The sequence below is a fragment of the Sporocytophaga sp. genome (assembly GCF_017745095.1).
GTDB lineage: Bacteria > Bacteroidota > Bacteroidia > Cytophagales > Cytophagaceae > Sporocytophaga.
Genome location: NZ_JAGHZZ010000007.1, coordinates 230,686 through 288,356, shown reverse-complemented (window position 1 = coordinate 288,356; position 57,671 = coordinate 230,686). Strand labels below are relative to the sequence as shown.

At 36.4% G+C, this 57,671-nt stretch carries 44 protein-coding genes (2 of these 44 only partly in view); 24 read left to right on the top strand and 20 right to left on the bottom strand.

The features are described 5' to 3' along the window. The 4 genes from J7604_RS12950 to J7604_RS12935 all read left to right on the top strand — a co-directional run. Window positions 1-678 carry the 3' end of a TolC family protein gene (locus tag J7604_RS12950; RefSeq protein ID WP_293896692.1) on the top strand. Its footprint begins 693 nt before the window's first position, so only the last 678 of its 1,371 coding nucleotides appear in the window; the start codon falls outside the window, past its left edge; it ends in the stop codon at window positions 676-678. Window position 679: 1 nt separating this feature from the next. Next, window positions 680-1,825, top strand: a complete 1,146-nt coding sequence (locus tag J7604_RS12945) for an efflux RND transporter periplasmic adaptor subunit (RefSeq protein ID WP_293896689.1) — start codon at window positions 680-682, stop codon at window positions 1,823-1,825. A gap of 122 nt (window positions 1,826-1,947) precedes the next feature. Then, window positions 1,948-5,367: an efflux RND transporter permease subunit gene (locus J7604_RS12940; RefSeq protein WP_293896686.1), complete on the top strand. Its 3,420-nt coding sequence runs from the start codon at window positions 1,948-1,950 to the stop codon at window positions 5,365-5,367. A gap of 18 nt (window positions 5,368-5,385) precedes the next feature. Next, entirely contained in the window at window positions 5,386-6,645 is a 1,260-nt protein-coding gene (locus J7604_RS12935) for a metallophosphoesterase (protein ID WP_293896683.1), read from the top strand. On the opposite strand, the gene J7604_RS12930 is transcribed toward J7604_RS12935, so the two are convergent. Continuing rightward, entirely contained in the window at window positions 6,642-7,031 is a 390-nt protein-coding gene (locus tag J7604_RS12930) for a hypothetical protein (RefSeq protein WP_293896680.1), read from the bottom strand. The two genes, J7604_RS12935 and J7604_RS12930, sit on opposite strands and share 4 nt — an antisense overlap. An 80-nt stretch (window positions 7,032-7,111) precedes the next feature. Between J7604_RS12930 and J7604_RS12925 the strand changes: the two genes are divergently transcribed. Then, the gene (locus tag J7604_RS12925) at window positions 7,112-7,558 is read left to right on the top strand and encodes a pyridoxamine 5'-phosphate oxidase family protein (RefSeq protein WP_293896678.1); all 447 of its coding nucleotides are present in this window, start codon (window positions 7,112-7,114) and stop codon (window positions 7,556-7,558) included. Window positions 7,559-7,700: 142 nt separating this feature from the next. Here the strand turns inward: J7604_RS12925 and J7604_RS12920 are convergent, their stop codons facing one another. After that, a complete protein-coding gene (locus J7604_RS12920) occupies window positions 7,701-8,759 on the bottom strand; it encodes a PA0069 family radical SAM protein (RefSeq protein WP_293896675.1) in 1,059 nt (352 codons plus the stop codon). Between the two features lie 517 nt (window positions 8,760-9,276). On the opposite strand from J7604_RS12920, the gene J7604_RS12915 reads away from it, so the two are divergent. Beyond that, window positions 9,277-12,750, top strand: coding sequence for a TraB/GumN family protein (locus J7604_RS12915; RefSeq protein WP_293896672.1), 3,474 nt, complete (start codon window positions 9,277-9,279; stop codon window positions 12,748-12,750). Between the two features lie 159 nt (window positions 12,751-12,909). Here the strand turns inward: J7604_RS12915 and J7604_RS12910 are convergent, their stop codons facing one another. The 3 genes from J7604_RS12910 to J7604_RS12900 are packed head-to-tail and all read right to left on the bottom strand — an operon-like array spanning window position 12,910 to window position 16,424. Then, a complete protein-coding gene (locus tag J7604_RS12910; protein ID WP_293896670.1) occupies window positions 12,910-13,521 on the bottom strand; it encodes a DnaJ domain-containing protein in 612 nt (203 codons plus the stop codon). Between the two features lie 48 nt (window positions 13,522-13,569). Beyond that, window positions 13,570-15,618, bottom strand: a complete 2,049-nt coding sequence (locus J7604_RS12905) for a helix-hairpin-helix domain-containing protein (protein WP_293896667.1) — start codon at window positions 15,616-15,618, stop codon at window positions 13,570-13,572. Further along, window positions 15,615-16,424: a hypothetical protein gene (locus tag J7604_RS12900; protein ID WP_293896664.1), complete on the bottom strand. Its 810-nt coding sequence runs from the start codon at window positions 16,422-16,424 to the stop codon at window positions 15,615-15,617. Before J7604_RS12900 ends, J7604_RS12905 begins: the two co-directional genes overlap by 4 nt. A 275-nt stretch (window positions 16,425-16,699) precedes the next feature. Between J7604_RS12900 and J7604_RS12895 the strand changes: the two genes are divergently transcribed. From J7604_RS12895 to J7604_RS12885, 3 genes are all read left to right on the top strand, one after another. Then, entirely contained in the window at window positions 16,700-18,796 is a 2,097-nt protein-coding gene (locus J7604_RS12895; protein WP_293896661.1) for a toxin-antitoxin system YwqK family antitoxin, read from the top strand. Further along, the gene (locus tag J7604_RS12890; RefSeq protein ID WP_293896658.1) at window positions 18,783-19,403 is read left to right on the top strand and encodes a toxin-antitoxin system YwqK family antitoxin; all 621 of its coding nucleotides are present in this window, start codon (window positions 18,783-18,785) and stop codon (window positions 19,401-19,403) included. Before J7604_RS12895 ends, J7604_RS12890 begins: the two co-directional genes overlap by 14 nt. Window positions 19,404-19,748: 345 nt before the next feature. Further along, the gene (locus J7604_RS12885; protein ID WP_293896655.1) at window positions 19,749-20,135 is read left to right on the top strand and encodes a GtrA family protein; all 387 of its coding nucleotides are present in this window, start codon (window positions 19,749-19,751) and stop codon (window positions 20,133-20,135) included. Window positions 20,136-20,224: 89 nt separating this feature from the next. Here J7604_RS12885 and J7604_RS12880 read toward each other — a convergent pair whose 3' ends face one another. The 5 genes from J7604_RS12880 to J7604_RS12860 form a co-directional block, all read right to left on the bottom strand. Then, window positions 20,225-22,021: a hypothetical protein gene (locus tag J7604_RS12880; protein ID WP_293896652.1), complete on the bottom strand. Its 1,797-nt coding sequence runs from the start codon at window positions 22,019-22,021 to the stop codon at window positions 20,225-20,227. Window positions 22,022-22,047: 26 nt separating this feature from the next. Beyond that, window positions 22,048-22,527: an NUDIX hydrolase gene (locus tag J7604_RS12875; protein ID WP_293896649.1), complete on the bottom strand. Its 480-nt coding sequence runs from the start codon at window positions 22,525-22,527 to the stop codon at window positions 22,048-22,050. Window positions 22,528-22,670: 143 nt separating this feature from the next. After that, window positions 22,671-24,008, bottom strand: a complete 1,338-nt coding sequence (locus tag J7604_RS12870) for a dihydrolipoamide acetyltransferase family protein (protein WP_293896646.1) — start codon at window positions 24,006-24,008, stop codon at window positions 22,671-22,673. 100 nt (window positions 24,009-24,108) lie between these two features. Further along, window positions 24,109-25,368: a competence/damage-inducible protein A gene (locus tag J7604_RS12865; protein WP_293896643.1), complete on the bottom strand. Its 1,260-nt coding sequence runs from the start codon at window positions 25,366-25,368 to the stop codon at window positions 24,109-24,111. Between the two features lie 67 nt (window positions 25,369-25,435). Beyond that, window positions 25,436-28,795, bottom strand: coding sequence for a S8 family serine peptidase (locus J7604_RS12860; RefSeq protein WP_293896640.1), 3,360 nt, complete (start codon window positions 28,793-28,795; stop codon window positions 25,436-25,438). 332 nt (window positions 28,796-29,127) lie between these two features. On the opposite strand from J7604_RS12860, the gene J7604_RS12855 reads away from it, so the two are divergent. Then, window positions 29,128-30,915 (top strand): glycoside hydrolase family 15 protein, encoded by a 1,788-nt coding sequence (locus J7604_RS12855; RefSeq protein ID WP_293896637.1) that lies wholly within the window; start codon window positions 29,128-29,130, stop codon window positions 30,913-30,915. Between the two features lie 100 nt (window positions 30,916-31,015). On the opposite strand, the gene J7604_RS12850 is transcribed toward J7604_RS12855, so the two are convergent. Next, window positions 31,016-33,244: a bifunctional alpha,alpha-trehalose-phosphate synthase (UDP-forming)/trehalose-phosphatase gene (locus J7604_RS12850; protein WP_293896634.1), complete on the bottom strand. Its 2,229-nt coding sequence runs from the start codon at window positions 33,242-33,244 to the stop codon at window positions 31,016-31,018. Between the two features lie 168 nt (window positions 33,245-33,412). Here J7604_RS12850 and J7604_RS12845 point away from each other — a divergent pair, with 168 nt between their 5' ends. From J7604_RS12845 to J7604_RS12825, 5 genes are all read left to right on the top strand, one after another. After that, the gene (locus J7604_RS12845; RefSeq protein ID WP_293896631.1) at window positions 33,413-35,965 is read left to right on the top strand and encodes a carbohydrate binding domain-containing protein; all 2,553 of its coding nucleotides are present in this window, start codon (window positions 33,413-33,415) and stop codon (window positions 35,963-35,965) included. Window positions 35,966-35,983: 18 nt separating this feature from the next. Next, entirely contained in the window at window positions 35,984-36,424 is a 441-nt protein-coding gene (locus J7604_RS12840; protein ID WP_293896628.1) for a hypothetical protein, read from the top strand. A 42-nt stretch (window positions 36,425-36,466) separates the two neighbouring features. Beyond that, window positions 36,467-36,985, top strand: a complete 519-nt coding sequence (locus J7604_RS12835; protein WP_293896625.1) for a hypothetical protein — start codon at window positions 36,467-36,469, stop codon at window positions 36,983-36,985. Window positions 36,986-37,324: 339 nt separating this feature from the next. Further along, on the top strand, window positions 37,325-38,893 hold the full coding sequence (locus tag J7604_RS12830) for a bifunctional GNAT family N-acetyltransferase/carbon-nitrogen hydrolase family protein (protein ID WP_293896622.1): 1,569 nt from the start codon (window positions 37,325-37,327) through the stop codon (window positions 38,891-38,893). Window positions 38,894-39,124: 231 nt separating this feature from the next. Further along, window positions 39,125-39,553 carry a TerB family tellurite resistance protein gene (locus J7604_RS12825; RefSeq protein ID WP_293896619.1) on the top strand — a complete coding sequence of 143 codons (429 nt, stop codon included), beginning with the start codon at window positions 39,125-39,127 and terminating at the stop codon, window positions 39,551-39,553. Between the two features lie 85 nt (window positions 39,554-39,638). On the opposite strand, the gene J7604_RS12820 is transcribed toward J7604_RS12825, so the two are convergent. The 5 genes from J7604_RS12820 to J7604_RS12800 form a co-directional block, all read right to left on the bottom strand. Beyond that, window positions 39,639-40,367, bottom strand: coding sequence for a DUF4197 domain-containing protein (locus J7604_RS12820; RefSeq protein ID WP_293896616.1), 729 nt, complete (start codon window positions 40,365-40,367; stop codon window positions 39,639-39,641). A 150-nt stretch (window positions 40,368-40,517) separates the two neighbouring features. After that, window positions 40,518-41,066: a DUF4199 domain-containing protein gene (locus J7604_RS12815; RefSeq protein ID WP_293896613.1), complete on the bottom strand. Its 549-nt coding sequence runs from the start codon at window positions 41,064-41,066 to the stop codon at window positions 40,518-40,520. Window positions 41,067-41,090: 24 nt separating this feature from the next. Further along, complete coding sequence (locus J7604_RS12810; protein ID WP_293896610.1) at window positions 41,091-42,413, bottom strand: peptidoglycan DD-metalloendopeptidase family protein; 1,323 nt, start codon at window positions 42,411-42,413, stop codon at window positions 41,091-41,093. A gap of 229 nt (window positions 42,414-42,642) precedes the next feature. Beyond that, window positions 42,643-43,845, bottom strand: coding sequence for an aminotransferase class I/II-fold pyridoxal phosphate-dependent enzyme (locus J7604_RS12805; RefSeq protein WP_293896607.1), 1,203 nt, complete (start codon window positions 43,843-43,845; stop codon window positions 42,643-42,645). A 40-nt stretch (window positions 43,846-43,885) separates the two neighbouring features. Next, on the bottom strand, window positions 43,886-44,299 hold the full coding sequence (locus tag J7604_RS12800) for an OsmC family protein (protein WP_293896604.1): 414 nt from the start codon (window positions 44,297-44,299) through the stop codon (window positions 43,886-43,888). A 266-nt stretch (window positions 44,300-44,565) separates the two neighbouring features. On the opposite strand from J7604_RS12800, the gene J7604_RS12795 reads away from it, so the two are divergent. From J7604_RS12795 to J7604_RS12775, 5 genes are read left to right on the top strand one after another with little or no spacing between them, the layout of a single operon-like run. After that, window positions 44,566-46,704 (top strand): nitrite reductase, encoded by a 2,139-nt coding sequence (locus tag J7604_RS12795; protein WP_293896601.1) that lies wholly within the window; start codon window positions 44,566-44,568, stop codon window positions 46,702-46,704. A gap of 6 nt (window positions 46,705-46,710) precedes the next feature. Beyond that, a complete protein-coding gene (gene cobA, locus J7604_RS12790; RefSeq protein WP_293896598.1) occupies window positions 46,711-47,535 on the top strand; it encodes a uroporphyrinogen-III C-methyltransferase in 825 nt (274 codons plus the stop codon). Window positions 47,536-47,556: 21 nt separating this feature from the next. After that, window positions 47,557-48,180 (top strand): bifunctional precorrin-2 dehydrogenase/sirohydrochlorin ferrochelatase, encoded by a 624-nt coding sequence (locus J7604_RS12785; protein WP_293896798.1) that lies wholly within the window; start codon window positions 47,557-47,559, stop codon window positions 48,178-48,180. Window positions 48,181-48,192: 12 nt separating this feature from the next. Then, the gene (locus J7604_RS12780; protein WP_293896594.1) at window positions 48,193-48,507 is read left to right on the top strand and encodes a rhodanese-like domain-containing protein; all 315 of its coding nucleotides are present in this window, start codon (window positions 48,193-48,195) and stop codon (window positions 48,505-48,507) included. A gap of 6 nt (window positions 48,508-48,513) precedes the next feature. Beyond that, the gene (locus J7604_RS12775) at window positions 48,514-48,978 is read left to right on the top strand and encodes a DinB family protein (RefSeq protein ID WP_293896591.1); all 465 of its coding nucleotides are present in this window, start codon (window positions 48,514-48,516) and stop codon (window positions 48,976-48,978) included. A 101-nt stretch (window positions 48,979-49,079) separates the two neighbouring features. Here the strand turns inward: J7604_RS12775 and J7604_RS12770 are convergent, their stop codons facing one another. After that, window positions 49,080-50,540, bottom strand: coding sequence for a DUF5723 family protein (locus J7604_RS12770; RefSeq protein WP_293896588.1), 1,461 nt, complete (start codon window positions 50,538-50,540; stop codon window positions 49,080-49,082). Between the two features lie 67 nt (window positions 50,541-50,607). Then, the gene (locus tag J7604_RS12765) at window positions 50,608-51,303 is read right to left on the bottom strand and encodes a VTT domain-containing protein (RefSeq protein WP_293896585.1); all 696 of its coding nucleotides are present in this window, start codon (window positions 51,301-51,303) and stop codon (window positions 50,608-50,610) included. Window positions 51,304-51,435: 132 nt separating this feature from the next. Between J7604_RS12765 and J7604_RS12760 the strand changes: the two genes are divergently transcribed. The 3 genes from J7604_RS12760 (at window position 51,436) to J7604_RS12750 (ending at window position 55,036) form a co-directional block, all read left to right on the top strand. Continuing rightward, window positions 51,436-52,575: a cystathionine gamma-synthase gene (locus tag J7604_RS12760; RefSeq protein ID WP_293896582.1), complete on the top strand. Its 1,140-nt coding sequence runs from the start codon at window positions 51,436-51,438 to the stop codon at window positions 52,573-52,575. Between the two features lie 102 nt (window positions 52,576-52,677). After that, entirely contained in the window at window positions 52,678-53,385 is a 708-nt protein-coding gene (locus J7604_RS12755) for a Bax inhibitor-1/YccA family protein (protein ID WP_293896579.1), read from the top strand. A gap of 109 nt (window positions 53,386-53,494) precedes the next feature. After that, window positions 53,495-55,036 carry an ATP-binding cassette domain-containing protein gene (locus J7604_RS12750; RefSeq protein WP_293896576.1) on the top strand — a complete coding sequence of 514 codons (1,542 nt, stop codon included), beginning with the start codon at window positions 53,495-53,497 and terminating at the stop codon, window positions 55,034-55,036. A 32-nt stretch (window positions 55,037-55,068) separates the two neighbouring features. Here the strand turns inward: J7604_RS12750 and J7604_RS12745 are convergent, their stop codons facing one another. Beyond that, on the bottom strand, window positions 55,069-56,577 hold the full coding sequence (locus J7604_RS12745; protein WP_293896573.1) for a hypothetical protein: 1,509 nt from the start codon (window positions 56,575-56,577) through the stop codon (window positions 55,069-55,071). 203 nt (window positions 56,578-56,780) lie between these two features. Between J7604_RS12745 and J7604_RS12740 the strand changes: the two genes are divergently transcribed. Continuing rightward, entirely contained in the window at window positions 56,781-57,239 is a 459-nt protein-coding gene (locus J7604_RS12740; protein WP_293896570.1) for a GNAT family N-acetyltransferase, read from the top strand. A gap of 143 nt (window positions 57,240-57,382) precedes the next feature. On the opposite strand, the gene gndA is transcribed toward J7604_RS12740, so the two are convergent. Then, on the bottom strand, window positions 57,383-57,671 hold the 3' end of the coding sequence (gndA, locus tag J7604_RS12735) for an NADP-dependent phosphogluconate dehydrogenase (protein ID WP_293896567.1). 1,130 nt of this gene lie beyond the right edge of the window; 289 of the gene's 1,419 nt are visible here — the last part of the coding sequence; the start codon falls outside the window, past its right edge — the gene reads right to left on this strand; it ends in the stop codon at window positions 57,383-57,385.

The following is a 57,671-nucleotide window of genomic DNA, read 5'->3' as shown; positions in this document are numbered from 1 at the left end:
AAAATGCTTCTGAAGTTCCAAATGGGAAAGCCTATTGAAGAGCCTATCAGTGCATCTGATACACTTGCTTTAAATAGTTCAGAGAGTGTATTACTAAAGGGAACTAAAGCAAATTATAACGAAAGAATAGAGTATGCATTATTGGAAAATCAGAAAATTTTGCAAAATCTGGATCTAAAAAATGTAAAAGCGGGTTACTATCCAAGTATTTCAGCTTTTGCTACGGGTGGCTATACCAGACAAGATGTAAAATTTGTGAATCTGTTTCAGTATAAATGGTATTCCTATGCCCTTTTAGGTGTAAATATGAATGTGCCAATTTTTGATGGTTTTGGTAAACATTACAAGGGACAGCAAAAGAAACTGGAATTGAGAAAGACAGAAAATTCAATACTTGCACTGAAGAATACGATCGATATGCAAGTGAGACAGAGTGAAATTACTGTGAACAATGCTATCAGAACACTTGAGGTGCAGCAGAAAAATATGGCTTTGGCAACCGATGTTTCAAGGGTAGTGAAAATCAAATATGCAGAAGGAGTAGGAACAAACATCGAAGTAACAAATGCCGAAGATGCGCTCAGAGATGCACAAACCAATTACTATAATGCATTATACGACTTGTTGGTAGCACAACTTGATTATAAAAAAGCTTTAGGAACATTAGTAACAGAATAATATGAAACATACAAACATAAACATAACCAAAAGCATGAAAGCAGGATTTTTTTACATAAGCTTAGCAGTTGCAATGTTTGCCTGCAAGTCGGCAAACAATCTTGAGAAAAAAGAGGCTGAACTAGCTGATTATAAAAAACAATACGAGGATCTTGAAACTAAAATAGCTTCTTTGGAAAAAGAAATTTCTGAAGCTGGTGGTAAAAAGAACGTTGTTACTAAACCTGTTTATGTTTCAATAGATACTCTTGAACCTGGCGTTTTCAAGCATTATGTGGAGGTCCAAGGTAAAGTGGATACGGATAAAAATATCACTCTTGTATCTAAAGCAAGCGGAACTATTGAGAAAATCTATGTGCAAAAAGGTCAGTACGTAAAAGCCGGAACTCTTTTGGCTTCTATAGATGATGCTATTGTTCAAAAAGGAATTGAAGAAGTAAATACTCAACTTGCTTTTGCTACCAGTGTTTTCGACAAACAAAAAAGACTATGGGATCAAAAGATAGGTTCTGAAATTCAGTTTTTATCTGCTAAAAACAATAAAGAATCTTTAGAGAAAAGAAAAGAGTCTCTTATCGAGCAGCACCAGCTGACAAAAATTAAATCTCCAATTGACGGAACTATCGATGAGATTTTCCCTAACCAGGGAGAAGTTACAGCTCCTGGATCACCAGCATTCAGAGTTGTAAACTCAAGTGCCTTCAAGATTTTGGCTGAAATACCTGAGTCATATGTATCTAAAATCAGAAGGGGAGATGAAGCAATCCTTAATTTCCCGGATGTAGAAGAAACTGCAAAGTCTAAAGTTACAGTAGTAAGTGATGTCGTGAATGCAGTAAACAGAAGCTTTCAGGTTGAGTTAGATGCTAAAAGCGTTAAAAATCTGAAGGCTAATCTTATCGCTAATGTGAAGATTAAAGATTATGAGAAGGCTGATGTTATGATCATCCCAATTAACGTGATCCAGCACTCCGATCAGGGCGACTATGTGTTCATCGCAGACAAAGGAATTGCTGTGAAAAAAATGATTACAGCAGGTAAGACCTACCACAGCAGTGCAGAGATTTTATCAGGATTAAACAAAGGTGATAAGCTGATTACTGTAGGTTATCAGGATCTTGTGGATGGCCAGCCTGTAACATTCTAAATAAATATTTATTAATGAGAATTATAAGGGAAAGGTACTTTTTCCCTTAATACTCAAATCATTTTTAATAAGTCAGCTCAAAGCATTTGCTTGAAGCGCTCAGTTAAAACAGACAAAAAAAGATGAAAGAATTTAAAGTCAGTAGCTGGTCAATAGACAATAAAACCAGTATATATGTATTGACCATCATCATTACGCTTGCAGGTATTTTTACCTACATGGCATTGCCAAAGGAGCAATTTCCTGAAATTGTTTTCCCTCAGATGTATGTCAGTACGCTTTATCCGGGAGCATCTCCGAAGGATATAGAAAACCTGATCACCAAGCCTATAGAAAAAGAAGTGAAGGCTATTGCCGGTGTGAAAAAGGTGACAAGTAGTTCAATACAGGATTATTCAAGTGTTGTAGTTGAATTTAAAACTGGGGTGGATGTTGCAGAGGCTAAACAAAAGGTGAAAGACGCTGTGGACAAGGCTAAGCCGGAATTACCTTCTCCAAGACCATATGAACCGGACGTAATTGAAGTAGACGTTTCTCAGGTACCTATCATGAACGTAAACGTTTCAGGTGATATAGAGCTTGACAAACTTAAAAAGTATGCGGACGACCTTCAAGATAAGATCGAATCTATAAAGGGTATCAGAAGGGTAGATATCATCGGAGCCTTGGAAAGAGAAATCCAGATAAACGTTGATAAAATGAAAATGGAAGCAGCAAATGTTTCCATGACTGATATCAAAATGGCTGTGTCTTCTGAAAATGTTAACCAATCAGGTGGACTTTTGAAAATGGATGGTATGAAACGTACCATTACCATAAAAGGAGAATACGAAGATCCTAAAGATCTGGAAAATCTTGTTATAAGATCATCTTCAGGAGCTGTCGTTTATTTGAAAGATATTGCAGATGTTGTGGATGGCTATGAAGAAAAAGAAAGCTATGCACGTCTTGATGGGAAAAATGTAATTACTCTGAACGTTATTAAAATGGGAGGAGAGAACCTTATTGAGGTTTCTGACCAGATCAACTCTTTGATTAAAGAATTAAAAGAAACTAAATATCCTAAATCTGTTAATATCACAGTTACTGGTGAGCAGGCAGATCAGACAAGAGTTACGCTACACGATCTTATCAATACTATTATCATAGGATTTATTCTTGTAACAGTAATTCTGATGTTCTTCATGGGAACAACCAATGCGATCTTCGTTGCAATGTCAGTTCCTTTGTCAATGTTCATTGCCTTTATGGTTATGGATGGTGCAGGGTTCACATTGAACATGATCGTTCTCTTTGGTTTCCTTCTTGCGCTAGGTATCGTTGTGGATGATGCGATCGTGGTTATTGAAAATACTCACAGAGTATTTGATAACGGAAAAGTGCCTATTAAGCAAGCCGCTAAAATGGCCGCAGGAGAGGTATTCCTTCCGGTACTTTCTGGAACTCTGACAACATTGGCTCCTTTCGTTCCATTGCTATTCTGGCCTGGAGTTATCGGAGAATTCATGTATTACCTTCCGATCACTTTGATTGTAACTTTGCTGGCTTCCCTATTGGTTGCTTATATCATCAATCCTGTATTTGCGGTTGACTTTATGAAGTCTCATGATGAAGAGCACGTTAAAGGCCATTTTACTAAAGGGTTTAAAATTACAACCATAGTATTTGCTGTAATTGCAATTATGTGTCCTGCATTGGGTTCTGTCGGAATGATGAATTTGACAATAACCTTCTACTTATTGTTCTTACTGAATAAGTTTGTATTAACAGGTGTTATTAAAAACTTCCAGGAGAAAACTTGGCCTGCAGTTCAGAATAAATATGAAAACGTTTTAAAATGGGCCTTACATAAGAAGAATCCTCTTTGGTTGTTACTGGGAACTATAGGAATGTTATTCTTCTCTATCTTTGTATTTTCTGTAAGAACTCCTAAAGTGGTGTTTTTCCCTGAAAGTGAACCAAACTTTATTTACTCATATATCTCCTTACCTGTAGGAACAGATCAGGCCTATACTGATTCAATTACAAAAGTGGTTGAGAAGAGAGTATTTAATGTTGTTGGAAAAAATAACCCGATGGTAAAATCTATCATCTCCAACGTCGCTGTCGGTGCAGGAGATCCAAATCAACCTGATCTAAGCGTTGCTCCAAACAAAGGAAAGGTAACTGTAGCCTTCGTAAACTTCGCAGACAGGAACGGAGAATCTTCTCTGGCTTACCTTGGTAAAATAAGAGAAGCTGTTAAAGGAATACCAGGAGCTGAAATTACTGTAGAACAAGAGCAGGGTGGACCTCCAACCGGAAAACCTATTAACATTGAAATGAGCGGTGATGATTACGAAAAATTGATCTCTGAATCTGAAAAGCTTATTAAGTATCTTGAAAACTCAGGAATTGAAGGTATCGAGAAACTTAAGTCTGATGTTCAGAAAAATAAACCTGAGATTGTTATTGAGGTGGACAGACAAAAAGCAAATGCAGAAGGTCTTTCTACGCTGACAATAGGCTCAGAAATCAGAAATGCCGTATTTGGAACTGAGATTTCTAAATTCAGAGATTTCGAAGATGATTATCCGATTCAGTTGAGATACAACTATGCTCAGAGAAATGATATCGAAGGTTTGTTGAACTCAAGAATCACTTACAGAGATATGAACATGGGCGGTATAGTTCGTCAGGTACCATTATCTTCAGTTGCTAAGATAAGATTTACAGATACCTATGGCGGTATCAATAGGAAAAATGAAAAGAGACTTGTAACAGTGTATTCAAATATCCTTACAGGTTATAATGGTAATGAAGTGGTTGGTAAAATCACTAAGGCTATCAAAGATTTCAAGAGAGCTGAAGGAGTATCTATAGATATGACAGGTGAGCAGGAAGATCAGAAAGAAACAGGAGCATTCCTTGGATTTGCCGGTCTTGCAGCGATAGGTTTGATATTCCTGATATTGGTAACTCAGTTTAATTCAGTGTCTAAACCAGTAATCATCCTAAGCGAAATTTTATTCTCCACCATTGGTGTATTCTTAGGATTCTCCATATTCAAGATGGATATGTCAATAGTTATGACTGGAGTCGGCATTGTGGCCCTGGGTGGTATTGTGGTAAGGAATGGTATTCTCCTTGTTGAATTCACCCATTATCTGGAAGAGCAAGGTTATACAACTAAAGAAGCCGCTATTCAGGCAGGTAAAACCAGGATGACTCCTGTATTGCTTACTGCGACTGCTACCATACTTGGTTTGATTCCACTTGCTGTCGGTCTTAATATTGACTTCGTTACTTTATTTACTGAATTTAATCCGCACATTTTCTTTGGCGGCGATAGTGTTGCATTCTGGGGACCTCTTTCCTGGACGATGATCTTCGGATTGATCTTTGCTACCTTCCTAACTCTGATATTGGTGCCTGTTATGTATCTTCTTGTAGACAAACTAAAAGTTAAAGTGGGGTACAAGAAAAAACATTCTGACCATATTTATGCTGGAGAAATAATTGATATCTCAGAGACCGAAGAGAATAAAGCATTATTAAAATAAAAAGTAAAGCACACACGCATGCGTAACCGGAATCTTAGTTTTTTATCCATTGTTTTAATAATCTTTCTGGTTATAGATGCATATGTATTCCAGGGTGTAAGAGTGCTGCTGCATTCTTACACTCCTGTAATCAAAAAGCTGATATATGTATTTTACTGGGGCTTCACCCTCTTTACACTTGCGGGTCTGATGTACTTCGCTGCCAGCCCTGAAAAGTGGACAAGAATGATGAAGGTCGTTTATTTCGGAAGTGTCCTCACCGTTTATTTTACCAAATTCATCTACTTTATTTTTCTGGTACTTGATGATATTATCCGTCTCTTCAGATGGGTATTTCAGAAAGTGTCATTGTTGTTTAACCATCAGCCACTTTCTTCTGGTGCAGAGATTCACAGATCTGAATTTTTATTAAAAGCAGGATTGGCATTTGCTGCAGTGCCCTTTTTTGGAATGCTCTATGGCATTGTGTTCGGAGCTCATGACTATAGAGTGAAGAGAGTTAAAGTTAAATTAAAAAAACTTCCATCTTCATTTGAAGGACTTAAGATTGCTCATATTTCAGATATTCATTCGGGAAGTTTTTATAATAAAGCTGCTGTTAAAAGAGGCGTGAAATTACTAATGGACCAGCAGCCCGACATTGTATTTTTTACAGGAGATCTTGTCAATGACAGAGCTACTGAAGTTGAAAATTATATCGAAGTATTTAAAGAAATAAAAGCTCCTATGGGCGTGTTTTCTGTTCTTGGAAATCATGACTATGGAGACTATGTGCCATGGAACAGCAAGGAAGAAAGAGTTGAGAATCTCAAAGACCTTATGAATGCTCATAAAAGAATGGGATGGGATTTGCTGATGGATGAGCATAGAATATTGAAAAAAGGGGGAGAAGAGATTGCTTTGCTGGGTATACAAAACTGGGGTAAAGGAGCAAATTGGCCTAAGTATGGCAAACTAAAGAAAGCATATGCCGGTACTGAAAAGTATCCTGTTAAACTTTTGCTTTCACATGATCCGAGCCATTGGGATGCACAGGTAAGACCCGATTATCCTGATATTGATATTACCTTTAGCGGACATACTCATGGCTTTCAGTTTGGTATAGAAGCTGCCGGTGTAAAATGGAGTCCTGTTCAATACAAATACAAGCAATGGGGAGGCCTTTATAAAGAGGATAACCAATACATCTATGTAAACAGAGGATTCGGTTTTCTAGGATTTCCGGGAAGAATAGGCATGCCTCCCGAAATCACTATAATGGAACTTTCCAAAGCTTAAAGATTCTCTGAAGTCTTAAGGAAATAAGCCATCTCCGCAAGTTGCATCATCACTTCCGTTTGATATGATAAAAGCTGCTGATCTTTTTTTTCAGGTTCATTGTTTGGAACTTCTGCGATCAGGGCTTCCTGGTAATGATTGATTTTCTCCATACACCAATCCATGAAATCATCTGCGGTTTGCACATTCGGGAACCTATTTTTGTCATGGAAAACATAGTCATATTCTCCTTTTTCAAAAACAGAATACAATGGTCCGGCAAGAAGATCACTTATGTGTTCGAGTCTATGCCATAACTGATAATATCTATCCGTCTTCAAGTCAGGCCTGTGAAAGGCATCCCAGAATATTTCTCTGAAATGGTCCAGTACCTCGGACTTATTCATCGCTTCATCCTTCATATAATAATAAAACAAACAAACTTTTTTAGTTGTTACAAATATAATGGACCTGTAAAAGATTCGATATGGTGACCTGTAAAAAATATACGGAATTGCATGATATGATCAAGGATATCAAAATTGCAATGCTAACAACTGTTGAAAGTAACGGATGTCTGAGAAGTGTTCCTATGACCACCATGCAAACCGAGTGTGAGGGGTTGGTTTGGTTCTTTACAAACTTTGATTCTCAAAAGGTTGAGGATATACGAATAAATAACTGCATCAATGTTACATATTCTGATGTTCATAAAAATGTCTTTGTTTCTGTAACAGGTAAAGCGGAAGTTGTTAAAGACCCGCTTAAAATGCAGGAACTATGGAAGCCTGTTCTTACAGCTTATTTTCCTAATGGCCTTGAAGATCCTGATTTAGGACTTCTTAAGGTTTCTATTGATGAAGCTGAATATTGGGATTCAAGAACAGGCAAAATGATCCAGGTTTGGGAAATGAGCAAGGATGCTGTTAGGTAAATAAAGCTGAAAGCGTAAAGCTCAAAGTTAAAAGTTGAAAAGTTTGGTAAAGAAGGAATTCAACTTATTTGATATAGATCTAATAACGTTGTTTTACCCCGCGTTGAGAAACTTTGAGGCTTTTCAACTTTAGGCTTTACGCTTAAAACAAATTAAGTTGTCCCTTTTCAGGTCTTTTAAAAACGGCAAGGTTTAAAGGCTTCATTTTTCTATCTCCAAGATACTTTTGAACAGACATGTGAAATAAGTCTGCTATGGCTTCTGCAATAGGTCCTTCTCCTTTCATTCTTGTGCCAAATCTACTGTCATTCAAAGTGCCTCCATGGCATTCTTTAATTTGGTTTAAAACCTTTTCTGCGCGCTCAGGATAAGCTTGTTTTATCCAATCTTCGAATATTTCTCCTATTGAACCATTTAATCTGACCATTGTATAAGCGGCAGAACTAGCTCCTCTTGCAGCGGATTCCTTAATAATTTCAGGTATCTCTGTGCTATTCAGAGAAGGGATGATAGGTGCCACCATAACATTAACTGGTATTCCGTTAGAAGCCAACACTTCAACAGCTTTAAGCCTCTGGTGCGATGTAGCAGTTCTAGGCTCCAGTTGTTGTCTTAAAGATTCATCCAGGGAGGTAATGGATATATTTACATGAACAAGATTATCATCATTCAACTCTTTTAATAAATCAAGATCTCTTAAAATAAGACTGTTCTTGGTAATGATGCTTACAGGATGCTTATACTTGAGAAATACCTCCAATAATCTGCGTGTAATACCAGTCTTTCTTTCCACTGGTTGGTAACAGTCTGTATTGCCTGCCAGCATGATAGGCTCTGGAGAATAATCTTTATGGTCAAAAAACTTTTCAAGAAGTGTAGGAGCATTCATCTTCATGATGATCTTTCTTTCGAAATCAAGCCCTGCACTCATCCCATAATATTGATGAGTATTCCTGGCGTAGCAGTAAGTACAGCCATGTTCGCATCCCTGATAGGGATTCATGGAATACATGCCCCTTAAATCGGGACTATCTATTTTATTGACAATTTTTTTGGGATGTTCTTTTAGAAATGTTGTGGCTTTGTTACTTAATAAAGGCTCATCTAACCCTTCAATATGCTCGGTAACGTAGGTGTCTTTTAAATAGGGATTTTTGGAGTTAATCTGAGCTCCTCTTCCCTTAATTGAATTTTCTGCCATAATTATTAGTAAATATACTAAAAATATTAGTATTTATATTTTGTTGAATCATTTTTTACTAAAATCTTTCAATGGATAGAGTTATAATTATAAAATCGAAGCTTTTTGCTCGAAGAGTGGAGCTGTAAGATGAAACTTCAGAGGTTTTGCCTTAAAAATGGTGCTCTGACCTCAAACATTAGAGCTTTTTGCTCGAAAATTGGAGTTTTGACCTGAAACCTCCGAGTTATTTGCTCGAAAATTGGAGCTCAGATCTGAAACCTCCGAGTTATTTGCTCGAAATTTGAAGCTTTGACCTGAAACCTTGAGGTTTTTTGCTCGAAATTTGGAGCTCTGACCCCAAGCCCCCAGCTTTTTGCTCGAAAGTTTGAGCTAAGACATGAAACCTTTAAGTATTAAACCTAAATCTTGGGCTTTAACCTCAAACCTTTTTCCATAGAATCGTGGAAAAGCAAGTTGAAACAAAAAAAATTACCAAAGCAAATGATTAAATTGTGTAAAATTTTAATTGCATATAATGTTCAGATCCGCATTTATTCATTTCTTTTTGTTACTAACACTGGTTTTTAATACTCAGGCCCAAACTCAGAAATCAAGATCAAATTATCAACTTTTATGGAAAGTGACAGGAAACGGCTTGTCTAAACCTTCTTATGTCTTTGGTACAATGCACCTTCAGGATAAAAGAGTGTACGATTTCAGTGACTCGGTTTTGGTTAAACTTCAGGAATGTCCTTCTTTCGCAATGGAGATCACACCTGACTCCATGTTACAGTATCTTTTTGTTGAAATGGACTTGGACAAAGACGATACAGTTAATAACATCAAAGCTCATCTTTCTCCAGAAGAATATGATATTCTGAATAAAAAGGTAATTAAAGAAACAGGTTTTGGAATTGATAAACTTAAAAAGAAAGATGCAAAGTCTGTTGCAATGCTTTTAAGCAAGCCCGTTCCAGGAAAGAAAGATAATGCAACGTTTCTGGATGCCTTTCTTTACAAGGTTGCTTCTCAACAGAAGAAAAAACTTATAGGGCTCGAATATTCCTATGAGTATAATTTACTTGATTCTATAGATGGCAAAAAAAATAAATGGATTTCTGACCTTAAAGAGATCATCTATTTTGACCAGGTAAAAGAATATTCTGAAAAGCTTATTAGTTTGTACTGGGCTGGAGATATTCAGAAAATATATGCTTCTACCGGATTTACTGGATCCATATCTATGGATATCAGGAATACTCGCATGGCCGACAGGATGGAAGCGAATATGAAAGAAATGCCAGTCTTTACTGCGGTTGGTGCAGCCCATCTACCTGGCCAGAAAGGAATAATTCAGCTACTAAGAAACAAGGGGTATACTGTAACTCCTGTACAGGCAACTTTCACAGGCATGGCCGCTAAGTTCAAAGAGAAGGCTGATGAGAATATATGGGTAAACTTCACGAATGAAGAAAATGGATATGCTGTAGACCTTCCTTCCAATCCCTTCCCCAATAAAAGTATGACGGATAAAGGTATAAATCTCTATCTCTATCCGGACATAGCAAGCGGTCTGACCTATATGACCATGACTTTCCTTATGCCTATGGAGATAAAGAAAGGTACAGAATCAAAGATGTTTAAAGCTTCCATTGATAACATGCTGAAGCAAAAGAATTCAAAATTATTGAAGAGCAATGTTACTACTTTCAATGGTTATCCATCATTCGATTTTGAAATCTATACTCCTTCAGATCAGATGTATTCTAAAGGCAAGATGATTTTAAGGAATAAAATATACTATATGGTTTTCGCAGGATCTTATAAAAGAGAAAACTTAACTGGTTCTGACGCTGAAAAGTATTTCAAATCATTTCAGTTTATCAATTTTAAAAATCCTGGATGGAAGGACTATATATCTGAAGCCGGGGCATATAAAGTATCTGTACCCTTTACAATGACAGAAATAAAAAATGAGGTGAATGCAGATTCCAATCTGATTGCCATAGCCATGGCTTCTGACCCTAAAGAGGAACTGGCATTTGGTGCTTCTTATGTTAATTTTAAAAGTGGATTTTACATCTTTGATGATAGTCTGTATCTCTCTTCTGCTGTTGAAAGAATGGCTACAAGCAGAGGGGGCAGTATTGATACAATTGCAGATATAGAAATAGCCGGGTTCCCCGGTAAAGAATTTATAGTGACTTCCGAAGGCTTTTCAATAAGGGGAAGAATTGTAATGAGAGGCTCAAGGCCTTACACTTATTTTGTAATCGGTGATAAAAAGAAAATTTCAGGAGAGGGTTCCACTAATTTTCTTGAGTCATTCAGATTTATAGAATATGATACAACCGCATTAAAACCATTTAAATATAATGAAGAACTAGTTGTAAATGTCCCCTCCGAAGTATCTGTGGATATTGATTCTTCCACATATTATTTTCTGAAAAGCTTCGATAAGAATTTCCATTTTCAGGATAAGAATTCAGGTGCATCTTACAGTTTAATGATTACTCATTATTCTAAATATTATTACAATTCAGAATCAGAATATTTTAAAGATGTCACTGACCTTTATGCAGAGGAGGGCGATTCTGTTATAAGCAGTAAATATATAAATGTAGATGGTATCAATGGGCTTGAATTAGTGGTTGAGAAAGGAAAAATTAACACCAATCTTAAAGTACTGATTTTACCATCTGGTCAAAATGTTTATTTGTTATATACTCAATACCCTCGAATAGAAAAGGAATCTAGGATTCAGAAGGAATTCTTTTCTTCATTTCATTTGTCTAAGCCTGTGCAGCCATCTTTTTATCAAAGTAAAGCAGCTTTATTGTTAAAAGATATTGTATCTGAAGATTCTTCTAAAAGAGAAGAAGCAAGGGGTTTTCTTGGATACTATAAATTTGAAAAACATGATTTGGATCTTTTGCATGCAGCCGTCAGTCGTTCTTATGATGATGACTCATTGGAATTTTATAGTGTCAGAGTAAAACTATTTGAAGCTTTGTCTTCACTAAATGAGCCCACTACATATGGAATAATAGGAAAGATTTATCCAAGTCTTGATAGCCTGCCAGGACTTCAGATAGAAGCATTGAAAGTATTGCTCGGTTCAAAGTCAAAGGACGGTTATGCTGCATTTGAAAGATTAACCTCTAAAAAACTTCCTGAATGTCAGTATTCTAATAACCTTTTTAGAGCAATGGCAGATTCAATTGAATTAAATGCAGAATTCCTACCTAAGTTTTTTGGGCATATTAAACATCCTGGTTATAGAGATGATTTGTATGATCTGGCTGTAACTCTTATTGACAGCAATCGGATAAGCCCATCTTACTTTAAAGATTATGAACAATCCATTATAGAATACTTTAGGGCTGATCTGACAGGTTTTAGTGATAGTACAAATCAGTATGTATATGAAGAGAATTTGATTTCAGCAACTGAATTGATGAAAAACTTTCCTGAAAATAGCTCTTATATGAATTTATTGAGCGAGTTATCAAAACAAAAAAGTTCTTATGTGGCAATAGAAGCTGTAAGAATACTTTTAAGTATTTCAAAAAAAGTTGATCCTTCTGTGATCGAAAAACTTGCGTCTGAAAGGGATTACAGAATCAGACTTTATAACATCTTGAAAGAGAAAGATCTGTTAAGTTTATTTCCTGCAAAATATCTGAAGCAAAGTTATTTTGCTGAAAGTGACATGGCATCTGTTCTTTCGGATGATATGGTTACTGAAAATATAGTACTTGTAAATAGCAAAGTGAAAAATATTCAAGGAGTTGATGGACGATATTATTTGTATAAATATTCTAGTCTTACCGAAGAAGGAAAAGAAGAGTGGTATGTTGGTGTGAGCGGCCCGCATCCGGTAGATAAGACTCAGGTTGTAACGGGAGGAGAGAGGACTAATTATTATTACCAAACACTGAAAAGTAAGTCTTTGTCAGAACATTATAAAGCATTGCTTGAAGAGAGCCAGTACGATTTATACGACTAACAAAGGGGCGAAAGCCCCTTTTGGTTTTTAGCGTTATCCTATGTCTACTGATAATTTAAATATGATGCCTTGACGATAGAGAGACGCCATGCATGTCGTCTCTACAAAGGAAATATCCACAACTTTCTGCTTTTAACTTTAAGTTTTCTGCTTTAAACTTTAAAAATATCTCTTTGCTTCCTTATACCAATCCCCTGTGCATTTAATGAAATATACACCAGCGCAAATAAATGGTGATAAAACGAATAGCAAAACGAAGTGAAGTTTAAATATCAGAAAGGTGCAAAGACCGATCACAAATAACCCTATGAAAAAACAAAGGGCAGTAGCAAGGTAAATAAACAGAAGTGTGGGGTAATAGATAAAGGAATTTCTGAATATTTCTCTGTTTTTTAGGAACTCCTCATATTTCAGTTTAGCCTCTTTTTCAGCACGCTCTTTTTTCATTTTTGCCCATTGGCGATAAACCTCCAAGGGATCATTGTATTGATAAGCATAGCCATGTCCATAAGCATAGCTTTGTTGATAATGAGTATTCTGTTGATAATGAGTATGCTGATTTGAGTTTGATCTTTGATCGTAAATGAACCTTTTGTGTTGATCTGCAAGCGTTTCATATGCTTTATTCAGCATTTGAAATTTAGTGTGTGCATCGGGAGACTTGTTTACGTCCGGGTGCCAGACTTTAGCTTTTTTTCGATATGCCTTCCTTATATCTTCCTGGCTTGCGCTTTGCGGAATTTCAAGTATTTCATAAAATGAAACGGCCATAAACTACCCTTTGGTTTTATTACGAATTTAACAAACTTTAGCAATTTTTCATCCCAAGGTATACCTTAACTGAATTTTTATTTCAGATCTGATGTTTCCCTGCGTTTCTTCCGATCCTGTACCGGTCATGTCCATAAATGGATAAATGTAATAACCATACTTTATCCAATAGCCCAAATGTTTTAATAACCTTCCATGCAAAACAAGGTATGCTCTGGAACCCTTACCATAATAGGCTGGAAGTGCATATCCCAATAATACATCTTTCTCAAAAACATATGCCCGGTTATCATAGTTCTCTGCATCCGACAAGGCATATCTCAGGGAAAGTTTAATACCCCTAAAATGAACGTTTATATCCTGGATGAGAAAATACCCATTAGTATTCAGATTGTTTTTTTTGGCTTTTGTCTGAATAATTTTTGTTGTAAGGGAAATAAATTCGTTAGCCTTATAGTCAAGACCTAATGTGCGCATTTCTGAAATGCATGTTTCTGTTGCGTAAGTAATATTAGTTGCGAAAGAATTTTGCTCCTGGATAGCTTTTCGTATTTGAATATAGGCTAATGTTGTCTTTGAGGGCTGATAGCTAAAGCGTATGTTAAAATCATTACCACGGCTTGGTTCATAAGTCCTGTATTTTAACCATGGAAAAGTATAGGTGTCGAAATATGCTGATAGGTTATATTTTTTGTTAGGAGTAATTTTGATTCCCCAATATAATCCGGTTTCGTTTTTATTTGTTGTGTTTTCTCCAAATGCTCTTCCATAAAAAGAATAAAAGTTTTTATCGTATTTTCTTAAGAGAAATAAAAAGTCAATTTTTTTGTGCAGACTGGCAAGTACTCCTCCCACCAATGCTTTACCGCCCCCAGTGGAGAAAGCGGCTTCTGAAAACATGGATAGATTGTAAAATCTATAAGCTGCATCTATGCTATAGCAGGTATTGTCCTGTCCTTTGAAATCAAAGCTGTTATAGATGTTTGTGTTTTTCTCAAATGATTTGCTGAAATGAGTATTGATAAAATTTAAACCTATATTAAGGTTTTGTATCTTGTTTTGAAACGATATAATAAAACCTGCATCTCTCTGACTAATTGCAGCTTTTTTGTTAATCTCACTTATTGTTCTATGATATCCTGTTGTATACACTGTAGAAAAATATTCATTGGATAATGAGTCGGACTCTGTTGTATTGATAGAAGCATCTTTATTGATTGAGGAATAAAATCCTGAAACTGTTATTCTTTTAAAAGTAAGGCTTGCAGCCGTTCCTCTGAAAAATCCACTCTCTGTAACTGATGTATTCTGCAATATACCTGAGCCAGCTCTTTTAATTCCTGATATAGCTTCAGCATTTTTTCCAAGATAATATCCTGAACCAAATATCAATCCTTGTCCTGCTTGTAGCTTGTAATCGCCTATGGTAAATGATTTCAGTTTACCTTTGTTATATACCCCGAGATGAAAGGAAGCAAAATCAAATAGGTAGTAGTTTTTAGCCGGTTCCCATTTGTAGATTTCTCCAGGATCTTTTTCTGCAATTAACCCAATACTGAAATCTTTCGCTTTTGAAGACTTTATCCTGATGTAGGTTTTATAAGGCTTTCCTAAGTATCTTGTACTTTCTGATGCATTAGAAGAATAACCTTTTTTATTTTCAGGACTTCTTTCGTATTTAATTATAAAATCTGCTGGGTTCTTGTGAATCCTTGCTAATAAGCCTTTCCATGAATTGTCAGATGAAATAACAGTGATAAAGGGCAATATTTTTTTTATTGTAAAGAGATCCAGTTCCTCAATGACCTGCAATTCATATATAGATTCATAATGACCAGTTGTTGCTCTGTGCCGCAATATTCCTTCAATTTGTTGTTCAGAAAGAAGATTAAGTTTTTGCAAATCTTCTCTTTCTGCATTATTAAGGTCTAGCGGTTCCTGAAAGAGGTCTAATATATTATTGAATATGGCTTCTTGTTCATCCTCGCTGGCTGCAGGGGTAAGCTCATTTAGCGTTACTTCGGGAATTTCATCCTGAGCAAATGAGACGGAGGATATCCCAAGTAAAATGATACAAATGGTTGCGGTTCGTATCATCTGAAATAGTAATTCAAAGTGAGATGATGAGTAGATCCTGCAGCACTCATTGTTCCTGTGGCATAGGCTATTTCAAAATTGTATTTCCGGATTCCTGCTCCGAAAAATACTCTGGACGGAAATGAGTTGATGCCAGTCCATATTCTGAAACCCTTTACTGGAGCATATTCCATTCCTGCTTTCAAGTTCATGGAATATCGGATTTCTTTTTCTGTTTCCACCGACAGCTGAATTTTGGATGAGGGCTTCCAAAGGATACCAAGTTTCATTACTGTCGGTAATCTTTCTTCAAGATCCTTTCTGATCTTAGTCTGGCTTATATTGTGAATATATGCTCCAAACGACAGCTCTTTGCTGAGCTCGGCCTGACCACCAAAAGAAAACAAAAGCTTGTGGATGGTCTTTTCTTCTGATATCTGTAATTGAAACAAATCAGCTTTTATCCCAAGACTTACATTCCGGATTTTATGAGCCAGTCCAAGGCCAAGAAAACTTTCATTATAGTTTCCATCTCCATATCTTGAAATATTAATTCCTGTCCAGAGCTGTTTGTATGGAATGGCTATAGCAGCATTGTATTTGTTTAATGCCTGAATCCCAAAATAATTGGCATAATAAATACCACATGCAGAGGATTCTAAATTAGCGAGCCCGGATATATTGTTAACAACAGACCAGAGATCAGTTCTTGAAACAGAAGTATTTCCCATTCCGACAGCCCCTGAGCCTGCGGGAAATGGATATCCGGTCCCTGCAGCTTTGTGAAACATAAAACCGCAGAGAACCAATAAAATCAGCCGTTTCATTGGCTATGATTTGATTAGGACTAACTCTATAGTAATTGAAATTCGGATTTTCCGAAAATGATTCTGACAAAATAACATAGCTGAAAAGTTGGTTGAAGGTTTGAATTTAAAAGAAGTTTCTGAAAATTAAAATCCCTGAAAATGAGAAATATATTTTTTGAGGAATAGGATGATATCTTTAGAAGCGATGCATTCGTTTAGATATAAATTATTGGATTATTTACTGGATATATTTAATTTAAAATCCGGTTTTATTGTCACTCATATTTCTACCCATGATTATTAAAGGAAAAGCAGTTTCATTCATTCTAATCTTAGTCTTCTTTGTCTTTGTTTCAGAAAGCATTCAAGCTCAGATTACTAAAGAGTATTACGATGAAGCGAAAACGAAAATTAAAGGAGAAGGTCTGCTGGAGAACGGACAGAAGCAAGGCGTTTGGAAGTTCTATGATGAAAACGGTATTCTGGAAGCTGAGATGGGTTATAATCAGGGACGTGAAGAAGGAACTGTAAAGAATTTCTATGCCACTGGAAACCTGGCTCTGGAAGCTTCCTACAAAGCAGGAAAAGAAAATGGTCCCTGGAAAGAATATTATAACAATGGGAAATCAAAGGTTGACGGGAACTTTATTGATGGTAAACAGGACGGCCCTTGGAAAGAATACTATTCAAACGGTCAGCTTTCTGTGGACGGAGCTTATATTCTGGATAAAAAAGAAGGAGCCTGGAAAGAGTTTTACCCTGATGGTCAGGCTAAGATTGACGGGGCTTTGAAAGATGACAAAAGGACAGGCCCTTGGAAAGAATATTACGATAACGGAAAGCTTTATTACGAATCAGTTTATAAAGAGGATCTTGAGAATGCTTTGACTAAAAAATACTATCCTTCAGGAGCATTACAAAGAGAAGGCGCCTTTGTAAATGGTAAAGAGGAGGGAGAGTGGAAAAGCTACTATGAAAATGGTAAACTGGCTTCCAGAAGTTTTTATAAAGATGGAAAAGCAACAGGCACATGGGAGGAATTTTTGGAAGGCGGTCAGAAAGTATCTACAGGTACATATAAAGATGATTTGCAGGATGGAAATTGGAAGTATTACTATGATGGAGGGCAATTGAAAGTCCATGAGGTCTGGACTTTGGGAAAATTAACTGACGTTCCGGGATATTATAATGAAAAGGGGATCGGTCTAAGTGTTGGATCTTTTAAAGGTGGCAATGGAACAAGGTTGTTTTATTATACTTCAGGAAAATTACTTGCTGAAATTCCTTATAAAAACGGGCTTCAGGATGGAGTTGCCAAATCATATTATGAAAATGGCACTCTGAAAATGGAGCTGACCTTCAAAGGGGGCAAAGAAGATGGAGTAATGACAGAATACTCTGAAAATGGAAAACTTTCAGCAGAGACTAATTGGAAGGATGGCAAAGAAGACGGGCTTTACAAAGAGTTTGATGAAGAAGGTTTTCCTGTAGCATTAGGCTATTATAAAGCAGGACTGGAAGATAGCCTCTGGACAGAGTTTCATGAAAATGGTAATATCCTTTCTCAGGGTTATTATATCAATGGCCAAAAGGAGGGTGATTGGATGGAGTTTTATGATACAGATACTCTTGCTGCTGTTGGTGGATACGTGAATGGAAAACAGGAAGGTGTTTGGAAAGAATATTATGGCAATGGCAAAATAGCCAGTGAAGGTTCCTTTGAAGATGGTGTGAAGTCAGGGTTATGGACAAGCTTTTTTGAATCAGGCAAAAAATCTATGGAAGGATTTTTCTTGAATGGTTTGGAAGACGGGTTATGGAAAACGTTTTATGAAAGTGGCGCAATCGAATCTCAGGGTGAATATTCTGCAGGCCTTGAAACAGGAGTCTGGAAAGAGTTTTATGAGAATGGTAAATTACAATCAGAAGGAAATTATACCGGTGGACAGGAAGATGGAACATGGAAAACATATTGGAGCAATGGTCAGCTAAATGAAGAAAATCAGTGGTCTAAAGGTAAGCTGGTGAACTCTGGTGATGTTTATTCCAAAGATGGCAAAGTTATCTTTAAAAGCGGTGTTAAAGGAGGTAATGGTTATTCCAAAAGCTTTAATGAAAATGGAAAGCTGTCTGCTGAAGGAGCCTTTAAGAATGGCTTACCTGAAGGTAAATGGAAATATTACCATGACAATGGTGCTTTAAAAGGAGAAGGAGAGATGAAGGCAGGACTTCGCTCAGGACAGTGGAAGTTTTTTACAGATGCGAGCAGACTTGAAGCAGAAGGTGCCTATAAAGATGATGAGTTATCAGGAGTATGGAGATATTACGAACAGGGCAAAATAAAAGACGTCAGAAATTATGATGTGGAGGGGGAAGATGAAGGTCTCTAAAATAATACTGGCCATCATACTTCTTACCAGTGCAATGACGCATGCTCAGGATGTTGTTGTTGAAAAGTATGATAATGGTAAAGTTAAAGCGGAAGGTTCTGTAAAAGACGGAAAGAAGGTTGGAGTCTGGAAGTTTTACTACAAGGATGGTACGATCATGGCTGAGGAAAACTATACTGATGGTGTGCTGGAGGGTAAAGTAAAACGCTATGATTTTAAAGGAAGGTTGAGTACTCTTGAATCCTGGAAATCCGGCCTTGAAGAAGATACAGCATTTGAATATTATCCATCTGGTAAGGTGTTCAGAAAGGGGAGTTATAAAGAAGGATTGCAGGAAGGAGAATGGTTTACTTTTTATGAGAATGGAAAAGTAAAAGATAAAGGAATGTATAATTTTGGTACAGCTACAGGCATTTGGTATTTTTATGATAAAGCAGGCAAGCTTCTGCATGAAGCCACTTACAACCACGGTATTAAAGAAGGTCCTGCAAAATTTTTTGATAAAAATGAAAAAATAGAATCTTCAGGAAACTATGTCAGTGGTGAAATGAAAGGTGAATGGACGATTTATAAGAATGGGAAGCCAGATATGATATATGAGTATTGAGTAATGCTTTGGCTTTTTTGCATAAAAACTTTAACAGTATTTCTCGTTGCGTTAGGTATTTTTGACCTGAAACTATCTCTTGATATTCATCTCTTAAAATGTGTCGGGGTCGAAAGACCCGATACTACAGAAAATGGAAAATTTGATTTTGTAAAAAAAATAAAAAATAGAATATCCCGTTATTTATAATAATTCACATTTAGCTAGTTGATTTTTAGTGTTTTTGATGTTTTTTTGAGGATTGTAATACTCTTTTTTATAATAATTCAGGATTTCTTCAGGTTTTAATGTTAAATTTGAAGATTAAGAAGCCGAACCGCATTGAAAAATGTGTGAATCTTGTTTATGATTAATACAAAGCTTAGAGATCAATTTATTCGGTTTGCTGTAGTTGGAGGCATTTGCACTGCAGTAAGCTATTCCATTTTTATAACTCTGACCGAATTTACTCAGACTCATTATCTGGTAGCCTCTACAGTAGGTTTTTTGGCTGGACTTGTTACCGGTTTTTATATTAATAAAAACTGGACCTTTGCTAAAGAAGACACTAATAAAATTTATTTTTTAAAGTATTTCCTGGTTTACCTGTTTTCTCTGGTCGTGAATCTTTTAATTCTTGAATATCTGGTGGAGAGTTATGAAGTTCCCAAAATGGTAGCTCAGGTAATTGCTACCGGTACTACTGTATTTTCAAACTTTTTTGGTTCAAAAATTCTTGTTTTTAAAGCCTGAGAAATTTAATACTCTATATAAATATTATGCATCAGAATTCTGCATAATATTTATTCAAAAATATTTTTAAGAATATAAAGTCAATAAATCTACCTTATAATTCCCATTTTCTTCATAAGGAATGTAGCATTTTTATTGGTTGCTTTTCCCTGTCTCATTTTGTAATCAAAAGTCACATCATTGTTTTGAATAAGACTTTCAAAACAGAAATTACAGATCTTTTCAGGGTATTTTAACTCAGTATCTCCTAAGGCAAGATCATGCGTTGCGATGATAGATGCGCAATTCAAATCTTTTAGTTCTTCAACCATGGCTATAGATCCAGAAAGCTTATCATCAGAATTGGTGCCTTTAAGCATCTCGTCTATAAGAATCAGAAGCGGTGTGCCATTGCGGGCAATGTCAATGATAAGTTTAAGTCTTTTCAGTTCAGCATGGAAATAGGAAGTCTGATCTTTCAGCGAGTCAGAAGTTCGCATACTTGAATAAATATCAAGTGTTGTTGCTTCTCCGTGAATAGCGCAAACAGGACAGCCAGTCTGGGCCAATAAAGTATTTAATCCCACAGCTCTTAAAAAGGTACTCTTGCCAGCCATATTAGCTCCAGTTACTATCATTAAGTTCTGTGATGAGCCCAGTTCAAAATCATTGGTAATCCTTTTCGATTCAGGAATGAGTGGATGTCCAAGCGATTTGAAATATACTCTTGGTTTACCTTCTGAGATTATAGGGAATATAAATCTTGGATTGTTAAAAGCAAAACCTGCAAGGCTATTCAGAGCGTCAAGGTATTCGCACGTATTTAACCATTGACTTACTTGGTCATGGTGTTCTTTTTTCCACTTTTCCAAAGCATAGATACAATGAAAGTCATAGAGGAAAAATGAGTTCATGATAGGTCCGAACAAGCCATTAAGTCGATAATCAAACCGGCCAGTTAGTTTTTTTAATTTGGAGAAAGCAAGGTGTGCTACCTCTGCATTGATCTTGTATGATTTTAAAGAAGCATTATCAAAATCTTCTTTGCGAATAAGGTCTAAGACCTTTTGATAGCCCGACAGGTAATTATGTTTTTTGCCTATCGTCTGGTGATATGCATTAATCTTCTTTACAGTTATTCCATATATAGCCCAATGAAAAGCAACAATGAGCATAATATAACTCCAGAGACCGTCTACAAAGAGGGAGGAAATTATTAAGACCAGACATATAATAGGAGTTATTATTGAAGCTATTCTTATAAATCCGGTTACAATGTTTGAACTTGTCTGAAGCCAATCCAACAAAGCTTTCTGTGAGCTTTCTTCATTTGTTATTTCACTTCCATGAGCATAAAAGTGTTGTCTGAATTCTATCTTATCTTTTAATACGTTAATAGCTTCCTGTCTTTCTAATATATATTGTTGTTGGTTTAGCGGTTTTAATAGAATCGAAGCCAGTCGGAATGAAGACTCAGGCAAGCATGTTCGGTTGACGGATTGAAAAAATGAAGCATCGCCGAATAAATCCAGATCATAGGAGTAAGGATGAGAAGGATTGATAAATTCAACTCCATTATTAAATGCAGAATGGTCCCCTTCAAGTCCATCTAATTCTCCCTGATTCAGATCTATCAGGGTTGTATAAAACTTCTTTTTTCTTTTAAGATTTAAACTTTTGATTACAAATGCAATAAATACAAAGAGTAAAGCAGCAGAGCCAATCACAGTAAGAGCATTGGCATCTTGAAACATAAAGTAAAGACAAGCCAGAAACGCAATAGCGGAACACAATCGCAAGGTGCCTGTCAGACTTTGATCTTTTTCTATTTTGTTTTTTATTTCATTGAATGCCTTAAGCTGTTTTTCATAAACATCTTTAGGGAAAGTATTCAGTGGGTTTGCCATCTGCAGTATTTGATTCTGTTTAAATGTTAAAAGAATCTTTTATAATCAAAGTTTTGTGTAAATGCTTCTATCTTTGCTTTTGTAAGATAATCCTTAAGATGAATGAACTCTCTTGACATGGTTTGTGGAATATCATTCAGGTTAAACCATTTCAGCTCCTCAAATTCATCAACTATGCCGATTTTATCTTCCAGAATTCCTTTGTAGTGATAGATTTGTATAAAGAAGATATAGTTTTCAGAATTACCTGTCGTATATTGAATTGAAGGAGGATTAATAGTCAATTCCTGATATTTGTTTACTGTATCGGAAATCTGCTTTGTAGGTATTAGTTCTTCTGTTAGTTCTCTTGCTGCAGCCTGGAACAGCGCTTCGCCTGCTTCTACACCGCCACCGGGAATCCACCAGTACTCTTCGCCTTCTTTACTTATCCTTCTTCCAAGCAATACATATGGACTATCTTTTTCAGGGCAGGTGAAGAATAATAATTTGGCTTTTTGTTTCATGGACTATAGTTGCTTTATAACAATTTTATGAAGACTAAATATAAAAATTTACAATGAAGAATTCATTTAAATAAACCTTTAAAAAAATAATGCAGACCTTTATGGGCCTGCATTATTTGAATATCAAGTAGATGTATTATGTTTTAAGCAAATGCTTTTCTGTTTATGTCAAACTGTTCAAGATAGTCTGCAACTCTTCTAACAAACATTCCACCAAGTGACCCGTCGATTACTCTGTGATCATAGGAGTGAGAGAGGAACATCATATGTCTAATACCCAGTGTATCTCCTTGAGGTGTTTCAATCACGGCAGGTTTCTTTATAACAGCACCAAGCGCAAGTATACCCGCCTGAGGCTGCATGATTATAGGGGTTCCCATCATGTTTCCGAAAGAACCTACGTTTGATACAGTATAGGTTCCTCCAGAAAGGTCGTCCGCAGTAAGTTTGTTAGCTCTTGCTCTTCTTGCAAGATCGTTTACCTTTTTAGTAAGACCAATGATGTTAAGCTGATCAGCATTTTTGATTACTGGTACTATCAGGTTCCCGCTAGGAAGGGCCACTGCCATGCCTATATTTATATCTTTCTTAACAATAATTTTATCTCCGTCTACAGAGACATTCACCATTGGGTAATCCTTTAAAGCTTTAACTACAGCTTCTATAAAGATCGGAGTAAATGTAAGTGCAGTATTCTCTTTTTCCATGAAGTCCTGCTTCACCCTGTTTCTCCAGAAGACGATATTGGTAACATCTGCTTCAACAAATGAAGTAACGTGAGGCGCAATTCTTTTAGACTCAACCATTCTGTCCGCAATCATTTTTCTCATGCGGTCCATCTCGATAATTTCATAATTACCACTTAATGACTGAGCTGGCTTTATCTGTTCAAAAGAAGCGGATTCTTTTTTCTGTTCTGTCTTAGCTGGCTCTTTTCCTTGTTGTTTTTCAGAAGTAGCTACTGGTGACGTTTTTCTTTTCTGAATGTAATCCAGGATATCATTTTTGGTAACGCGCTCATCTTTGCCGGTTCCTCTGAGAGATTCCAGTTCGGCCATGGTTACATTTTCCTGGCGAGCAATGTTCATGACAAGTGGAGAATAGAATCTTAATGATTCTCCATTTGAAATGTGCGATTTTGCCTTTATATCATTGTTTACAGCAAGCTCCTGTAAGGGTTTGATTGATATTGTTTCAGTTTGAGCAGATTTTGCTGCTGGAGAGGTACTTTGCTCATCTCCATCAGTAGCTATAATTGCTATCGGTTTTCCGACAGGAATTACATCTCCGTTTTGTGCAAGTATTTCTTTTAAAATACCAGAAGCTGTTGACGGAACTTCTGTATCCACCTTATCCGTCGCTACTTCAAGAACAGATTCATCCTGTTCAATTTTATCTCCCACATTTTTCAACCAACGGAGTATTGTCCCCTCCATGATGCTCTCGCCCATTTTGGGCATCACCATTTCTACTAATGCCATAAAAGCTGTTTACTATTAGCCTGTTAAGTTAAAGTGATCTTAAGTGTTTTCGATTCAAAACCTTCAAATCCGATCAAAGTTAATATTTTTGAAGGTTTTCTCAATTCTTTTCCCGCAAAGTTTCCCTGATCAGGTTGAAAACGGCATAGGTCGTCATTTTCATATTATTTTCACGAATATTCCCTAATTGGAGTTTTTTAGTTTTGGTTTTATCATCAATCCTTACAGCTATCCATATTGTTCCCACCGGTTTTTCGACTGATCCACCTCCCGGACCAGCGATTCCAGTAGTTGCAATTGCTATATCGGTTTTTAAGATTTTCTGTACTCCTTCAACCATTTGTACCACTGTAGCTTCGCTTACAGCACCATATTCTTCAAGCGTTTCTTTTTTTACTCCAAGTACATTGATTTTAACATCATTATTATAAGAAACGATGCTGCCTTTAAAATATTCTGAACTACCCGGTACAGATGTGATAGTAAAAGATACCAATCCACCTGTGCAGCTTTCAGCAGCGCTGATGGTAAGCTTATGTTTAATTAATAATTTCCCCAGTGCCTGCTCATGATTTTCTTCTCCATACCCATAAATATATTCATCAATGAGAGTTTTCAGGTTATCTTTTTCCTTTTCAAGTTGATTGTCTGTTGCACTCTCATTGACCTTGTCTGTGATGGCAGTCAACCTTAGTCGGACTCCCTCCAGGGAAGGTAAATAAGCAAGTTTGATGAAAGAGGGGAGGTTATCTTCCCATGGTTTGATTTTCTCAGCCAAAAATGATTCTCCAATGCCAGAAGTACGGATCATTTTGTGAATGATAACGGGAGGATTGAAATATGAACTGATCCTGAGAATCAACTGCTCTCTTATCATTGCTTTCATCTCATATGGTACTCCGGGCATTGATATGAGAACTTTTCCGTTTCTTTCAAACCACATACCTGGGGCAGTACCATAAAAGTTTCTGATGATAGAACAGCTTGCCGGAAGATATGCTTGTTGCTTGTTTATCTCAGTAAGTTCTCTGCCTCGTCTTTCAAAAAACGCAGTAAGATCTTTTAATGCTTCTTCATGAAGAACAAGTCTAGTATTGAAGTATTGCGTTAAAACAGGCTTGGTAAGATCATCGGAAGTTGGTCCGAGGCCTCCTGTAATAATAATCAGATCTGCTCGAAGCTCAGCTTCCTGAATGGCCTTCACCATTTCACTTCCTTCATCACCTACAGATGTTTTTCTTATAACTTTTATTCCAATGGAAGTAAGCTGTTCACTAATCCATTGAGAATTGGTATCCGTAATTTGTCCATAGAGTATTTCATCCCCTATGGTAAGTATTTCTGCCTGAATGATTTTCATAATAAAAAAACAAAAGCCTCCCACTTTTATAGTGGAAGGCTAAATATCATGAAAATTGTTATAGTATTTACAGCTTATTGAATTTTTTTGTCAAGGTATTATTTCCTGATACAATTTTTAATAAATATACACCAGAAGTAAGGTTAGAGGTATTTATTTCTTTATTGCTAACCTGTGTATCCATATATTCTGTAAATACTTCTTCGCCTAGCATATTTATTATTGAAATGGTGCAAGCACTGTTTAACTGGCTTAGATTCAAAGTTAAATTGTTCTCTACAGGGTTAGGATAAATATTGACTAGTCCTTCATTTGAGACATTTATAGAAGTTGCTACTCTTACAGTTATTATTTTGGTAATTGTGTCATTGCATCCGTATTTATTTTCTGCAATAAGCTTTACATCATGGGCTCCGGGACTATCATAAGTATATGAAGCTAGGGACGCATTAGAGGTATTGCCGTTCCCAAAATCCCAAAGTCTGTTAACCGAATTTGAACTTTGATCTACGAAGTATACTCTGGAATTAATGTCAACTACTGTGTCTGGAATTACAGAAAAGTCAGCCCGACTACTTTCATAGAAGTTTAAAGCTACTTTAGCAAGATTGCTCTCAAACAAGGAATCAACATTGCTTATGAAAATAGTATCGGTCTTGGCAAGATTTCCTATATGATATTCAGAACCTGTATATAATAGATTTGGAGGTCCGGGAGATTTATAGAAATTAAAGGTGTTACCATTAGTTGGGGTTATTGTTATATCAGTCTTTTCACCTTTACAAAACGAATAACTGCTTTGCACAACTGGTAAAGGGCTCTTCTTGATTTCATGATATTTACTTCTTGCAGCTCTAGAGCTCATTTTTAAATCATAAAGATTTTCGGCAGCGATAAAAGCAAAAGCAATAGTTCGGGATTCATCGTTTTTTATATTGTACAAAGAAACCCCGACAACTTGTGATACATCGTATCCTGCCCCACTTGCACCAGCTTGTTTTCGGCCGATACCTTTCGATAAAGTAGTGAATTTCTCCTGACTGGTGAAGCCATCTACTTTATCATTTGGATTTATAGTACCTGCTATATTTCCATTGTCCATTGAAAAGCAGACAGGCTTATCCTTAGTGAGAATTGCAACTCCACCATAAAGGCCATTAAGAAATGTATTGTAGCAATATCCAATACTATCAGCATAGTCATAATCAGCCCTATTGTAGTTATAATCATTAATATCCCAATCCGTAAAGAGCCCAGTGTAAAGTGAATCGATGGTATTGCCCGAAGCATTTTGAATATTATATTCTATTATGACATAACTATCATTTGGAGTATTTTTCCATGCATAAGTTCTTTGCTTAACTTTTACTTTAGTGCCAATTGGACTCATGTCCTGGTATTCAGCGTAGGTTTCTTCATTAGAATGAATTGGCTTAACAAAGGATATTGATTTAGTAGCTTCAAAATCTTCATCAGTATTATATTGGTCGGTTCGAACGCAATCTGATACTGTATTTTTATCAGTTGCTATCATCAAACCTGATTCATATATCATAGATGATCCTTGAAATATCATTCCTTCTCCTCTTTTCATTTCTTTATCACTATGTCCTAATCTTCCATTGCCAGCAACAGTTAAGTTTACACGGTTAGTATCAACAATTCGAAAATCGGGATTGATAAGTATGGTGATATATTGGTAATCTATATAATTTGTTGAAGGGTCTTTAAAGTCAAATCTGAATTTTACCAATGAATTATTTGGAGCATCTTTATCTATTATTAAAGAAAATACATCGTCATTTTTTTCAATTGTTTGGAGTGTATTAATTGCTCCGATATTAATTTTATCATCCTTTATTTGTACAAAAGATGCATCACAAGACATCGTTACTTCTAGGTTAGCCGACGATGGTTGCAGATAATTCTTAAATTGAATGGAGAGATTAGCAGTATCGCCACCATAAGTGTAAGCTCCGAATAACCCTTTGTAGGTATAATTGGCAATCCTGATTGCAGGAGAAATAGAATCAGTCAAGGCTCTGAACATATTTAATCTTCCTTTTCCCATTTTACCTCGGAAAGCAAGGTTTTCAGGGAATGTATCCATTACATCTGCTGTTACCCTTATAAGTTCGGCAGCTTGTATGGCCGAAAGATTAGGAAATTTGGATCTCACCAAAGCTGCAGCTCCTGCAACAATGGGAGTTGAAAAGGAACTTCCTCCATCTCTGAGATATAGGTTATCTCCGCTATTGGAAGCTATGGTAATATTAATCCCCTGTGCGATAATATCTACATTGGTGCTATAGGTAAGTTTTCTTGTTTCAATAAGTTTTCCTGCAGACGGTGAGTATATAGTATCACAGGATGCAACACTTAATACATTGTCATATGATGCTGGATAAAAATCCTGTTCTTTACCGCTATTTCCAGCTGCAGCCAGAACTAATACATCTTTTTCTAATGCAGCATAGTTAATAATATCTTGAGTTGCTTGAGAGTATTCTCCAGTACCTCCCCATGAAAGGTTTGCTACTTTGCAACCTTGTCTGGCAGCGTATACCAGGCCTTGATATCCGTATGCTATGGCTCCTCCTGCATTTGAGGGAGAGGCTTTTATCGGTAAGAATTTGCATTTAAATCCAGTACCAATTCCACCTTTACCATTATCGCCTGTTGCAGAAGATAGGGATGATACTTCGGTTCCATGGGGTGAACCATTCGCCGTGGGATCATTATCGCCATCCCCAAGATCCCATCCCATAAAGTTGTCTATGTAACCATCTTGGTCGTTGTCTATATTATCAATAGGATCGTTCCAATTGCGTTTTATATTATCTTTAAGATCTTCATGCGTTGGTCTAACTCCGGTGTCAATAATACCGATTACTGTGTTGGTATCACCTTTGTGTATATCCCACGCTTCATATGCTTTAATACGGGAAAGATAAAATTGGCTGGTATCGTTTTGAGTGGTATAGGGTTGAGCTTTCGGGTCATTTGGAATATAAAGCAATTCTTCCACAAATACTGGCTCAGCATACTCAACATAGCCTGTTTTCATTAATAATTCTATGATTTCTTCGATGGTAGAATTCGAAGAATATTTTATAGTGTGAAGTCTTTCTATTCCCGAACAGAACTTCCTTTTATGTGCTGGCTGGATATCAAGATTGGTGAACATAGGTTTCACCTCCTCGATTTGGGCTTGCTTGAGTAATTTTTTTAACTCAGGCTGTAAATTAAGTTTACCTGACTTTACTGAATCATATACACCAGGCTTTAACTTAATATTGATTGTGTTTTGTAAAATTTTCCGGCCTCGTTTGTTGGTAGTGATGCCTGTGTTTTCCTTCTTACTTTGGGCATTTGTCTGAATAAAGAATAAACAGAGTAAAATAAAAAGTAGATAATTCTTATACATAAGAGGTGATTTTTATCTAATTAAAACGAACGGGGTAATTCCCGGGTATATTTTTATTTTGAATTCCTTATAAAATTGTTGTATCTAAAATACAATTTTAAATTCAAATAATTAAATTTTTAATAGGGAGTTGGGTATTTTCAATATGTATATTCTTTGAAATGATCGAAAGTAAATAATTTTTAATTTATATAAAGCTTTGTTGATTTAAAATTTTGATTATCAGTGTATTTTAAGAAGGCATTGTAGACGGGGATTAAATTGCTTCAAACCATATGGCTAATTTCAGGTTACTCAAAAAAAAGATTTTTTCACAGAGTCAAAAAGAATTTATGGGGAAAAGGCATACCTACGAAATGGGCATTATAGGCAATTGTGCGTTTATGGCTCATATTGATAAAACTGCAAATATTGTCTGGATGTGCTGGCCGCAGTTTGACAGTAGTTTTATTTTTGGTTCACTTTTGGATAAAGATAAAGGAGGCAGATTTTCAATCCTTCCGCACGAGGAAAATTTTGTATCGAGCCAAAAGTATATAGAAAACACTAACGTCCTTGTGACTGATTTTGAATGTTCAGAAGGTAGGTTTAGGGTAACTGATTTTGCCCCGAGATTTTATCAGTATGAAAGAAATTTTAAACCTTTAATGTTGGTGCGTAAAATAGAACCATTATCTGGTTCTCCAAGAGTGAAGGTGTCATGCCGTCCTGTAGGTGAATATGGAGAGTTGGTTCCTGAAGCTTATCAGGGAAGCAGCCATATCAGGTTTATGGGATTGTCCCAACAAATCAGATTAACCACTAATATTGCTCTTAATTTTATAGCTGATGAAAGTTCATTTGTTTTGAATGAAGCTAAATATATAATTCTTACATACGGTATACCTCTTGAAGCTCCATTGGAGGAAACTGCTGAAGATTTTCTTTGGAAGACTGTAAAATACTGGCAAAACTGGGTAAAGAGTACCAGTATCGGAATTTTTTATCAGGAGCAAATCATCAGATCTGCTTTATGTCTGAAGATTCACCAGTTTGAAGATACTGGTGCTATTATTGCTGCAGGAACCACCAGCTTGCCGGAATATCCCGGAACAACACGTAACTGGGATTATCGCTATTGCTGGTTAAGAGATACTTATTATATTCTGAACGCTTTCCATAACGTTGGTCACTTTGAAGAGCTGGAAAGATATTTTCACTATATAGAAAATATAACCATCAATGAGACCGACAGATATCAACCCCTTTATTCAATTACGGGTAGAAAAGCATTGATCGAAAAGGAACTGCCTTTACATGGATATGGTGAAAATAATAAACCTGTAAGGGTAGGGAATGATGCTTATACCCATATTCAGAATGATGTATATGGTCAGGTGCTTGTGGCTTTATTGCCACTTTATGTAGATACAAGATTCTCAGAGGGAGGAAGATATTATTCTCAACGACTAATTAATCATACATTGAGAAAAATAGAAGATACCATGTATGAACCGGATGCAGGTCTTTGGGAGTTCAGGCATATTGCCCAGCAGCATTGTTATACATTTTTATTCCATTGGGCAGGAGCCTGTTCGGCTCTTAAAATCGGAAAATATTTCAAAAATGAAGAGATTATAAGAAAGGCAACCATCCTTAAAGAACTTTCCATAAAGCAGATAGAAGCTTGTTATGATCCTGAGAGGGAAGTTTATACTCAGGCTGTCGGAGGAAAGAATCTGGATGCATCCTGTCTTCAATTAATCACGATGAGATACCTGGATCCTAATTCTGATAGGGCTAGAAAACATTTGATAGCACTAGAGGAAGGACTTAAGACAGACGAAGGATTATTCTTCAGATATAAACATGAAGATGATTTTGGAATACCGGAGTCTACCTTTTTAATTTGTGCATATTGGTATGTTGAAGCCTTGGCAATGGTTGGGCGTACCGAAGATGCTATCAGAGAATTTGAAAAGCTTTTGAGATTTCAAAATCATCTTGGTTTGCTAAGTGAAGATGTGGAAGCCAGTTCAGGAAGCCAGTGGGGGAATTTCCCTCAGGCATACAGCCATGTTGGACAGCTGAACGCAGCATTTAAAATTGCGAAGAAACTGGATTTGCCTACGTTCCTTTAAGAAGCATAAAGCTGAAAGCTTAAGGCTGAAAGTATTATCAAAAACGAAAAAGAGGCTTATGCCTCTTTTTTTATATACTTTAAGCTTTCAACTTTACACTTTAAGCTTTATTACTTAAAACTTTACGCCTTATCTGGTGTCCTTCCTCAGCAAGCGTAATAAGCAAACTTCTCATTTCTGTGCAATAGTCTGGGCCACATTCATGAAGGTTATACCTTGCGGAAGTAGGAGTATTTCCTATCTTTAATGTATAAGCAGAATCAGGCATAGCATTGAAGGTGTCCTCATCTGTCCAGTCATCTCCGGCTGCAAGGATAAAGTTGAAAGATTCATTCAGCCATCTTAACGCAGCTTTACCTTTATTGATACCAGCATTTTTAACTTCTACTACCTTATTGCCTTCCAGTACTTTGATATTCATGTTCGTAGTAATGAATTGTAAGTGGCTCACAAGTTCTCTGGATCTTAATTCTCCTAATGCAGGATCGGATTTCCTATAATGCCATACCAGGGAATAACCTTTAGTTTCAATAAAGGAGCCAGGAGTTCTGGCTACGAACATTTCTAATATAGGAGAAATTTCAGACTTCCATTCATCCGTCAAATAATCAATCATACTCCAGAAAGGACGACCTTCTCTGAGCCATACTCCATGTTCAGCAATCAGGTCTATGCTTAATTTTCCAAACCAGTCATCAAGAGTATCTCTATCTCTTCCACTTATGATTACTATTTTATTTTTTGGATCGGAAGAAAGATCTTCAAGTATCCCATACAATTCTTTATCGGGCCTTGCTTGTTTAGGATTTTGTTTAAACGGAACAAGTGTACCATCATAGTCAAGAAAAAGTATTCTTTTCTCGGCCTTCTTATAATCCTCAATCAGTTCAAGTTTTGATTGATTGCTTAATTGTTTTACAGACATTTCGTATTGTTTTTCTTTTACCACATCCAGACTTCTCATAAAAAGCTGCACCCAGTTATGAATGTCGTACCTTTTCACAACTGACTGCAGCTCATCCATTCTTCTTATTTGTTCCTCTTCAGACATTGTCAATGCTTTGTATATTGCATCTGCCATTTCAGGAAGATTGTTCGGATTAATAATTAAAGCATCGGAAAGCTCTTTTGCCGCTCCGGCCATTTCACTTAATATCAGTACCCCGGTCTGGTCAATCTTGCTAGCAATATATTCCTTGCAAACAAGGTTCATTCCATCTCTGAGAGGGGTTACCAATGCAATGTCAGATAATCTGTACATGGCTGATAGGGAAGTGAATGGGAAAGATCTATAGAAATATCTTATCGGTGTCCAGTCTATTTTTCCATGCTTTCCATTAATCCTTCCGACCAGTTCATCTATTTCAACCTTAAGTTGTTTATAGAGTTCTACCTGATCACGGCTTGGTACAACTATCATGAGTAATGTTACCTGACCTTTATATTCAGGATAATTTTCCAGAAAGAGATCGAATGCCAGAAGCCTGTCAGGAATACCTTTTGAATAATCCAGTCTGTCAATAGAAACAATAGTTTTGGTGTCTCCAAGAAATTCATCATAAGAAGCGATTTCCTTAGTAGTGTTTTCTGATCTGGCAGCCTTATCAAATTTTTCATAGTCAATGCCCATCGGAAAAGAATCTACCATACATATTCTTTCCTCTACTCTCAGTTCTCCCATTTTATTGTCAATTCCCACAAGCCTGCTCACAGAACTTAAGAAATGCCGAACATCATCGTATGTATGAAAACCAATTAGGTCAGACCCCAACATGCCTTCGAGAAGCTCTTTTCTCCATGGTAGGTTTCTGAAGATCTCAAATGATGGAAATGGTATATGCTGAAAAAAGCCAATGGTAGCATCGGGCAATTTTTCTCTTATCATATTAGGCAAAAGCAAAAGCTGATAATCATGAATCCAGATAATGTCACCATTGTTTGCATATTTTAATGTTTCTTCACAGAATATCTGATTCACAAGTTTGTATGTTTCCCAATAACCTTCGTCAAATGAAGTATAGGAAGGGAAATAATGAAACAATGGCCATAAGGTCGTATTACTGAAGCCTTCGTAAAATTTTTCAATCTCTTCCTTAGTCAGAAAGACCGGAGCCATGTTTTCATTCTTCAGATTGTATGCTATTTCTTCCTTTTCATTGTCATTGGTAACGTATAAGCCTGGCCAACCTAACCAAACATTATCACCTGATTTATATATTGATCCTAGCCCTGTTGCAAGTCCCCCTGCGCTTGGAGTATATGATAACCCATCTTCCTTCTTCTGTATACTTACCGGAAGCCGGTTGGATATTATTATGGTCTTTCCCATCGCTCTTAAAAAATTAAATCCTCAGTTTATTATTCTTTATTTGTTTCCATCACACCTCTGTATATTATTAACCTTTATCTGCTCACTTAGTTAAGTATTGCCTTTTTCTTAAAAATTGAATTCCTGTTTTTTAAGATTTATTGTTTATTTTTAGCAAAATCTAAATCGATGAAAAGGTCTGTTTTTGTCTTTATATGCCATGTTTTTATAGGTTTTTCATTAGTCTTCAGTCAGGAAACTTCTGAAAATCTGCTTACCAACAGCAGTTTTGAAAATCAAACAAAAGGCTGGAATATGTGGGGAGGAGAGGTTATTAATGAGGGGAAATTCGGTAATTACTCTTTGAAAGTTCATTTGGATAGTCCTAAGTGGAGTGGAGCAGACCAGACTATATTAATTTCTGAAGGAGCCACAACCGCTCTAATCTCTGGATGGATGAAGACAGAAAATGTAGTAAAAGGAAAAGAATCCTGGGAAATGGCCAGAATTTCAGTAGAGTTTCTTGATGAAAATGGAGCTATGACAGGAGGCTATCCTCCTGTAACAGGTCAGGCAGAAGGATCTACGAAGTGGACTCATTATCAGCAAAGTTATAATATTCCTACAGGAGCAAAAAAGGTTAAAGTGCAGGCTGTACTGGGGAATTGTACTGGTACTGCTTACTTTGATGATATTCAGGTGAGTCTTAAAGGTAGATCTGGTGAAGCACTGAAAAAAGAAAATCTTAGTGGTCCCACAGATGAAGGGGAGTGGTATGATCTAAAACCTGCGACCTCCAAGGCTGGCCATTATGCAGATTGGTCCTCTTTATTGGACGCTCCAGCTGGAAAGCATGGTTTTATAAAAGCATACAACGGCAAACTTACATTTTCTGATGGAACGACTGCCCGTTTCTGGGGCGTGAATCTAGTGGCTGGTTCCTGCTTTCCAGAAAGAGAAACGGCAGACTCTCTTGCTATGAGACTATCCAAGATGGGATGTAATCTTGTTAGACTTCATCATATGGATGCTCCCTGGGCGGTTCCCAATATTTTTGGAAATGTTGGCAATAGCAAGCAACTTTCAAAAGAAAGTCTCAACAAACTAGATTACTTGATCTACGCATTGAAAAAGAAAGGTATTTATATATTTCTGGATCTACTTGTCCATAGAGATTTTACGGAAGAGGATGGAATAACTGATCGTCTTCCTGATCTGGGAGGAAAGCAGGTTGCTTACTTCGATCCGAAAGTTATAGAACTGCAGAAAGAATATATCAGACAACTCTTGACTCACAAGAATGCTTATACAAAGCTTTTGTATAGCGAAGAACCTGCCATCATTGCTTCAGAATTTATTAATGAATCCTCAGTCTTCGTCCATTTTGGAGGAGATATTCTGACCCCACATTATAGAAAAGGACTTCAGCAGCAATTTCTAGATAAAGGAAATCAGGGTAAGCTATCTGTTTTTGAACTTGATTACAGCACAAATATTTCACCGGTACTTAAGGAAAAAGAAAAAGGAAATACAGAGGCCAGTTTGCGTTTTCTTTCTTCCGTAGAAAAAGATTATTACAATGGAATGTACCGGCTGATGAGGTCTTTGGGTGTAAAATATTTGTTAGCAGGAAGTAATTTTCCCACACCAATATTGGCGTATTCGAAGGATAATCAAGGGATGGATCTGATCATAACTAATGACTATTGGGATCATCCTCAGTTGTGGAAAATTAACAACAACTGGAATAGGATATTATATGCGCCCGTTAATAATACTCCATTGTTGAAAAATCCTGATAAAGGCTCCATTGCTGCAATTACCAAATATAAATGGTATAACAAACCAACTATAGTAACAGAGTTTAATGCATGTTATCCTAATGAATATACACTGGATGCACTTCCTTATATTTCTGCTTACGGAAGCTTGCAGGGGCTTGACGGTATTATTCAGTTTGATTTTGATGCTACGCCTGTAGGAAAGGACCGAATCACTCCTTTTACACTTTCCAAAATGCCTGAGCATTTATCGCAATGGGTAGTAGCGGCACCTGTTTTCTTGAGAAGTGATGTTAAAACTGCTCCTGGAATTGTAATTGATGCAGTAAATGAAAAGTTAATTTATGATCTACCTTCTTATTCGGACTTTATAGATAAAAATTACCATCTTCCTTATATCACAAGGGTAGCAAAGTCAGATAGCGCAGTCAAGGGAAATGATCCTTCAAAATATATTGGGTTTTATGATAAGGCCAATAAAATAATCACTAGTGAAACCAAAGAACTTGTTCTGGATTACCAGAAAGGAATTCTTAAAGTTAATACTCCTAGAGCGCAGGGAGTTGTAGGAAAGTTAAGTGGAGAAACATTTGACTTACCAATGCTGAAGGTGAAAATGAAGAATAAATGGGCGAGTGTAATGCTTGTATCCAGAGATACTTTACCGCTTTCAGAATCAGAAAATTTTTATCTTGTAGTTACAACAACCTGTAAAATGAAAGGTCAGAAATTTAACGAAACCAGAACTGCACTTGAAGAGCCTGGTAACGCTCCTGTCTTGGCTCAAGTGGCAGATGGCGAAGTTATTTTTAAAGGACTGAAGAATTTGAAGATAACTCCTTTGGGACCTGATGGAGAAAAAATGAAACAATTGCCTTTAACTTTATCGGGAGAAGACAGTTCTCTTGATTTAAAGAAGGCAAGAACTTTTGTTTTTGAAATTAAAGTAAAGAGAAACTAACTTTTTACAAAAGATCAGATGAATCAGAAGAAAATTAAGAACGTACTGGATAGTTTTCAGGAAGGAGTAATAGAAGAGATGAGCTTTTCAGGTTCAGACCTGAATATTAAACTGGAATGCAAATTTTTGGCTCAGGAAGTTAATAGCACTTTTCAATATTTTTACTGTGTTCTGAAATCCTGTACTGGATTGCATCTGAGATACTGGGATGATGAGGATAAAATCGTTGACGATCCGGCATATCTGAGTAATCTTCTATTGGAACTACTTGGCCTGGAACCAGTAAATGAAACTGATTTAAAAGTGTATGTTAACTGCACTGCACTTGGCTTTGGTGGAAATTTATACTTTTCAGCATCAGACATCATTGTTTTTGATGAAGATTTCAGACAAATGGATCCGGAAGAATTGTTATTTCTTTCGGACAGATATTGGACCAGTCTAATGGATATTGAATAGGATAGTTAGGGATGCTGGTCAAGTAACCTAAATTGAAGGCTTATGAATAGAATATTTTTAATAGTACTGCAGTTTTTTATTATTACATTTTTTTCATGCAAGGGTACTCAAAAGACGACCAGCGCACATGTTGAATGCAAGCAATTGACTTATGATATTCATCTGGGAGAAATAAATGGAGTGAAGCCTAATTTATCTCAGAATGACATAAAAGAATGGTTTCCCTGTTATACATCTGTTGTTGCTGATGGCAGCAACCACTCATGCGGAGGAGCAGTATTTTACGAGGGGTTAGGTTTTACTTATTACACCTTTTGGGATTTTGTCGAGGTGAATAAAGCATTTAAAGGAGAAGTAGCAGGAAAAATATTTGATAAAAACCGAAAGGAAATTCGTGAACTATTAGGAAACCCTGCCGACACAAAATATAAAAATGAACGCCCTGAAATAGATTTTTATCCCTCAACATATGGCTGTATTCGAATAGAGTATTCCAATAACCGTGTGGTTAAGGTTGCTTCTCACTATTATCAGTGCGATCAGATTGAGCTTTGCGACTAAAATTTAAAGTTGAAAGCTTAAAGTGAAAAGTTGAAAATATCTTATTGATATGAATTTTCATTATATACCCCTGAATGATAGTTTTTAAACTTAACACTCACAATTTATTATTTTAAAAGCTTGATCCGAATCAAGTCATGGCTTAAGGTGGGACAGGATATATGCCAAGCATTGCGTCTCTTACGAACTTATTTAAAGTTTCTACATATTGCTTTCTGTCCTCCGCTTCAAACTTTTCGCATTCAACTTTCAACTTTCAACTTAATACTTATAACTTTGAAAAGGGAACTTAATTCCCGTATTTCAGATTGATCAAAGGTATTTTATAGTCCCCGTTTTATGTCCAAAGAAAAGGCAAAATCCACAAGAGGAAAAAAAGAACAAATAGAGCAGCATAGACTTCACCTTAGGAATATCACATTAGATGATTTTGAACAGATTAAGGAAATAATGGAGTTGGTATATTCCAACGCAGGCGGAGCCTGGACTAAAACTGAGCTTAAGTCGATGCTGAAACACTTTCCTGAAGGTCAGATAGGAATTGAAGATAACGGAAAGCTTGTTGCAGCTGCATTCAGTCTAATAGTAGATTATGCAAAATATGGTGATAATCATACTTATAAGCAAATTACTGGCAATGGAATGCTCACTACACATGATCCGGATGGTGATACTCTTTATGGGATAGATGTCTTTGTTCATCCCGAATATCAGGGGTTAAGGTTGGGGAGAAGACTTTATGATGCAAGAAAAGAGCTATGTGAAAAATTGAATCTCCGTGCAATCATTGCGGGAGGAAGAATTCCGGGATATAAGAAAATTTCTAAAAAACTGAGTCCTAAGGAATATATAGATAAGGTGAAAAATAAAGAAATTGTTGACCCTATTCTGACATTCCAGATGGCCAATGATTTTCACGTTCGTAAAGTAATGGTTAATTACTTGCCGGATGATATTGATTCAAAATCCTACGCTACATTATTGGAGTGGATCAATGTGTATTACGAACCTACAGATAATAAACTTTTTGGTGGACAAAAATCAATTGTAAGGGTAGGAGTAGTACAGTGGATGATGCGTCCGTTAAAGGATTTTAATGACCTGATGCAGAATATGGAGTTCTTCGTTGATACCGTATCAGGGTATAAAGCTGATTTTGTAATATTTCCGGAGTTTTTCAATGCTCCATTGATGGCTCAGGCGAATAAAGACAGTGCGGCAGATGCGGTAAGGGTGCTTGCAGGTTACACTGAAGAGATAAGGGATAAACTCGTAAGTTTTGCGCTTTCCTATAATATAAACATTATTGCTGGTAGTATGCCTCTTCTTGAGGAGGACGGTTTATATAATGTTTCTTATCTGTGTAAAAGAGACGGGACCTGGGATGTGCAATATAAGCTGCATGTCACTCCTGATGAAGCTAGTTATTGGGGGATGAAAGGTGGAAATGAATTAAAAGTATTCGAGACAGATGCGGGTAAAGTTGGTATTTTGATTTGTTATGATGTTGAGTTTCCGGAGCTTTCAAGAATATTGGCAGAAGAAGGTATTAATATCCTTTTTGTTCCATTCTGGACAGATACCAAAAATTCTTTCTTGAGAGTGAGTCGCTGTGCTCAAGCAAGGGCAATAGAAAATGAATGTTATGTTGCTATTTCAGGAAGTGTTGGTAACCTTCCCGGTGTGGAAAATATGGATATTCAATATGCGCAATCAGCTGTATTTTCCCCCTCGGATTTCTCATTTCCGCATGATGCCATTATAGCAGAAGCGACAACAAATTCTGAAACAACGCTAGTTGTCGATTTGGATACTGACCTTTTAAAAAAGATCAGAACTTCAGGAACTGTTCGGAATTTGCAAAACCGAAGGAGCGATTTGTACAAGGTCTCCTGGTTAAAAAAATAATTTTTGAAAAAAAAGCCTAAAAAAGTAACTCACTGAGTTACTTTTTTTTATTTTTACTCGTATAGGAAAAAGTAAAATTATTCTTCGAAAGTTTTTATTTTAGTTTCCCGAACAAAATCATGGATTTATAGTCATTTTCTATAAGTTGTTTTTTTACATGGTAGCCTTAGGGGGTACTTTTTGGCAGAATAATATTGAAAATTCATTAACCTTTAAAAACACAATAAAGCTATGTTCTCACTATTCGAGTCAAAAAAAGATAAGAAATTTAAACAGCACCTGAGAAACCTGGTATTTCTCGCCAAAGTAGACGGAAAGTTGAATGAAGTAGAAAGAGATTTGATTTTTAGAATAGGACTTAAATACGGATTAAAAGATTATTTTATTGCAGAGCTTATTGAAGAAATTCCGGATTTTGATTTCCGTCTTCCTGCAAGCGATTACGAAAGATTTGATCAGATTTATGATCTCGTGCAGTTAATGGTCAGCGACGGAATTGTTGATGATCATGAACTGGATTTTTGTGTAGATATGGCCGAAAGACTAGGCTTCAGAAAAGCAGTTGTTGGAGTACTGGTAAGAAAAATTTCACAGGGAGTAAGCAATGGTCAGAATAAAGACCTGATAAGAAAAGAAGCGGAAGCTTTTTTAACTAATTAAGCGTTCTAGTTTGGCATATAAATTTATAAAAAAGAGGCTGATTTTATAAATCAGCCTCTTTTTTATAATAATGAGGAAGTTAGTTTTAGCTTCCAAATACTTTTTTGAGTAAATCTGTTACCCTTGCTGCCGGATCTTTTCTGATTTTGGTTTCTTCATCTGCAACAAGTAAGAATAAGCCTTTCAAAGCCTTATTAGTAGTATACCTCGTTAAATCAGTATCTACCTTTTTTACCATTGGAAGTTTATTGTAAAGGGTTGTAAGTTCTTTCCACTTTTTGGTTGCTGTGGTGCTGTTGAGAGCTGTTGTAATATGCGGAGCAAAGGCATTGTATAAAGAGGAATTTGTTGTCTTTCTTAAATAACCGGTAGCAGCAGTATCAGGACCTTTTAGAATATTTTTGGCGTCAGTAAGCGTCATTTGTTTAATTGAATTTGCGAAAATAGTCGCAGCTTCCTTTGATGCATCTTCTGCAGCTCTGTTCAGTGTAAGCTCAAATTCATCAACTTTTTTGCCATAACCAAGCTTACGTAATTCTGTTGCTACTTTCTGACAATCTTCTGGAAAAGGAATTTTAACCTTAGGGTTTTTATAAAAACCATCAAGTTTGTTGAGGTTTTGAGAAGCTGTTTTTGATCCGAGTGTCAAAGCTTCTTTGAGTCCATTAATGATTTCCGTTTCTGAAACTGCACTGGTTGAGGTGGGGAGGCTAGTCGGTACTTTTACTTTTACCCCGCCAATATTTATCTGACCAAATGATAAAGTTGAACCGGAAATAAGGAGTATTGAAGCAAAGGTTTTTAAGGAGTTCATATGTTTAGGGTACAGTTCTTGGATTTATTTTTCAAGTTTTATGCCAGAAGCAATTACGCTATTATAAACGAATCTGTTTAATAAAATTTTATGATTCAGAGAAACCTCAGTTCTTTTCGGTTCAATTATTTAACTTTTTTAAAGTTAATATCAGTGGGTAGAGCCATTATCTGGATTATTTTTATCCTGATTGATTGGTAAAGAAGGGGCGTGCGGGTCTTTATTTCTTATAATAATAGACACAACAAGTGAAATAAGAAGACCGATTAGAGTAGTGTAAAAAGCCGTAGTAAATAATTGTTGCCCAGGGGAAAAACCTTTTTTTATGTTTTCGACCTGTTTTGCAATTTCATCAGGTTTTAAGCCACTTTTTTGCATGCTAGCAATGGTCTCTTTTACAAAAAAATCTTCAAGGTTAGGGTTGATCCATTTCGCATAGGCATAAGAAAATAAGCCCCAGGATAGTCCGGCAAAAAATGAAATGATAACACCAGCCATTACGGACTGGCTAAAAGAAATTTTACCATTGTAAATTGATTCTTTTGCTTTTTTCGAACCTAAAAAAATACCAGCACCGAGAATCAAATAAGCTACGATACTAAAAGATAGCGATATTTGATATAAATATTCGTAATACACAACAAGCCAGATACCTGCTGCAGAGCCTGTAATCAGGCCGTATGAAACTCTTTTATCCATACGGCCAAATTAAGGCAAAAAAGCTTATTTCGAAAATTGATTTTGTGATTTGTCAGTTGCTTTTGCCTGCGGTTCTTCTGTTATGCTTATATCATCCAGACCCGCAAGCATTTCTTCCTTAAGGGCTTTGAACTGTTTCATATCTGATTTTTTCACAGGATCACCTTTGATGGTTTTTACTTTTGTGCCATCAATTTGTTTTCCATTTTCCCAAAAGCGGAAACATACGTGTGGTCCGCTTGCCAATCCTGTACTACCAACATAACCTATTACCTGTCCCTGTTTTACTTTTGTCCCAGGCTTCATTCCCTTCGCTATCTTTGACATGTGAAGATATTGTGTCGAATGAGTTTTGTTGTGTTTTATCTTAACATAGTTTCCATTGAACACTGCAAACTTAGCTTCGGTAACAACTCCGTCGGCTACAGACATTATAGGAGTTCCTGTAGGCGCTGCATAATCAGTCCCAAGATGCGCCTTGAACACCTTCTGTACTGGGTGAAATCTTCTTTTGGTGAATTTTGAACTTATTCGGAAAAATTTTAAAGGTGATTTTAAGAATCCACCTTGTTGCAGACTGTTGCCTTCCTCATCATAGAAGGAGTCTTTGCCATTTTTTCCGAAATTAAAAGCATAATATTTTTTATTATCATGTTCGAAACAAACGGAATGGATTCTCTTTACATTCAGAGGTTGTCCTTCCAGGGTTACTTCGTCAAATATAATTTTAAAATTATCACCGTGCTGAATTTTAAAGAAGTCAACTTTTCTTGCGAAAATTTTTGAAAGTTCATATGCTAATACAGCTGGAGCGTTGATTTGCTGGAGAGTTTCATAAAGAGAACTTGTAATCATACCTCCTGCTCTTCTTTCTATAGTGTCAGTAGCTTTCTGGTCTACCAATACTTCTAGCGGTGTAGTTTTAAATACTATAGTTTGTGTAGGATCACCGTAATAAATAAATCCTCTCGCCACAGAGTCTTTTTTGGATCTTAAAACCTCATAGGACTTACCAGCCTGTATTTTACTTACTTTGAATTTATCTTTTGATTCAGTTATCAACTGATTGATCACCTCTTTAGATACGTTATACTTTTGAAGTATTGAAGTGAAATTTTCATTTTTCTTTACCTTATCTTCTATGATAGATAAAGAATCTATATTCATCCCATATTGAATAACCGGAGCAGGAGGGGGAAGTTGTTCAATTGTATCAATCCTTTGCTCTTCTTTAAGCGCTTCAATTTCGTTGTTCGATCTGTTTATTGTTAATAAAAAAAATAAAATCAGAGCCGATGTTATAATTATGGCTGCAAGAATGAAAATTCTTAATTGCTTTTTATGCATACTTTAATGATTTTATAAAAGAAGGATTAATCACTTAAACCTTCGCTTTCTGGAAAAAATTCCAGATTATTCTGAATAAAATTCGGCGTTTATTGCCTGGTGAATTTTTTGGAAAGAAACATTTAATACGGCGTAGATTAAAAAAGGTTTTAGAATTAATCGGTGGTATGTAAAAAAACAAGGAAGGTGTTTATGACCTTCCTTGTTAAAAATTAACATTGTTAACAATTTAATTATTTACTGCCACACTCGCTTTAGATTTTTCAAGAGCTTGTTCTATGTCTTTGATAATATCTTCAATATTCTCAAGGCCAACAGAAACTCTTATTAATCCGGGAAGGATACCTACGGCAAGTCTGTCTTGTTCTGTAAGTTTGGAATGAGTAGTAGAGGCAGGGTGTGTTGTAATAGTTCTAGAATCGCCAAGGTTGGCGCTGTTTGTTGCCATTATACACGAATTAAGGAATTCTCTTCCTCTTTCCAGTCCGCCTTTTATAACAAAAGTAACTATTCCTCCACCTGCTTTCATCTGTTTTTTAGCAAGTGCGTATTGAGGGTGGCTTTTTAGGAAAGGATATTTTACAGTTTCTATTTCCGGATGTTTTTCGAGGTACTCAGCAAGTTTTAACGCATTGTCGCAGTGTCTGTCCATTCTTACGGCAAGTGTTTCCAAACTTTTTGAGAATATCCAGGCATTGAATGGTGATAAAGCTGGTCCTGTATGTCTGCTAAAGAATCTTACTTCTTTGATTAGTTCTTTACTTCCTACAATGATTCCTCCTATTGCTCTTCCTTGTCCGTCTATAAATTTTGTAGCAGAATGGTTGACAATATGAGCTCCCCACTTAAGAGGCTGTTGTAGATAAGGTGTAGCAAAACAGTTGTCAACATTAAGTATGATATTGTGTTTATTCGCAAGTTTGCCTAGCCACTCAAGATCTATAAGATCAAGAGCTGGATTGGAAGGAGTTTCCACCATAATCATTTTGGTGTTTTTTTGTATTAAACCTTCCCAGGTTTCAGGCTTATCAATATCAGCAAACGTATGGGTGATTCCCCATCTTGTGAAGATGTTGGTAAGAATTTGAATGGTAGATCCGAAAACAGACCTGGAAACAAGAATATGATCACCAGATTTTAAAAAAGCAGCCATACTGGTAAATACCGCAGACATTCCGGATGCAAGTGCAAAGCCATCTTCAGCGCCTTCCATCTGGCAGATTTTTTCAATAAATTCACTGTTGTTCGGATTAGAAAAACGTGTATATATATTGCCCGGATATTCGTCTGCAAAGAGTGCACGTGCCTGCTCTGCGTCTTCAAATATAAAACTGGAAGTCATATAAATAGGGGCAGTGTGCTCCCTGTTATAAGATCTTTCCATTTGGTTTCTAATCGCGTTGGTTTCAAAATGATCAAATTGCTGCTCCATTCAATTTAATATTATAGTGATTAATTAAAATTTTCAGACTCTAGATTACATCAAGCGACCAGGTGATTTTGGCCGTTTTTTCAAGGGTTTTTGCTACTGAACAATACTTGTCAAGAGATAATACAATTGCTTTTTCAACTTTGGAAGTGTCAACCGGCCCTTTTACTATGAATTTGATATGGATGTCCTGAAATAAAGAAGGGACTGCATCCGGCTCTCTTTCTCCGTTAATTTCAATTTTGAAATCTGCAACTTCTACTCTTTGTTTTTTCAGAATTGATAAAACATCAATGGCACTGCAACCTCCTAATCCCATTAGGAGTAATTCCATAGGCCTCGCACCAAGGTTTTGTCCTCCAATAGCTGGAGAAGCATCGATGTTTACCTGGTTTCCTTGTTCGTTGGATGCTTCAAAATGGTAAGCATCATTACGTCTGTCTAGTTTAATAAGCATGCTTCAAAATTAAATTATATCCCGATGTTTATCTGTTAAGTGTTCAAAATTATAAATAAAATTTTTCATTTTATAATTATTGCCAAATAAAATTTTGAAAGAGTTGGTTTGCTATATTTTTTTCAAAATTTTATTTTGTTGATAGGCTTTTTTAAAAAATTTTTGCTATTTTTGAATTATACCTTCTTAGAGGGAACTTTTTAAGGAGGGAATTTCTTAAATTTAGAATACAAACCCTGCTCTGCGGAGCTTAACTAATTTTGTAAATGAGCACAGAATTACAAGTAAACAAAGAATTATTAGACAAGATTAATCCTGAAGCTAAAGAGGATATTCTGGAATTACAAACCAAGATTCAGTCATTTAGAAATCTTGAAATGGATCAGGATAAATTCAGAGCTTTCCGTTTGGCAAGAGGTGTATATGGGCAGCGTCAGGAAGGTGTTCAGATGATTCGTATAAAACTTCCTTTCGGAAAAGTTTCCCCTTTACAGTTAGTTAGAATCGCTGATATTTCGGACCGTTATGCAGCTCACAATCTGCATTTGACAACGCGTCAAGATATTCAGATTCACTTTGTAAAGCTGGAAGATTCACCCAAAGTATGGGCAGAACTGGAAGAGGTTGGTGTTACTTTGAGAGAGGCTTGCGGAAATACAGTTCGTAATATTACTGCTTCGTCTGAAGCAGGAATTGATCCGGAAGAGTTGTTTGATGTAACTCCATATGCTCATGCTGCATTTAAGTTTTTCCTGAGAAATCCGGTTTGTCAGGAAATGGGAAGAAAATTTAAGATGTCTTTTTCAAGCAGCGATAAAGATTCTGCATTTGGTTTTATGCACGATCTTGGTTTTGTGCCAAGGGTGAAAACTGAAAACGGGAAAGAAGTCAGAGGCTTTAAAGTATTCTTAGGAGGAGGGCTTGGTGCTCAGCCTTTCCTGGCTCATGTTGCTCATGAATTCTTACCGGAAGATCAGATGATTCCATTTATCGAAACGGTAATAAGGGTATTTGACAGACATGGTGAAAGAAGTAAAAGACATAAAGCTCGTTTGAAATATCTGGTAAACGGTATTGGGTTTGAAGCTTTCATGAAGCTGGTAGAAGGAGAGAAGAAAGCTATAAAATGCAAGTCATTTATTGTTGACAGAGATGCGGTAGAAACTACTATTCCTGGTCCCGAAAGAGCTTATCCGACAACTATTCCTTCTGATCAGCAGAAATATGAAAACTGGTTAAAGACCAATGTTTTCGAACAAAAACAAAAGGGCTTTTATGGTGTGAATGTTAAACAGTTCCTTGGTGATATGCCAACAGATACTGCAAGAGAATTTGCAACAATAGTACAAAAATACGCATCTGATGATATCAGAATTACAGTAAATCAAGGCTGGTTACTAAAATATGTCAGAAAAGAGGCCTTGTCAGGTTTGTTTAATGAGTTGGATAAGCTTGGTCTTGCTGATCCTGGATTTGACAGTACCGTAGATATTACTGCCTGCCCTGGAACAGATACATGTAACCTTGCAATAAGCAGCAGTACAGGGATTTCAGGTGAACTTGAGAGAATGATGAAAGAGGAGTTTCCTGATCTTATCTTCAATAAAAACATCAAGATTAAAATTAGTGGTTGTATGAATGCTTGCGGGCAGCATACAATTGCGAATATAGGTTTTCATGGTATGTCCATTAAAAATGGAAACTATGTATTGCCGGCAATGCAATTGCTTCTAGGTGGTGGAATTGAACCTGATGGATCTGGAAGTATAGCGGATAAAGTTGTAAAGCTACCTACCAAAAGATGCCCTGATGCTGTCAGAGTTATCCTTGCAGATTATGATGAATTTGCATTGGAAGGGGAGTACTTCAATGACTATTACAGAAGACAGGTTGCAGCAGATAAAACTTATTTCTATAAGAAATTAAAACCTCTGGCAGAGTTGTCAACGCTTACGGAGCTTGATTACATTGATTGGGGGCATACTGAAAAATATGTTACTGAAGTTGGTGTTGGTGAATGTGCCGGTGTAATGCTTGACCTGGTAGGTACTCTGATCAATGAAACAGAAGATAAATTGAAGTGGGCTAAAAGAGCTTACGATAAAGGCGCCTATGCTGACAGTATCTATCAGTCATATGTTACTTTTATATGTGGAGCAAAGGCATTGCTTACTTCAGAAGCTGTCAATTGCAATACGCATATTGGTATTGTGAAGGATTTCGATACACACTTTATTGCTAAAGGTACATTGCAAGTAGAAGGAGGTTCATTCGAGAAACTTGTTCTGAAGATGAGTGAACAAGAGCCGACTCAGGAATTTGCTAAGGTATATCTGGCAGAAGTAACAGATTTCCTCACAAAAGTAAGAGCATATAGAGCGCAAAAGTTATTGGTAAACGGATAATACAATATGAAAAGTGCAAGATTAACATTAGTTGGAGCCGGTCCCGGAGATCCGGAGCTGATAACACTAAAGGGAATAAAAGCCCTTTCTGAAGCTGATGTGGTCTTATATGATGCACTTATTCATCCTGAAATCCTTAATCATATTCCTGCAAATACCCCTAGAGTATTTGTAGGAAAAAAGAAAGGTGTATGTCAATTTCCTCAGGAAGACATTAACAAATTGATTGTAGATCATGCTTTAAAATATGGTCATGTTGTGAGATTAAAAGGAGGGGATCCTTTTATATTTGGCCGGGGTCATGAAGAGCTTGTATATGCACAGTCCTTTGATATCCCGACAACTGTAATTCCTGGTATTTCAAGCTCTATTGCAGTACCTGAGTTGCAAGGAATTCCTCTGACAAGAAGAGGCGTTAATGATAGTTTTTGGGTGCTTACAGGTACTACCCGAAATCATGAACTGTCTTCTGATATTGAAATTGCAGCACGGTCCAATGCTACAGTAGTGATCCTGATGGGAATGACAAAACTAAAAGAAATTGTTTCCATCTTTCAGGAGCAAAACAAAGGTGAAATACCTGTGGCTGTTATTCAAAACGGAACCATGCCTGATGAAAAAATCGGTCTCGGTACTATTGATACAATCGTTGATGTAGTTGACGAGTTAAAGTTATCTTCTCCTGCTGTAATTGTGATAGGTAAAGTCGTCGATCTGCATCCGGATTATGTAAATGAATTCATATTTCAGGAAAAAGAAAGGCTTGAGGGGGGAAAAGTGGGAATGAGACCCGAGACCAAAGAATTTTATAGGAAATTGTTTAACTGGTAAGCAAATTAAGATTTGGAAAATCTGAATCATAAAGAATCAAATGACAGGAAAGGGAATCAACTCTTTCCTGTTTTTTTTAAATTGGAACACTTGCAAGTTCTTGTGGTGGGAGGTGGTTTTGTTGGGCTAGAGAAGGTATCTGCGATATATAAAAATTGCCAGGACGCACAGGTTACTTTAGTCGCACCTGAAATAAAAGATGAAATCCGCACATTTGCTCTCGAATTTCCTTTACTTAAGCTAGAGCAAAGAGCATATCAGAAATCAGATCTTGAAGGAAAAGACCTTGTTATAGCTGCTACTTCATTAAGAGATCTTAATAAAGAAGTGCATGATGATGCTAAAGTATTCAGAGTTCTTTGCAATATTGCGGATACACCTGATCTATGTGATTTTTATTTGAGTTCAGTTGTACAGAAAGGTGATCTCAAGATAGCTGTTTCAACGAATGGTAAATCCCCGACATTTGCGAAAAGGATGAGGGAAATGCTGGAAGAAATTTTACCGGACAGCATAGATAAAATACTGGCCAATCTGAATCAGATCAGGGAAAAATTAAGAGGAGATTTTGAGTATAAAGTAAAGAAACTTGACGAGATTACGTCAGTATTGAAAGAAAAGGATAAATTTGATTCGAATAAATAACGTTAACTTAAAATGAAAGAAATATCTGTAACTGAGCTGAAGGAGCTTATTGATAAAGGTGAAAATTTCCAACTAATTGATGTCCGTGAACCAGGTGAGTTTCAGGCTGCGAATTTAGGTGGTGAGCTCATTCCATTAGCGACAATACCTCAGAATGTTGCAAAATTCTCTAAAGATAAAATGGTAGTAGTACATTGCAGAAGCGGCAAAAGAAGCAGTGATGCTATCAGATTTTTGGAAACCAATTTTGGTTTTACCAATCTCTATAACCTTAAAGGTGGAATATTAGCATATAAGGCAGAGATCGATCCAAGTTTAAATCCTTAATTTTGAATGAGGGAAAATTTTTATCGCTTATATCAGTTCAATCACTGGGCTAATAAAAGGTTGGCGGAGGTATTGAAGAATGACTATTGTGAAGAAGGCGCAAGGTTACTAAGTCATATTGTTAATTCAGAATTGATCTGGTATGGGCGAATAAAAAATGAAACTCATCATTCTATTAAACTTTGGCAGGTACATGAGCCTTTTTTACTAAAGGTTTATGCAGTTGAAAGTTCTCTGAATTTTTTCCAGTTAATCGATACTTGTTCGGATGACGAATTTTTTAAAGTCGTACAATACAAGAATACAAAAGGTGAAATTTTTGAAACATGTCTTTTAGATATTTTATTTCATGTTGCCAATCATGGCTCATATCATAGAGGACAAGTAAATAAAGCACTCATAGAGGCAGGGAAGGAGCCTGTGAATGTCGATTACATAACTTTCTCAAGACTGGGTAAAGCGCAAAGCTGAAAGCTCAAAGCATAAGCTTAAAGTGAAGCACACAAGTGTAATAGATAATTAACTCTTTTTTTAGTATAGATTTTCACTTTATGCTTTAGGTCTTAAGCGTATCAAAGTCTAAACCTTAAGAAACCAAATGCAAAAGATAAATTTGGTCCCTTCTGTCTTAAATAAGTAACAATATCTCTTGTTGCAGCTCCCAGCTCCCAAGTTCCATTTTCACCAACAACTATTGTTAGGCCAAAGGGTACGTTTGCTCTGGAGATATAATTGCCACCGGTGTTAATTCCGGTTGACAGTCTTATCCATCTGATTGGCTTGATATCGCCCCCAATTCCTATGTATGGTTTTTCAAAATTGCCGGCTTCTTTGTTTGTAGGCATGATAAAATCAAAACCAATGTGAGCAATTTCAATCAGTCTTATACTAGCGCCTAACCTTAACATTGCTGGAAGTTTGGCCTTTATGTTTTTTTGACCTTCCCATTTTAAAACTCCTGATTTGGCAAGAATATTTGGAGCTTGTGAAAAAATATTATAGTTGTTGGATCCATCAGAAGAGATTGATGCAAGTGTGGTATCTTTTATCGTATATACATTTCCAGTATAGTTGATAGAACCAATATTTGTAAGTGCTGCACCTATAGTTATTCTTTCATTAATGACTACATCTGCTCCAAAATCAAAACCAAACCCGTTTCCTATGGATTGGTAGTTTGTATTGTTTATAGCAGACGGGTTATTTGCAGCACCTACTCCAAAGTCTATATCAAAAGCCGGATTAAAAGCTCCAGCCATAACTATCTTTCCATTTTTAACTTCACAATTTGTGTAGTTAAAACCTTGTAAATATTTTACTCCAACACCAGCTGTGATATACAACAAATCATTACCGAAGACTTTTCTTCCATAGTTTAAATTGTACTCCCTATACCAGTTGTTCTTAATTTTTGATCCATCAAAAAGTGCAGAGAGCTTCATTTGATTGCTCGCAATTCCTTGAGAAATTCCTATTGCTTCGTATTGAGAATATTTGCTGGGATCATTAGCCACCATTTCACCATTACTTAGCATCAACTGATCAAAATAGGCTGAAGTTTTTCCCCTAAACAATAGATCTGCAGTAAGGCCACTGAATTGAGAATACCAGCGCATAGATTCTTTTATCGAAAATGCAAGTCCTCCTAATTTGTCACTTTGTATAGCAAATCCTAATGCCGTCAGATCTACGTTGGCAGCCACACCATTTCCGGCGAATTGCTGTGCTGCTTTTATTTTATCCTGTTGATTAAAGATGTCACTATAATCGGTAAGACTTTTTCCGAAAGTTGTTTTGCTCAACGCATTAGAGTATGCAGAAGCAGCACCTTCCATTAATCCAATTGTTACATGCTTCGTCTCATACTCAGTATGTAAACCTAGATTAGCAGGGTTAATTCCGATTGCTTGGTAATCTGTTACAAATGTTGTGGAAACTCCTCGTCCAGTGGATGTAAATGAACTGTATTCCTGCTGAGCAAATGATTGATTAATTGAAAAAGCTATAAAAAACAGGGGTAAAAGTTTTTTCATACATTAATTAATTTATTCAAAACTAGATTTTAATACAGAAAATTTGTCTGCAAGAAAAGGGATTTTATTACTTCAGAGCTTTGGTGATAGCTTTTTTGATAAAATAATAAAGTCCTATTAGCGAGGAGATTATAAGGAGAAGTGTTATAACTTTACTCATACTTTCCTGTCCGGGAGCATTTATTGCCTGAATTAACTCTCCTGCCTTACTTCCTATGTAGCAGAATAATAGTGTACGGGGAAGCATCCCCGCGGTTCCGAAAATGAGGTATTTTCTGAAATTTGCCCCCAAAACTGACAATAGAAAATTCATTAAGGCAAATGGAATTACCGGAGAAAGTCTGGAAAGGAAAATGATTTTTGATTCTTCATTTTTGAGATTGGATTTAATCACTGCGGTCTTATTGAAGCGCAAAAGCGTCTTCAAGAAGTGGCCATTATCAAGTTTCTGTGCTAAAAAATATCCAAGTACAGATGCAAAGATGTAGGTTGGTATAACTATAAATACAGATTGTATCCCTAAGAAATACCCGGAAACTGTTGCAATAAGTGTGGTATGGCACAATCCTGTTGCCATGCAGAAGCCCAATATTAAGGAAAGCAGACTATATTCTGGGAAAGTAAATGAAGAGATCTGTTCCTGATACCTTATTGCAAGGTAAATAAGGTAAGAATCTGAAATAAAGGGAACAAAGGTGAAATATAAAAGATAAAAGGCAGTTGTCCGGTTGTCTTTAATAAGCTCACGGATTCCTTTTATCATTTCCCTCTTCTTTTTGTTATATTGCAATGTTAAGAAAATTCTATTCGTGAATGAAATGGAGTTTTAAAAAACTAAGTTGGTAACCTTTTATGGGTATAATTAGAATCTTTCAGAAAGAAATAAAAAAGGAAAATGAAATTCGGAACTAAAGCAATTCATGCAGGCGTGGAGCCTGATCCTTCAACTGGAGCAATTATGACTCCTGTATATCAAACCTCTACCTATGTGCAGGCTTCTCCTGGAGACCACAAGGGGTATGAATATTCAAGAACACATAACCCAACAAGAACTGCCCTGCAAAATAGTCTTGCAGCCCTTGAAAACGGAGCACATGGACTTTGTTTTGCATCCGGTATGGCTGCAATAGATACCATCCTGAAATTGCTTAAGCCTGGCGATGAGGTGATTTCCACCAATGATCTATATGGTGGGACTTATAGAATATTTACCAAGGTATTTGCTCATTATGGAATTAAATTCCATTTTATACCGATGGACAATGTGAAGGAGGTTGAAAAATATATTAACTCCAATACAAAGCTTATCTGGATGGAGACTCCAACCAATCCTTTGTTAAATATCATTGATATAAAAGCCATTGCCAATCTTGGAAAGAAACATACAATTATAACGGTTGTAGACAATACTTTTGCCACACCATATCTCCAGCTTCCTCTGGAAATGGGTGTTGATATTGTAATGCATTCTGTGACAAAATATCTGTCAGGACATTCTGATGTTGTAATGGGAGCGATCATTCTGAATGATAAAGAGGTGGCTGCAAGACTTGCTTTTCTTCAGAATGCATGCGGTGCAGTTCCTGGACCTCAGGATTGCTTCTTAGTACTGCGAGGTATTAAAACTTTGCATCTTCGTATGGAAAGACATTGTGACAATGCAGCAAAAATAGCACAGTTTTTGTCTGAACATCCTAAAGTAGATAAAGTCTACTACCCTGGATTAAGTTCTCATCCTAATCATGCTGTGGCTCAAAGGCAAATGAAAGGTTTCGGTGGTATGCTTTCCTTTACATTGAAAGGTGACAAGATTGAGGATGCAAAAAGGTTCCTTGAAAGAGCTAAATTATTTTCTCTTGCAGAATCTTTAGGTGGAGTAGAATCCTTATGTGGGCACCCTGCAACAATGACACATGCCAGTATTCCTAAGGAAGAAAGAGAAAAAGCAGGATTAAAAGACAGTCTCATAAGACTTAGTGTTGGAGTTGAAGATGTAGAAGATCTAATCGAAGATCTTGGAAAAGCCATTGGATAATAAAGGTTGAGGAAAATTACAACTTTACACAAGCTTGATCGTTTGTATTGCAGAAATAAAAAACTAAACACTTAACTTTTAATAATTTAAATTAAAAACACAATGGAAAAAGATAATTTGTATTACAGTCAGGGGAAAAGCGTTTCGACAATGAGTCAATCCTTTATGGCTAATGTCTTTATCTGGATGTCTGCAGGTCTTGTTATGACTGCTGCAATTTCATTTCTTTTTGCTCATAATGCATCTTTATTATCGTTGCTAATCAATGAAAGAGGATGGTCGATCTTTGGCTACATCGTTTTGTTTGCTCCAATTGGCTTTGTTTTATTAATGAATTTTGCCTTTGAGAAATTGTCTTATGGAATGCTGGTATTATTATTTATGACATATTCAGCATTGATGGGAATGTCTTTGAGTGTAATATTTCTGGTTTATACAGCTGGATCTATTTATTCGATATTCTTTGTTACTGCAGGTATGTTTGCTGTTACTGCCATCTATGGATATACGACAAAAACTGATTTAACAAGAATTGGTAACTTGTTAATGATGGCTCTTTTCGGAATTATCATTGCAAGTGTTATAAATATGTTCCTTCAAAGTGATACACTTTCTTATATCATGAGTATTGTGAGTGTTGTCGTGTTTACAGGTCTTACTGCTTACAATGTTCAAAGTATGAAAGATATTTATAATGACGGTAGTGAAAGAGCTGGTAAACTTGCTATTATTGGTGCAATGTCGCTTTACATTAACTTCATTAATCTTTTCCTTGCCCTTTTAAGATTGTTCGGAAATAGAAGAGACTAATCTTACAAAACTACCTAAATAGGATGCAAAAGTCTGCTGCAAAGCAGACTTTTGCTTTTTATATTGCTTTCATTATTCATCCTTATTAGTCACAAAAAAAAATACTGCCATGTCGCAACAGTTTCTGGAGTTGAATCAATTATGTGTTGAAGTCAATGGTAGATTTATTTTGAAAGATATTTCATTCAAGCTTGAAAAAGGAACATCTATGGCTATCGTAGGACCTTCAGGCAGCGGAAAGACAATATTGGGAAAAGTACTAGCGAATAGAATTGCCCCTACTTCAGGTGTAATTAATTTTTCGTTTCCTTCAGAATTTAAAAGTGTTTTTATTTCCCAGCAGCATGATTTCAGAGATTCTTCAGAGAGGAGTTATTACCAACAAAGATTCGACAGCAATTATGGCCAGGAGTTTCCTCTTGTTGAAGAAGAGTTGCTAAAAGCTTCCTCCGGACTCCCTCAAATAGAAATAGAAAATATAGCAAAGCGGTTACGAATAGATTATCTTCTCAAAAGACGATTGATTGAATTATCCAATGGTGAAGGCAAGCGGTTGCAGATTGCAAGAGCACTATTGCAAAAGCCCGAGTTGATTATATTCGATAGTCCTTTCATCGGATTGGATGCTGAGACAAGAAAGGTATTACATAACATTATCAATGAGCTTACGACCATAGGGATCACTGTAGTGGTGATTACAACTTATGATGAGATTCCAGAACAGATAAATCATGTGTTGAAACTCAAGGAGGGAAAGGTAGATCAAATACTTTCACTAGAAGTATTTATCGGTCTAAATAAAGAAGAAGAGGTGCAACAAAAGTCAGAAACATTTATTCTTCATGATTCGGAACTTTATAGTCAGCTGTATTGGAATGAGCAGGATGAGTTCAGCGTGGCAGTGGAAATGAATAATGTCAGTGTTAAATATGGGGATAAGGTTATTCTGGATCACATAAACTGGAAGGTTAATAAAGGAGAATGTTGGGCTTTGCTTGGCCATAATGGTTCCGGAAAGTCTACTTTACTTAGTCTTATTAATGGCGACAATCCTCAGGCTTATGGAAATGACATATGGCTTTTTGATAAGAAAAAGGGTAGTGGTGAAAGCATTTGGGAATTAAAAGCGAAAATCGGCTATATTTCTCCTGAGCTTCATATTTTTTTTCAGCGAAATAAAAGTTTTACAGAAGCTTTATTTGTCAATTCAGCAGCACAAAGCCTCGCTGCCGAGGCTTCTTCTGGAGGAATTACGGTTTTTGATTCCATAGCTTCAGGTTTTAATGATCAAGTAGGGTCTTCAGGGAAAATTTCTTCATGGCAAACCAAACAGGTTAATCTTTGGATAGAAATTTTAAAGCTGTCGCAATACAGAACTATGAGATTGTCTCAATTGTCATTGGGGATCCAGCGGCTGGTCCTTTTAGGAAGAGCTTTGGTGAAAAATCCACAGCTTCTGATTTTAGATGAACCTTGTCAGGGACTCGATAAATTACAGGTTGAGCAGTTCGTATCTGTGGTAAATGAAATTTGCACTACATTTAATAAGACTTTGATTTATGTGTCCCATTATAATGAAGACATTCCATCTTGTGTAAAAAACTATCTTGTATTGGAGAATGGCAAAGTGAAACAGACTGTTAAAGATTGATTAATCTTAATGTTTCCTGAAATTGCTGGGAATTATTTATATAATAATTTTCTACGTTCTATCCTGTCATATGTTCTTACTTCTAGAATGTAAAGAGCTTGGGCAATGTCTGAAGGGAGTGGGAGTAGGCTAGTACCTGCATCAACTTGTTTAGTTTCAGACCAGATAATTTTACCACTCAAATCAATTATAGAAAGGTTTAGCAGGTCTGAATAGCCCAATTCTATGTTGAGCTGAGGACCTGATTCAGTATATGAAATTTTAGATAAACCAGCATTGGCAGAATTAACGGAAGAAAATGTGTGATTAAGATAGGTAGTTGTTCCGTCCACATCTGTCTGAAATAATTGAAACTCATAAAATCCATCGTGTTCGGGTGTCCAGTTGATTTCATAATTAGAACCAGTATTTTGTGAGTATGATTTTACTCTTGCTATTTCAATGAATCCAGAGGCTTTATTATGATTTTTAGCTTTGATTATAAATTCTTTATTGTTTTGCTCTGTTACAGTCTTCCATTGAAGATTAATATCGCCTGTTTGTGTATCATAAGATGCTTTAAAATTTAACAAAGAGACTGGCAAGGGAGTACAGTTACCTGGGTACCATCTGATATCAAAGGGGCCATAATAGGCTTTATCTCCATCCATCGCGAGAAAGTATCTTGAGCCAGGAGTTAGATTTGTAAATTTGTATGTATAGTTATTAGGATTGTCAATTGTTTTGCATCCTACACTTGTTAATGATCCTCCACAGCTACCTTTTAAAATTCCTGTTTGTACCCGTGTAAAGCTTTGGATATTTATGCTATCATTTGCACAAGAGGCCACCCAGGTAAACCATGCAGTATTTTCGGTATAGCCACTGCCACAAACTGATGAGCCCCAAATATCACCTTGTGAAGGCAATGTAGATCCATATCCTTTATTTGTGCCGCTCACATATGCCCCTGAAATTGCTGTATTGATAAGGTCTATAGCTCCAGAGCAATCATCGTTTGAAGGAGTGGGGGTCGTATTATTCGTTCCAAAGGTTAGGCTCCAGCTTGTAATCTGATTGGATACTGCAATAAAGTTATTGATTCCGGCTAATAATCTCCAGCTACCATTGGGTGATGAACCATCATTGACTGAATTTAAACTGGCCATTGGCAAGAATGGCGTGGCAGGGGGAGTAGTGGTCGCTGTCCAGAATCTTATTTCTTGATTTGAAGGATTCATGTTTAATGTAATCGTGCCTGTTAAGGAGCTAGAACCACTAATTCCATTGATTAGTGAAACAATCCTACCATTAGGCGAAACTAAAAAAAGCTCGAGTTTTGTGAACTGTGAAGTTTTAAACGCTATTTCAACTTGTTCCAAACCAAATGGAGTACCATCAATATTGGACAGTCCAGTTACATTAATAGAATTTGAGAGAAAGGTCAGATTGGTATTACTGGCAGGAATAGTTACGGTAGAAGTATTAGCAAATGTCTGGCCATTCACAATCATCGGAGAAATGAAAAACAAAAGGAGCGAAATGTATCTTATGACAGTCATTGTAGTGGAGTTTTTAGACCTGTTCATTCATAGAGCACCCTAATTTAGGGTAAAGAAATTGTTAAAAATAATTTATTTTTCCGTTACTTTTTGGTTGTCAAAATGTATAGACTCTTCTTATGAAGAGAATGTTGTATGCGGATTTAAAAAAATATTAAATTCATACCTTGATTCATCAAGGAGGGATTTAAAATAAAGTTTTTATGAATATTAGTTACAGGAAATTTGAAGCAGCAGACAGAGCTCAGGTTGTGTCCATGATTCAGGATTTTTATAATGATGATCCTGCAGGAAAAAGTAAAACCGAAGACCAGATATATAAATCCTTTGAGGCTTTTGAAAAACATCCGGATTACGGATCAATAACTATAATCAATGATGGTGACAAAATCGTAGGCTATTGTATCATAGTTAATTTCTATAGCAATGAATATGGTGGATTGATCCTGAATATTGATGAGCTTTATATTATCTCGGAGTATAGAGGGAAAGGGATTTCAACAGATTTTGTGAGATATCTGAAGGAAAGAAAAGATCTAGAATTTGTAGCAATGGAGTTAGAGGTATTGCCTTATAATGCCAGGGCATTGAAATTATATGAGAAGCTTGGTTTTGTTAAGTCAGACAGATCATATCTGATGCTTAAAAAGCCTAAAGCTTAAGACGTCAAGCTTAAAGTAAAATATAAAGGCGACTGATTTCGGCCGCCTTTCTTTGTTATATACTATTACTAAATTTAATTAATATGCATTGGTAGCGAAGTTTAATATCTAAAATAACTCCCTAGATGATTTAATAACAAGTACTAGTTTTTCCATTGAGTATGGAAATATTTGTCAGGGGTATCGATTCTTTGATATGTGTGAGCACCAAAATAATCTCTCTGAGCCTGGATCAGGTTTGCTCCTGAATTCAATGTCTTCAGGCCTAGGTAATAATTGAGCGCAGAAGATAGGACAGGTAAAGCAATATCATTGGATAGTCCTATCGTCACTATTTGTGAAAAATCTTTTTGTGCATCAATTAATTCCTTCATAAATGAAGGAGCTAGAACGATGGAATCTTCTTTAAGAAAAGTGGTAGCAATTTGTTCC

Coding starts and splice junctions, on each gene's coding strand:
- J7604_RS12930 (WP_293896680.1), bottom strand. CDS start 7,031: ATGAATAAGTCCGAGGTACTGGACCATTTCAGAGAAATATTCTGGGAT.
- J7604_RS12815 (WP_293896613.1), bottom strand. CDS start 41,066: ATGGATAAAAGAGTTTCATACGGCCTGATTACAGGCTCTGCAGCAGGT.
- J7604_RS12945 (WP_293896689.1), top strand. CDS start 680: ATGAAACATACAAACATAAACATAACCAAAAGCATGAAAGCAGGATTT.
- J7604_RS12845 (WP_293896631.1), top strand. CDS start 33,413: ATGAAAAGGTCTGTTTTTGTCTTTATATGCCATGTTTTTATAGGTTTT.
- J7604_RS12880 (WP_293896652.1), bottom strand. CDS start 22,021: ATGGCAAACCCACTGAATACTTTCCCTAAAGATGTTTATGAAAAACAG.
- J7604_RS12825 (WP_293896619.1), top strand. CDS start 39,125: ATGTTCTCACTATTCGAGTCAAAAAAAGATAAGAAATTTAAACAGCAC.
- J7604_RS12775 (WP_293896591.1), top strand. CDS start 48,514: ATGAGGGAAAATTTTTATCGCTTATATCAGTTCAATCACTGGGCTAAT.
- J7604_RS12895 (WP_293896661.1), top strand. CDS start 16,700: ATGATTATTAAAGGAAAAGCAGTTTCATTCATTCTAATCTTAGTCTTC.
- J7604_RS12940 (WP_293896686.1), top strand. CDS start 1,948: ATGAAAGAATTTAAAGTCAGTAGCTGGTCAATAGACAATAAAACCAGT.
- J7604_RS12795 (WP_293896601.1), top strand. CDS start 44,566: ATGAGCACAGAATTACAAGTAAACAAAGAATTATTAGACAAGATTAAT.
- J7604_RS12780 (WP_293896594.1), top strand. CDS start 48,193: ATGAAAGAAATATCTGTAACTGAGCTGAAGGAGCTTATTGATAAAGGT.
- J7604_RS12850 (WP_293896634.1), bottom strand. CDS start 33,244: ATGGGAAAGACCATAATAATATCCAACCGGCTTCCGGTAAGTATACAG.
- J7604_RS12840 (WP_293896628.1), top strand. CDS start 35,984: ATGAATCAGAAGAAAATTAAGAACGTACTGGATAGTTTTCAGGAAGGA.
- J7604_RS12860 (WP_293896640.1), bottom strand. CDS start 28,795: ATGTATAAGAATTATCTACTTTTTATTTTACTCTGTTTATTCTTTATT.
- J7604_RS12885 (WP_293896655.1), top strand. CDS start 19,749: ATGATTAATACAAAGCTTAGAGATCAATTTATTCGGTTTGCTGTAGTT.
- cobA (WP_293896598.1), top strand. CDS start 46,711: ATGAAAAGTGCAAGATTAACATTAGTTGGAGCCGGTCCCGGAGATCCG.
- J7604_RS12920 (WP_293896675.1), bottom strand. CDS start 8,759: ATGGCAGAAAATTCAATTAAGGGAAGAGGAGCTCAGATTAACTCCAAA.
- J7604_RS12905 (WP_293896667.1), bottom strand. CDS start 15,618: ATGATACGAACCGCAACCATTTGTATCATTTTACTTGGGATATCCTCC.
- J7604_RS12765 (WP_293896585.1), bottom strand. CDS start 51,303: ATGATAAAAGGAATCCGTGAGCTTATTAAAGACAACCGGACAACTGCC.
- J7604_RS12770 (WP_293896588.1), bottom strand. CDS start 50,540: ATGAAAAAACTTTTACCCCTGTTTTTTATAGCTTTTTCAATTAATCAA.
- J7604_RS12805 (WP_293896607.1), bottom strand. CDS start 43,845: ATGGAGCAGCAATTTGATCATTTTGAAACCAACGCGATTAGAAACCAA.
- J7604_RS12935 (WP_293896683.1), top strand. CDS start 5,386: ATGCGTAACCGGAATCTTAGTTTTTTATCCATTGTTTTAATAATCTTT.
- J7604_RS12760 (WP_293896582.1), top strand. CDS start 51,436: ATGAAATTCGGAACTAAAGCAATTCATGCAGGCGTGGAGCCTGATCCT.
- J7604_RS12925 (WP_293896678.1), top strand. CDS start 7,112: ATGGTGACCTGTAAAAAATATACGGAATTGCATGATATGATCAAGGAT.
- J7604_RS12910 (WP_293896670.1), bottom strand. CDS start 13,521: ATGGCCGTTTCATTTTATGAAATACTTGAAATTCCGCAAAGCGCAAGC.
- J7604_RS12915 (WP_293896672.1), top strand. CDS start 9,277: ATGTTCAGATCCGCATTTATTCATTTCTTTTTGTTACTAACACTGGTT.
- J7604_RS12800 (WP_293896604.1), bottom strand. CDS start 44,299: ATGCTTATTAAACTAGACAGACGTAATGATGCTTACCATTTTGAAGCA.
- J7604_RS12870 (WP_293896646.1), bottom strand. CDS start 24,008: ATGGCATTAGTAGAAATGGTGATGCCCAAAATGGGCGAGAGCATCATG.
- J7604_RS12855 (WP_293896637.1), top strand. CDS start 29,128: ATGGGGAAAAGGCATACCTACGAAATGGGCATTATAGGCAATTGTGCG.
- J7604_RS12810 (WP_293896610.1), bottom strand. CDS start 42,413: ATGCATAAAAAGCAATTAAGAATTTTCATTCTTGCAGCCATAATTATA.
- J7604_RS12830 (WP_293896622.1), top strand. CDS start 37,325: ATGTCCAAAGAAAAGGCAAAATCCACAAGAGGAAAAAAAGAACAAATA.
- J7604_RS12740 (WP_293896570.1), top strand. CDS start 56,781: ATGAATATTAGTTACAGGAAATTTGAAGCAGCAGACAGAGCTCAGGTT.
- J7604_RS12890 (WP_293896658.1), top strand. CDS start 18,783: ATGAAGGTCTCTAAAATAATACTGGCCATCATACTTCTTACCAGTGCA.
- J7604_RS12865 (WP_293896643.1), bottom strand. CDS start 25,368: ATGAAAATCATTCAGGCAGAAATACTTACCATAGGGGATGAAATACTC.
- J7604_RS12745 (WP_293896573.1), bottom strand. CDS start 56,577: ATGACTGTCATAAGATACATTTCGCTCCTTTTGTTTTTCATTTCTCCG.
- J7604_RS12835 (WP_293896625.1), top strand. CDS start 36,467: ATGAATAGAATATTTTTAATAGTACTGCAGTTTTTTATTATTACATTT.
- J7604_RS12820 (WP_293896616.1), bottom strand. CDS start 40,367: ATGAACTCCTTAAAAACCTTTGCTTCAATACTCCTTATTTCCGGTTCA.
- J7604_RS12755 (WP_293896579.1), top strand. CDS start 52,678: ATGGAAAAAGATAATTTGTATTACAGTCAGGGGAAAAGCGTTTCGACA.
- J7604_RS12875 (WP_293896649.1), bottom strand. CDS start 22,527: ATGAAACAAAAAGCCAAATTATTATTCTTCACCTGCCCTGAAAAAGAT.
- J7604_RS12750 (WP_293896576.1), top strand. CDS start 53,495: ATGTCGCAACAGTTTCTGGAGTTGAATCAATTATGTGTTGAAGTCAAT.
- J7604_RS12900 (WP_293896664.1), bottom strand. CDS start 16,424: ATGAAACGGCTGATTTTATTGGTTCTCTGCGGTTTTATGTTTCACAAA.